The sequence below is a fragment of the Pseudomonas sp. Pseusp11 genome, from assembly GCF_047304405.1.
Classification (GTDB): Bacteria; Pseudomonadota; Gammaproteobacteria; order Pseudomonadales; family Pseudomonadaceae; genus Aquipseudomonas.
In genome coordinates this window covers 1-44,017 of the sequence record NZ_JBGLZF010000045.1, presented here as the reverse complement: position 1 = coordinate 44,017, position 44,017 = coordinate 1, and the positions used below count along the sequence as shown (strand labels likewise).

The 44,017-nt window shown below is 59.2% G+C and carries 32 protein-coding genes; 14 read left to right on the top strand and 18 right to left on the bottom strand.

Going from position 1 to position 44,017, the window contains the following annotated elements:
• The coding region (locus ACCC96_RS25785) for a DUF6124 family protein (protein WP_413697284.1) at window positions 1-111 on the top strand (111 nt) is incomplete at its 5' end.
• Between the two features lie 250 nt (window positions 112-361).
• Here ACCC96_RS25785 and ACCC96_RS25780 read toward each other — a convergent pair.
• Window positions 362-6,751: a retention module-containing protein gene (locus tag ACCC96_RS25780; RefSeq protein WP_413697283.1), complete on the bottom strand. Its 6,390-nt coding sequence runs from the start codon at window positions 6,749-6,751 to the stop codon at window positions 362-364.
• Between the two features lie 591 nt (window positions 6,752-7,342).
• Here ACCC96_RS25780 and ACCC96_RS25775 point away from each other — a divergent pair.
• The 3 genes from ACCC96_RS25775 to ACCC96_RS25765 all read left to right on the top strand — a co-directional run bounded on the left by ACCC96_RS25775 (window position 7,343) and on the right by ACCC96_RS25765 (window position 12,440).
• The gene (locus ACCC96_RS25775) at window positions 7,343-8,701 is read left to right on the top strand and encodes a TolC family outer membrane protein (protein WP_019580761.1); all 1,359 of its coding nucleotides are present in this window, start codon (window positions 7,343-7,345) and stop codon (window positions 8,699-8,701) included.
• A 26-nt stretch (window positions 8,702-8,727) separates the two neighbouring features.
• Window positions 8,728-10,887 carry a type I secretion system permease/ATPase gene (locus ACCC96_RS25770; protein ID WP_413697282.1) on the top strand — a complete coding sequence of 720 codons (2,160 nt, stop codon included), beginning with the start codon at window positions 8,728-8,730 and terminating at the stop codon, window positions 10,885-10,887.
• A 188-nt stretch (window positions 10,888-11,075) separates the two neighbouring features.
• Window positions 11,076-12,440, top strand: a complete 1,365-nt coding sequence (locus ACCC96_RS25765; RefSeq protein WP_413697281.1) for an HlyD family type I secretion periplasmic adaptor subunit — start codon at window positions 11,076-11,078, stop codon at window positions 12,438-12,440.
• A gap of 184 nt (window positions 12,441-12,624) precedes the next feature.
• Here the strand turns inward: ACCC96_RS25765 and ACCC96_RS25760 are convergent, their stop codons facing one another.
• Window positions 12,625-13,218, bottom strand: a complete 594-nt coding sequence (locus tag ACCC96_RS25760) for a tRNA-uridine aminocarboxypropyltransferase (RefSeq protein WP_413697280.1) — start codon at window positions 13,216-13,218, stop codon at window positions 12,625-12,627.
• Between the two features lie 4 nt (window positions 13,219-13,222).
• On the bottom strand, window positions 13,223-14,116 hold the full coding sequence (locus ACCC96_RS25755; protein ID WP_007938472.1) for a LysR family transcriptional regulator: 894 nt from the start codon (window positions 14,114-14,116) through the stop codon (window positions 13,223-13,225).
• A 355-nt stretch (window positions 14,117-14,471) separates the two neighbouring features.
• Between ACCC96_RS25755 and speB the strand changes: the two genes are divergently transcribed.
• The 6 genes from speB (at window position 14,472) to ACCC96_RS25725 (ending at window position 20,162) form a co-directional block, all read left to right on the top strand.
• The gene (gene speB / locus ACCC96_RS25750; RefSeq protein ID WP_019648049.1) at window positions 14,472-15,422 is read left to right on the top strand and encodes an agmatinase; all 951 of its coding nucleotides are present in this window, start codon (window positions 14,472-14,474) and stop codon (window positions 15,420-15,422) included.
• A gap of 9 nt (window positions 15,423-15,431) precedes the next feature.
• Window positions 15,432-15,854 carry a YybH family protein gene (locus ACCC96_RS25745; protein ID WP_258670654.1) on the top strand — a complete coding sequence of 141 codons (423 nt, stop codon included), beginning with the start codon at window positions 15,432-15,434 and terminating at the stop codon, window positions 15,852-15,854.
• Window positions 15,855-15,908: 54 nt separating this feature from the next.
• Window positions 15,909-17,420, top strand: coding sequence for a purine-cytosine permease family protein (locus ACCC96_RS25740; RefSeq protein ID WP_258670657.1), 1,512 nt, complete (start codon window positions 15,909-15,911; stop codon window positions 17,418-17,420).
• 247 nt (window positions 17,421-17,667) lie between these two features.
• Entirely contained in the window at window positions 17,668-19,047 is a 1,380-nt protein-coding gene (locus ACCC96_RS25735; RefSeq protein ID WP_007942152.1) for a sodium:solute symporter, read from the top strand.
• Window positions 19,048-19,131: 84 nt separating this feature from the next.
• On the top strand, window positions 19,132-19,857 hold the full coding sequence (locus ACCC96_RS25730; RefSeq protein ID WP_413697279.1) for an MBL fold metallo-hydrolase: 726 nt from the start codon (window positions 19,132-19,134) through the stop codon (window positions 19,855-19,857).
• Window positions 19,858-19,910: 53 nt separating this feature from the next.
• The gene (locus tag ACCC96_RS25725; RefSeq protein WP_413697278.1) at window positions 19,911-20,162 is read left to right on the top strand and encodes an acyl carrier protein; all 252 of its coding nucleotides are present in this window, start codon (window positions 19,911-19,913) and stop codon (window positions 20,160-20,162) included.
• A 186-nt stretch (window positions 20,163-20,348) separates the two neighbouring features.
• Here the strand turns inward: ACCC96_RS25725 and ACCC96_RS25720 are convergent, their stop codons facing one another.
• The gene (locus ACCC96_RS25720) at window positions 20,349-20,477 is read right to left on the bottom strand and encodes a PA1414 family protein (protein WP_007914492.1); all 129 of its coding nucleotides are present in this window, start codon (window positions 20,475-20,477) and stop codon (window positions 20,349-20,351) included.
• 140 nt (window positions 20,478-20,617) lie between these two features.
• A complete protein-coding gene (gene ptrR, locus ACCC96_RS25715) occupies window positions 20,618-21,511 on the bottom strand; it encodes a putrescine utilization regulator PtrR (RefSeq protein ID WP_413697277.1) in 894 nt (297 codons plus the stop codon).
• A gap of 104 nt (window positions 21,512-21,615) precedes the next feature.
• On the opposite strand from ptrR, the gene ACCC96_RS25710 reads away from it, so the two are divergent.
• Window positions 21,616-22,806, top strand: a complete 1,191-nt coding sequence (locus ACCC96_RS25710; protein ID WP_413697276.1) for an MFS transporter — start codon at window positions 21,616-21,618, stop codon at window positions 22,804-22,806.
• Here the strand turns inward: ACCC96_RS25710 and ACCC96_RS25705 are convergent.
• The 3 genes from ACCC96_RS25705 to ACCC96_RS25695 all read right to left on the bottom strand — a co-directional run bounded on the left by ACCC96_RS25705 (window position 22,742) and on the right by ACCC96_RS25695 (window position 26,457).
• The gene (locus ACCC96_RS25705) at window positions 22,742-23,674 is read right to left on the bottom strand and encodes a DMT family transporter (RefSeq protein ID WP_413697275.1); all 933 of its coding nucleotides are present in this window, start codon (window positions 23,672-23,674) and stop codon (window positions 22,742-22,744) included. The two genes, ACCC96_RS25710 and ACCC96_RS25705, sit on opposite strands and share 65 nt — an antisense overlap.
• A gap of 165 nt (window positions 23,675-23,839) precedes the next feature.
• The gene (locus ACCC96_RS25700) at window positions 23,840-25,285 is read right to left on the bottom strand and encodes an NCS1 family nucleobase:cation symporter-1 (protein ID WP_019648041.1); all 1,446 of its coding nucleotides are present in this window, start codon (window positions 25,283-25,285) and stop codon (window positions 23,840-23,842) included.
• 335 nt (window positions 25,286-25,620) lie between these two features.
• A complete protein-coding gene (locus ACCC96_RS25695) occupies window positions 25,621-26,457 on the bottom strand; it encodes a S1 RNA-binding domain-containing protein (RefSeq protein WP_007942143.1) in 837 nt (278 codons plus the stop codon).
• A 351-nt stretch (window positions 26,458-26,808) separates the two neighbouring features.
• Between ACCC96_RS25695 and ACCC96_RS25690 the strand changes: the two genes are divergently transcribed.
• Window positions 26,809-26,997: a hypothetical protein gene (locus ACCC96_RS25690; RefSeq protein ID WP_017337097.1), complete on the top strand. Its 189-nt coding sequence runs from the start codon at window positions 26,809-26,811 to the stop codon at window positions 26,995-26,997.
• 373 nt (window positions 26,998-27,370) lie between these two features.
• Window positions 27,371-28,240 (top strand): DUF6279 family lipoprotein, encoded by an 870-nt coding sequence (locus ACCC96_RS25685; protein ID WP_413697274.1) that lies wholly within the window; start codon window positions 27,371-27,373, stop codon window positions 28,238-28,240.
• A gap of 18 nt (window positions 28,241-28,258) precedes the next feature.
• Here the strand turns inward: ACCC96_RS25685 and ACCC96_RS25680 are convergent, their stop codons facing one another.
• Window positions 28,259-28,651 (bottom strand): transcriptional regulator, encoded by a 393-nt coding sequence (locus ACCC96_RS25680; protein WP_138866146.1) that lies wholly within the window; start codon window positions 28,649-28,651, stop codon window positions 28,259-28,261.
• A 201-nt stretch (window positions 28,652-28,852) separates the two neighbouring features.
• Here ACCC96_RS25680 and ACCC96_RS25675 point away from each other — a divergent pair, with 201 nt between their 5' ends.
• Window positions 28,853-29,593, top strand: a complete 741-nt coding sequence (locus tag ACCC96_RS25675; RefSeq protein ID WP_413697273.1) for a DUF899 domain-containing protein — start codon at window positions 28,853-28,855, stop codon at window positions 29,591-29,593.
• Window positions 29,594-29,746: 153 nt separating this feature from the next.
• Here ACCC96_RS25675 and ACCC96_RS25670 read toward each other — a convergent pair whose 3' ends face one another.
• The 9 genes from ACCC96_RS25670 to ACCC96_RS25630 all read right to left on the bottom strand — a co-directional run.
• Complete coding sequence (locus ACCC96_RS25670; protein WP_019648037.1) at window positions 29,747-30,307, bottom strand: hypothetical protein; 561 nt, start codon at window positions 30,305-30,307, stop codon at window positions 29,747-29,749.
• A gap of 117 nt (window positions 30,308-30,424) precedes the next feature.
• Window positions 30,425-30,844, bottom strand: coding sequence for a DUF2846 domain-containing protein (locus ACCC96_RS25665; RefSeq protein ID WP_413697272.1), 420 nt, complete (start codon window positions 30,842-30,844; stop codon window positions 30,425-30,427).
• A gap of 8 nt (window positions 30,845-30,852) precedes the next feature.
• Window positions 30,853-31,281, bottom strand: coding sequence for an Sbal_3080 family lipoprotein (locus tag ACCC96_RS25660; protein WP_018929892.1), 429 nt, complete (start codon window positions 31,279-31,281; stop codon window positions 30,853-30,855).
• An 86-nt stretch (window positions 31,282-31,367) separates the two neighbouring features.
• Entirely contained in the window at window positions 31,368-31,847 is a 480-nt protein-coding gene (locus ACCC96_RS25655) for a hypothetical protein (protein ID WP_413697271.1), read from the bottom strand.
• 13 nt (window positions 31,848-31,860) lie between these two features.
• Window positions 31,861-32,418: a hypothetical protein gene (locus tag ACCC96_RS25650; protein WP_413697270.1), complete on the bottom strand. Its 558-nt coding sequence runs from the start codon at window positions 32,416-32,418 to the stop codon at window positions 31,861-31,863.
• A gap of 239 nt (window positions 32,419-32,657) precedes the next feature.
• Window positions 32,658-33,050, bottom strand: coding sequence for a hypothetical protein (locus tag ACCC96_RS25645; protein WP_413697269.1), 393 nt, complete (start codon window positions 33,048-33,050; stop codon window positions 32,658-32,660).
• A gap of 194 nt (window positions 33,051-33,244) precedes the next feature.
• Window positions 33,245-33,502 carry a hypothetical protein gene (locus ACCC96_RS25640; RefSeq protein ID WP_413697268.1) on the bottom strand — a complete coding sequence of 86 codons (258 nt, stop codon included), beginning with the start codon at window positions 33,500-33,502 and terminating at the stop codon, window positions 33,245-33,247.
• Window positions 33,503-33,704: 202 nt separating this feature from the next.
• Window positions 33,705-33,929, bottom strand: a complete 225-nt coding sequence (locus ACCC96_RS25635; RefSeq protein ID WP_413697267.1) for a hypothetical protein — start codon at window positions 33,927-33,929, stop codon at window positions 33,705-33,707.
• 2 nt (window positions 33,930-33,931) lie between these two features.
• Window positions 33,932-44,017: hemagglutinin repeat-containing protein (locus tag ACCC96_RS25630; protein ID WP_413697266.1), on the bottom strand; the 10,086-nt coding region annotated here is incomplete at its 5' end.

Here is a 44,017-nt window from a genome sequence, read left to right as displayed (position 1 = left end):
GGGCCGCAGCGCAATACGGTACTGGGCGTCGCTCAGCTCATCATGTTTGGTGAGCTGGCGGTGAATCGGGCGCTGGACAGTCTTGAGCTGAAGGCTGACCCGGCCCTGTAACCTGAGGTCAAACGCTGACCCCTGTGGCGAGGGAGCTTGCTCCCGCTCGGCTGCGCAGCAGTCGTAAACCCTGTGCATGCGGTTTGCCAGACAAACCGTGATTGCGGATTTTGGGGCCGCTTCGCAGCCCAGCGGGAGCAAGCTCCCTCGCCACAGGAGGTGTGCCGGGATGCAGCGTAGGCAGATCCCCCCAAACAACAAAAAGCCCGCCACCCCCTTTCACCGGGATGGCGGGTTTTGTCGTTTCAGATCACACGGTATCCACCTTCAACGAATGGTCGTTCAACATGCCGTTGATAATGGTCGCGGTATCGTGACCACCGGCAATCACACCATTCGCTCCGGGGGTGACGCCGTAATGGCTGGCCAAATTCACCCCCGCCAGGTCGATGGTCTGGCTCGGCGTGGCGCCGGCCATGGCGCTGATGTCGATGCTGGTGACCAGGGTCGCGCCGCTGCCGGTGACTTTGAAGTGCAGGTAGTCATCCAGCGATGCGGCGGTGCCGTTCTCGCCTTGCAACAGTTGCGACAGGTCGAGTTTGTCGGTGCCCGGGGTGAAGTCGGTGATGACGTCGTGGCCGCTGTTGCCTTTAAGCCACTGGAAGGTGTCGGCACCGCTGCCGCCGGTGAGGGTGTTGTCGCCCAGGCCGCCGATCAGGAAGTCGTCGCCGCCCCCGCCGTTGAGCACATCGTTACCCAGACCGCCGTTGATGATGTTGCCGTTGTTGTCGCCCGTGAGGCTGTCGTTGAAGTTCGAGCCCGTGAGGTTTTCGATGCCGGTCAGGGTGTCGGTGCCTGCGCCAACGGTGTTTTGCGCGGTGAGCAGGCTGAGGTCGACAGTGACGCCGGCGGTGGCATGGGCGTAGCTCGCGGTGTCGCTGCCGGTGCCGCCGTCGAGCCAATCGTTGCCCGGCCCGCTGAACAGCAGATCGTTGCCGGCGCCGCCATGCATCTCGTTATTGCCTGAGCCTGCGGTGAGCACGTCGTTGCCGTCGCCAGCGTTGATGACGTTGTTGCCGGTTCCCGCGATCAACACGTCATCGCCCGAGGTGCCGGTCAGGGTGTGGCCAGCCTGATAGGTGATGTCGACTGCCGCGCTGTCGCTGCCGCCGTGGTTGTCGCTGGCGGTGTAGGTGCCGTGGAAGTCTGGCGTGGAGTCCTGGGCTCCGGCGTAGTTGACGGTCATGGTCAGTTGATAGTTTTCCGCCCCCTTCCCGCTGTTGCCAGGTCCCCCGTCGTCGATGTTGGTGATGTGGATCTGGTACGTGCCGTCCGCTGCGGCGGTGATGGTCTGGCCATCGGCGAGAGCAATGTAAGCGCCGCCATTGACCGAGTACTCCATGGTGATGTGGCCGGCCGCCAGGTTGTGGTCCAGGTTGAGAGTTTCGCCCTGTTTGAGGTTGACGGTGATGCGGTCCTCATCGTTGGTATTGTTGGTGCTGACCGACCCCAATGCCCCGCTGACCACCAGCATGGCGGTCATGGCGGCAGCGTTGGCGACGAATGCACTGCGGGCGATGGTCACGGCCTGGACGTTATTGCCGGTGAAACTGAAGCTCGAGTTGGTGCCGGTAAAGTCCGCCCCCCTGGCCGTCCAACCCGTGTTGAAGGTAGTCGGCGATGCCGTGAGCGCATCACCGTTGGGGTCGGTGTCGTTGGCCAATAGCAGCTCGCCCGGCACCACGATACTGCCCGACAGCACGTTGGTGATGATGTGATCATCGACCGCCACCGGTGGCGAATTCGGAATCACGTTGACTGTCAGGGTCGAGCTGGTGAGGTCGCCGTCGTTGTCGCTGGCGGTGAAGCCGATGTTTTCGGTGATCTGCACGGCCGTGGTTTTCTGCGAGGTGTAGGTGTACTCGCCAGTGTCGAGGTTCACCAGCAACGTGCCGCTGTTGTTGGTGGCGATGCTCAGGGTGTTGTCGGCGGTGTTGAAGGTGCCGTGGTTGGCGCCGCCGCTGAAGTTCAGCGAACCCTGATTGCTGTTGGCTTTCGGGTCGTAGGTATAGGTGGTGCCGTCGACCGTTAGAGTCTTGATGAATCCGCCATCGGCGCCGAACGTACCGCCCTCGCCCAGCAGCGACCCGGTGACCGGCGCGCCTTGCACGGTGCCCGAGAGGACCGAGTTGAGTTGGTTGAGGTCAGTCACCACCACAGCGTTGGTGTCGGTGTGCGTGCTGCCGTCATAGGCCACCGGATCGAGGCTGGCGTTATTGACGCCGCTGCCCAGGCCGATGGCGTAGTTCTTGATGCCATTGGCGTCGAGGAAGGCTTTGAGCGCGATCTCGTCCGCAGTGCCGATGTCGCCTTCGTTGGGTTTGCCATCGGAGAAGAAGTAGCCGACGTTCTGCGCCCCGATGAGTTTGCCCGAGGTGTCGAATGCGGTTTCCATGGTTGCCACGGCCGCGTCGTAGTTGGTGCCGCCGTCCGCCGTCAGCGTCGCGATGATCGACTTGGCCGTCGCCACATCGACCCACACCGAAGTCTGGTCCGTGGCGCTGCTGCTGAAGGTGACGATCTGCACCTTCACGTCGCCCAGGCTGTCGTACTTGTCGAGCAGTGCGCTGATCGCCTGCTTGGCCAGGTCCAGCCGCGACAGGCCCGATACGCCGGAGGGGTCGTCCATGCTCCCGGATACATCGATCACCAGCATCAGGTTGGAGTCGATCTGCACCGCTGGCACCGAACGGTCCGAGGCGACGGCGTGAGGCACGTCATCGACGATGCTGACCACAAGGGTGCCGGTGGTGCTGTTGCCCAGCGCATCGGTGGCTTTGTAGGTGAAGCTTTCGTTCAGGGTGTTCGCGCCGTCGTTGGCGTTGGGCGAAGTTTTCGGCGCCGAGGTCAAGGTGTACGTGTAGGAACCGTCAGGATTGAGCAGGATCTGCCCGTAGGTGCCGGTGGCGCTGCCGACCAGGGTGTAGGTGATCGCGCCAGTGGCGCCAGAGACCGAGCCTGCCAACGTACCGGAGCCGGTTTCACCGGTGTTGCCGGGCTCGCTGCCGGTGACGCTGCCCGCCGCCAGGTCCTGGCCGTCCTTGGTCAGATCCAACGCTTTTTCGTAGACGGTCACATCGGTATCGGTGGCGGCTACGAGGCAGTTGTTGGAGACGTCAACAGTGATCGTGGCGGTGCTTTCATCGCCGTCGGCATCGCGCACGGTGTAGGTGAAGGTGTCGGTGGCACCGGCTTCGCCGACCGAATTCGGGTTGCTGTGGTACACCGCATTGCCACTGGCATCCAGGGTCAGGTAGCCGTAGGTGCCGGTGATTTGCGTGTTCAAGCCACCGATGGCCGAGGTCGAGGTGTCGCTGCCAGCACGCACGCCGACCACTGCGCCACCCAAGGCAGGGCCATCAGCACCGAGCACATCGTTGTCCAGCACATTGCCGCTGACCGTGCCGCCCTCCACCACCGAAACCGAATCGCAATGGGCCGTCGGCACGTCATCGACGATGTTGATCACGATGGTACTGGTGACGCTGTTGCCCAGAGAATCGGTGGCCTGATAGGTGAAACTTTCGCTCAGGGTGTTCGGTCCGTCGTTGGCGTGCGGCGTGGTCGTGGGCGCAGAAATCAGGGTGTAAGTGTAGGAACCGTCCGGGTTGAGCAGGATTTGCCCATAGGTGCCGGTGGCGCTGCCGACCAGAGCGTAAGTGATTGCACCAGTGCCGCCCGTGATTGAACCGACCAACGTGCCCGAGGCAGTTTCACCGGTGTTGTCAGGCTCGCTGCCGATGACAGTGCCCGCCGCCAGGTCCTGGCCGTCCTTGGTCAGATCCAACGCCTTTTCGTAAACGGTCACGTCGTTATCGGGGGCCACCACGAGGGAACAGTTGGAGATGTCGATGGTGATGGTCGTGGTGCTTTCATCGCCGTCGCCATCGCGCACGGTGTAGGTGAACACGTCCGTGGCGCCCGGTTCACCGACCGAGTTCGGATTGCTGTGGTACACGGCGTTGCCGTTGGCATCCAGAGTGAGATAGCCGTAGGTGCCGTTGATGTGCGTATTCAAACCACCGATAGCCGAAGTCGAGGTATCGCCGCCGGCGCGCACGCCAACCACCGCGCCACCCAAGGCCGGGCCGTCAGCACCGAGCACATCATTGCCCAACACATTGCCGCTGACCGTGCCGCCTTCCGCCACTGAGACGACATCGGCATGAGCGGTTGGCACGTCATCGACGATGTTGATCACGATGCTGCCGGTGACGCTGTTGCCCAGAGAATCGGTGGCCTGATAGGTGAAGCTTTCGCTCAGGGTGTTCGCACCGTCGTTGGCGTGAGGGGTGGTCGTGGGGGGCGAGGTCAGGGTGTAGGTGTAGCTGCCGTCCGGGTTGAGCAGGATTTGCCCGTAGGTTCCGTTGGCGCTGCCGACCAGGCTGTACGTGATGGTGTCGCTGGTGCCGGTGACTGAGCCCACCAGCGTGCCCGAGGCGGTTTCGCCGGTGTTGCCAGGCTCGCTGCCGATGACCGTGCCCGCCGCCAGGTCCTGCCCGTCCTTGGTCAGGTCCAGCGCTTTTTCATTAACCGTCACATCGGTGTCGGTGGCAGCCACGAGGGTGCAGTTGGCCACGTCGATGGTAATGGTGGTGGTGCTTTCATCACCGTCGGCATCGCGCACGGTGTAAGTGAACACGTCGGTAGCACCAGGGCCGTTCACAGCATTTGGATTGCTGTGATAGACCGCATCGCCGTTGGCATCCAGGGTCAAGTAGCCATAGGTGCCGTTGATTTGACTGTTCAAGCCACCGATGGCTGAAGTCGAGGTGTCGCTGCCGGCGCGCACGCCGACCACCGCGCCACCGAGTGCCGGCCCGTCGGCGCCGCCGATATCGTTGCCCAGCACGTTGCCCGAGACCGTCGCGCCTTCGGCCACTGAGGCGTGATCAGGGTTGGCGGTGGGCAAGTCATCGACGATGTTGACGTTGATCTGGCCCAACGCCGTGCTGCCGTCGACGTCAGTGGCGACGACGTTGAGGTTCTCGGTGATGCTGTTGGTGCCGTCGGCGTTCGGGTGGGTTTCGTGATCCACCAGGGTGTAGCTGTAGCTGACCACGCCGGTCGCGCTGTCGTAACCGGTGACGGTCAGCGTGCTGCCAAGCGGAGTGACGATCGACTGCGGGACGCCTGCGGCCACGCCACCGGTGACCACCGCGATGCCGCCCACCGTCAGGGTTTGCAAACCGTCGAGCGCGGTGACGGTGAAGGTGCCGCTCTGGGTCAGCGCCGGTGTGTTGGGGCTGCTGCCGTCGCTGAGGTTTTTTTCGTAGACGGTCAGTTCGCCGCCGTTGACGTTCAGGCCATCGAGCGTCACCAGGTCGTCGTTGTTATGGATGTTCAGCACCAGCGTCGCGGTGCTGGTATCGCCATCGGCATCGGTAAGGGTGTAGACGAAATTTTCGGTGCCGCTGCCACCGCCGTGCAAGGCTTTGAAATCGGTATCGTTGGTGTTCAGGGTGTAGGTGTAGGTGCCGTTGGCATTGAGTACCAAGGTGCCGAACGTCCCGGTGAAAGTACCGCCGATGATCGGCCCGCTGTCGGGGCCGGTCGGAATGCGGTCGGCGCCCTGGACGTCATTGGGCAGCACGCTGCCGGTCAGGGTCAGCAGGGTTTCCGACGCAGCATGGGCATTGCTGTCGTCGATGGCCTTGGGCACATCGTCGGTGATATTGACGTCCAGCGAACCAGTCGCGGTATCGCCGTTGCTGTCGTTCGCAACCACAGTGAATTGTTCACTGAGATTGTTGGTGCCGTCACCGGCGGAATGGGTTTCGTTGCCGACCAGGGTGTAGCTGTAACTGACCACGCCGGTGGCCGGGTTGTAGCCGGTGATCGTCAGGGTGTTGCCCAGTTGAGTGGTGATCGACTGAGGAAAACCGATGGGCACCCCGCCACTGATCACGCTGATCCCACCGATGCTCAGGCTGCTCAGCCCGTCGGGCGCAGACACCGTGAACGTGCTGTGCTGAGTCAATGCCCCCGGGTTGCTGGCCGACCCGTCCGCCAGGTTGGCTTCATTGAGGGTCAGTTCACCGCCCGCCACCGACAGGCCGGTGAGGATGACCGGGTGATTCGGCACGTTCGCGGCAAACGGCGTAACGATGCCTTTATCGCCGTTGTCCGGTGCAGCGTCCCGGCGTTCCAGGGGAAATTCGGGAATACCGTTGAAGCCCGCGGTGGGGAAACCAATCGTGGGATCGACCCGCCCGCCCACTTCCTCCAACAGCACAAAACTGTGGCCACCACCCAGCGCACCACCGGGCGCGCCCGTTGCACCCGGTCCGGCGGCGGTGGCCTCAGCGGTCTGGGTCGGGTCGGCACCGGCGGCAATGGCTTTTTGCAGTTGCTCGACATCGGTCAGTTGCGCCTGGCTCGGCGTCACCGCATCGGCTGTCTCCACATGCGGCACCTGGTGCGCCAGCAACTGGGCATTCATTTGCAGGCTGCTGTCACGCCCCAGGGTCAGCTCCTGGCCATTTTGCAAATGCACCGCCACCGCCCCTTCGGCCCCGGTGACCAGCTGCTCGCCGGCAAACAGCCGATCGCCCTCGATCAGTGCCCGTCGAGTGCCATCACCCGCCACTGCATACACCTGACCGATGACCTTACTGACGATACCGATGAGCGTTGCCATGTGCATTCCTCCGCTGCCAACTGCTGTCGGCATCCTGTTTGCGCGAAGAAACGTGCTCATGGTTCAAGCAGGTTGCCCGAGACCCGTGTACCGGAAAGCGTTTACCTGAAGTAAACCGCTGCCTCCCGACACTCTCGCCAGGCGTGTCGCTTGCGAGGGGGGGGTCTTGGGATCGGGATAAAACCCTCTGCAATCAATGGCATCGGGACCCATTTCCAAAACGACCGGCCTGCAAACGCATGCGTAACGGTTTTGAATCACTCGAGCGACAAAAAAATGTCGCCTCTAAACCGTCTCGCTCTCCTCCCCTCCAGCACTTCTTCGCCCTATGTCGAAAAGTGAATGGAACTTTCCAAAACCCTGTTGATGCTCCAGAAGGCCAATAAAACAAAGGCTTTCGCATTGAACAATGTGCTGGATTTTTCAGGCCGCATAAGTTTTTTTTGGCATAGCCCTTATGAAAAATTTTTCTTAGCTACGCTTCAGGATGTTCTTAGCTCTGTTGTTACAGGCATGAAACGGTTTCATCTAAAAATATCGTCAAAAAAATGGCGACCGCTAAGCACCATCAGGAATCAGGGAGATGCACCCATGCGCGTTTTAACCCCCCTTTGCAGTGCGATTCTGCTGGCCATGGCCTGCGCTTCTCAGGCTCAGGCGATGTCATTGACCGAGGCGATCCAGAGCACCATTGCGACCCACCCGGAACTGGCGTCTCGGGTCGATGCCCGGCTCTCGGCCGACGAGCAGATTAAAGTCGCTAAAGGGGGCTTTTATCCATCGGTGGATTTGAACGCCGCCTACGGGCGCGGCTACAGCGATAACACCACCACCCGGTCGCGGGGCAATCACAACACCGAAATCCTCACCTACACCCAGTCGGAACTGCGCCTGCGGCAAATGCTGTTTGATGGTTTCAACACCGCCAACGAGGTCGCGCGCACCAAAGGCGTGTCCAACTCGCGGGCCTATTACGCTCAAGGCACCGCCCAGGACCTGGCCCTGCGCACCATCGAGGTGTACCTCGAAGTGCTCAAGCGCCGCGAACTGGTGACCCTGGCCAAGAACAATCTGCAAGCGCACATGCGGGTCAACGATCAGATCGGCCTGCGTACCCAGCGTGGGATCGGCAGCAACGCCGACGCCGACCAGTCCACCGCTCGCCGGGCACTGGCGCAAAACAACCTCGACACCGCCGAGGTCGATCTGGCCGATGCCGAAGCGAATTTCTACAGCGTTGTGGGGCGCATGCCCGATGAACTCGAAACACCGCCGTCGACCCGCGGCGAACTGCCCGCCACCCTGCCTGAAGCCCAGCAGAGCATGGTGGAAAACAACCCGTACCTGAAATCCGCCCAGGCTGACATCCAATCGGCCGAAAGCCAGTACGAAGTCGCCAAGTCGCCGTTCTACCCACGCTTCGACGCCGAAGCAGCGGTGGGCGCCAATAACAATGTGCAGGGCGATCAAGGCCACGACAACGAATGGCGAGTGGGCGTGGTGATGAACTACAACCTGTTCCGTGGCGGCAGCGACAAGGCCCGGCTGGCCTCCGATGCGCATCAGATCAACCAGGCGATGGACATCCGCAACAACGCATTGCGCCAGCTCAACGAGAACATCCACCTGGCCTGGAACGCCATGCAAAACGCCAAGAAACAAACCCCGACCGCCCGTGAATATGCCGAAACCACCACCCGTGTACGGGCGGCGTATCAGGATCAGTTCGGTCTCGGCCAACGGACTCTGCTCGACTTGCTCGACAGTGAAAACGAGCTCTACAACGCCAACCGCCGCTACACCGAAGTGCGCTACACCGAGGAGTTCTCGATGTACCGCGTGCTGGCGAACATGGGCCAGTTGTTGAGCAAGCAACGGGTGGTGCTGCCCGCCGATGCGATCGCCGCCACCGAAGTGAAAAACGAAGCGCGCTTGCCTGAACTCAAATGAAGTAACGCCGTGTAGGAGCGATCAATGTGACCAGCATGGAAACCGGCAACACGGGTGTCGATCCGCGTCTGAGCTTCGATGATCCGCTTCTGGACGGCCTGTTGATTCTCTGCAAACTCCACGGCGCGACGGTCAGTCGCGCCAGCCTGAGTGCCGGGCTGCCAATGGCACACCAACGCTTGAGCCTGGACCTGCTGCCGCGCGCAGCGGCCCGGGCCAGTTTGCAGGCGCGGGTGCTGCGCCGTGAACTGGCGGATATTTCCGCGCTCAACCTGCCGGTGATGTTGATCCTCAACCATGGCCGCTGCGCGGTCTTGCGCCGCTGGGGCGATGACGGTCAGGCGCTGATTCTGCCCAGCGAAGCCGACGGCGGAGAACAGTGGGTCAGCACGGACGAGCTGGCCGCCAGCTACAGCGGCCAGGCCTTGTTCGCCCGGCCACGGCATGAACTCGAAGACTTGCGCGCGCCGCTGGTGCCGCGGGTCGAGGCGTGGTTTCGCGACACGCTGAAGCTGTCGAAATGGCTGTACAGCGATGCGATTCTGGCAAGTTTCCTGATCAACCTGCTGGGCCTGATGGTGCCGCTGTTCGTGATGCAGACCTACGACCGAGTGGTGCCGAACCAGGCCACTTCAACCTTGTGGGTGCTGTCGATCGGCTTGCTGATCGGCACCGGTTTTGAGTTGGTGCTGCGGGTGGTTCGTGCGCACTTGCTGGACACTGCCGGGAAGAAAACCGACGTGATTCTTTCAGCGACCCTGTTCGAACGCATCACCGGCATGGCGATGAAAGCGCGACCCGCAACCATCGGTGGTTTCGCCCAAAGCATTCATGACTTCCAGGGCCTGCGGGAGTTTCTCACCGCCGTCACGCTGACCAGCCTGATCGACATGCCCTTCGCTGTGCTGATGCTGGTGGTGATCGGCCTGCTCGGCGGCTGGCTGGTGGTGATTCCACTGCTGGCCTTCCCCATCACGATTCTCTTCGCCATGGTGATTCAGGCGCTCCTGCGCGACACCGTGCAGAAGAGTCTGAGCCTCGGTGCCGAACGCCAGGCCCTGCTGATCGAAACCCTCGGCGGCCTGGAAACCCTCAAGGCCTGCAGCGCTGAAAGCGAGCGCCAGCACAAATGGGAAAGCACCCACGGCGCCCTCACCCGCCTCGACAGCCATGCGCGCAACCTCTCCGCGCTGGCCACCAACGGCACGCTGTTCATTCAGCAGTTTTCCGGCATGGCGACCATCGTCGCCGGGGTCTATAGCATCATCGCCGGCAACCTCAGCGTCGGTGCGCTGGTGGCAAGCTACATGCTCGGCAGCCGCGTGCTCGCGCCGCTGGGGCAGATCGCCGGGTTGATTACCCGTTACCAGCAAGCGCAACTGACCATGAAAAGCACCGATTCGCTGATGTCGTTGCCGCAAGAGCGCGACGCCAGGCAGCGGCCACTGGAGCGCACGCAACTGCAAGGCGCCCTAGACGTCTGCGGCGTAACGTTCCACTACAACGGCCAGAACGCGCCGGCCCTGGCCAACGTCAGCTTCAGCATGAAACCGGGCGAGCGGATCGGCATCATCGGCCGTAGCGGCTCGGGCAAAAGCACCTTGGCGCGGCTGGTGATGGGTTTCTACGCGCCGGAAGAAGGCCAGTTGCTGCTCGATGGCCTGGACCTGCGGCAACTGGACGTCGCCGACCTGCGTCAACAGATCGGCTACGTCGCTCACGACCTGCCCCTGCTGGCCGGCAGCCTGCGCGACAACCTGACCCTCGGCGCACGCTACATCAGCGATGCCCGGATGCTTGAAGTCGCTGAGTTGACCGGCGTGACTGAACTGGCGCGTCAGCATCCACAAGGGTTTGATCGGCCAGTGGGCGAGCGCGGTCAGTTGCTGTCGGGTGGGCAACGGCAAGCGGTGTTGCTGGCGCGGGCCTTGTTGCTCGATCCGCCAATCATGCTGCTCGACGAACCCACCAGCGCCATGGACAACAGCAGCGAAGACCTTCTACGGCAGAAACTCCATGGCTGGGTCCAGGGTAAAACCGTGCTGCTGGTCACCCACCGCAGCTCGATGCTCAGCCTGGTGGATCGGCTGGTGGTGCTGGACAACGGGCGGATCGTCGCCGATGGCCCGAAAGAAGCGGTGATCGATGCATTGCGCAAGGGCCGTGTCGGCTCTGCGACGGTTTAGGAGCGCCCACTCGATGCCAATACATACCTGTGGCGAGGGAGCTTGCTCCCGCTGGGTTGCGCAGCAGCCCCATTCACCTCGTTGTGTCAGCTGGACTTTTGCGACGGCTTCGCCGCCGAACGGGAGCAAGCTCCCTCGCCACAGTTTTTTGTTCGGCATTACTTCTCTTAACTGACGGGTATCGCCTCATGTCTGCTCAAACACCGGATTCAGCGGCCCGAAGCTACTTCGGCAGTTTCAGAAAAAGTGCCGAGAGCGAGTTCATGCCGGAAACCGCCGGCGCCTCGTTGCAGGATTCACCGCGCTGGTCGCGGATCACCGTGTGGCTGGCGGCGGCGCTGCTGATCACCGCGCTGGTCTGGGCCAAATTCGCGGTGTTGCAGGAAGTCACCATGGGCGAAGGCAAGGCGATTCCGTCGAGCAAGATTCAGGTGATCCAGAACCTGGAAGGCGGCATCGTCACCGAGATCTTCGTGCGTGAAGGGCAAATGGTGAACAAGGGCGACACCTTGCTGCGTCTGGATGACACGCGATTCCTGTCGAACAAGGGGGAAAGCGAAGCGGACCGCTATGCCTTGATCGCGCAAGTCGAACGGCTGTCCGCCGAAGCGGAAGGCCGGCCATTCACGCTGTCGCCGGAAGTGATCGCCAAAGCTCCGCAAGTGGCCGAGGACGAACGCTCGCTGTACGAACAACGCCAGCGCCGACTGGCCAGCGAACAGCGCACCTTGACCGAACAACTTCGGCAAAAAACCCAGGAGCTGGCGGAGTTCCGCTCCAAACAGGGGCAGTTCAGTTCCAGCCTGGCGCTGCTGCAACAAGAGATGAACATGTCGGCGCCGCTGGTGGGCACCGGGGCGGTGTCGCCGGTGGAAATCCTGCGGCTAAAACGCAGCGCGGTGGAAATCCGCGGCTCGCTGAATGCCACGACCCTGGCGATTCCCCGGGCGGAATCGGCGATCAATGAAATCAAAAGCAAGATCGACGAGTCCGAACAATCCTTCCGCTCGGACGCGGCGAAGGATCTGAATACGAAACGCACCGACCTGTCGAAAATCACCGCCACGAGCATTGCCATCGACGACCGGGTAACCCGCACCACCGTGGTGTCGCCGGTTCACGGCATCATCAAAGTACTGAAGGTTAATACCATCGGCGGCGTGGTCCAGCCGGGCAGCGACATGGTGGAAATCGTGCCCGTGGAGGACAACCTGCTGATCGAAGCCAAGGTCCGCCCTCAGGACGTGGCGTTCCTGCACCCGGGCCAGAAAGCCATGGTCAAGTTCAGCGCTTATGACTACACGATTTATGGCGGGTTGAGTGCCAGGCTTGAGTTGATCGGGGCTGACACCATCACCGATGACAAGGGCAACAGCTTTTATCTGATTCAGGTCAGGACCGACAAAAATCACTTGGGCGGGGATGTGAAACCGCTGCTGATCATTCCGGGGATGGTGGCGACGGTGGACATTATTACCGGGGAGAAAAGCGTGCTGGATTACCTGCTTAAACCGGTGTTGAAAGCACGGACTGAGGCGATGCGCGAGCGCTAAGTCTCACGCTGCCCCTGTGGCGAGGGGGCTTGTCGGAACGCCGCATCGCCCCGTTGGGTCGCGAAGCGGCCCCAAAACCATTCAACCCGGTTGTAACAGGTAAACCACGTTAGTCGGTTTTACGACTGCTTCGCAGCCGAACGGGGCGATGCGGCGTTCCGACAAGCCCCCTCGCCACAAGTCATCACCGGCCGTGATTCTTCTGATAGGTCTCCTCCCCCATCGCCGCAATCTGCCCCTCGATCAGCGCCTCGAACGGCTTTAATAACGGCTCGAAACTGCTCGGTGCTTCGAGGGTCTGCAACGCCTGCACAATCGCCTCCACCGTCGACAACGCCCCAGGCCCAGGTGCCTTGCGCAAGCGATAACGGGACACCCCGCCCTCGGCCAGGGTCACTCTGGGCAACGCCGCCAGCAATGGATTGAGGTGCAGCATCTTGCGCGCCTTGCGCCAGGTACCGTCCGGAACCACCAGCAGCAGCGGCTTATCACTCACGGTGTACGCCTGCATCGGCTGAGCATCTTCACCGGGAAACAACAGCCGCGCCTGATAACCCGGTTGATTCAACAATGCCGGCAAATCCTCAAACACCTCGCCCACGATCAACTCGGCATTCTTGAGTCCCAACGCAGCCAATCGTGCGGTGTTCAACGCATGGTTCACTTCACTCGGATGCTGCAACAGCAAAACCCGCGTGAGGCTATCCAGGCTCGGGATCAGTGGGCACAGACAATGAGTTTGCGGACGCAGACAGCGCGGACACTGGATTCTGGACATATTTTTAAGCCTGATTAAGCTGTGCTTTGAGCAAATCACGGAAAGTCTGGATCAACGGTTCGCGGCTGCGACCACGGCGCACGATCATCGAAAACGGTGCCTGATAACCGAACGTCGCCGGCAGCAGCACGCGCAAATCCCCCTTGTCGGCCCAGGCCTGGGCGTAGTGTTCCGGCAGGTAACCGATGTAGGCGCCGGATAGCACCAGAATCAGCTGGGCCTCCATACTTTCCACGGTCGCCGCGCTGTGCTTGAAACCGTGCCGCGCCAGTTCCGCCTGGCTCCAATAGCCGCGACCGACCATGCGTTGCTGGGTGATGACCTGCTCGGGGATGCGCCGCTCGTTGAACAGCGGATGACGGCTGCTGCAATACAACCAGTGCTGCTCGCGGTAAAGCGGCATGTAGACCAGACCGCTCATGCGCGTGGAAAAGGCACCGATGGCCAGGTCGAGGCGGTTGTCCTGCACGCCGAGTTGCAGTTCGTAAGGGCTCATGACCGACAGATGCAAGTGCACCGCCGGGTGTTCCTGACTGTAGGCGCCGATGGCTTCGGCGAACGGCAAGGCCTTGTCGCTGACGGTGGAATCGATCACCCCCAGGTTCAACGTGCCGCGCAATTCGCCTTTGAGGGCGGCGGCGTATTGTTCGAAACCTTCGAGTTCGGCCAACAGACGCAGGGTTTCCTGATGGAACAGCTCGCCCTTGCTGGTCAGGCTGAAACCGCCGCGACCACGATGGCACAGCACCAGGCCGAGGGCCGCTTCGAGCTGGCTCATATAGGTGCTGATGGCCGACGTCGAGAGATTGAGCTCGTGCTGGGCGTTGGCGAACCCCTGATGGCGGACCACGCTGACGAAGATGCGCAATAGTTTCAGGTCGGGTAAAGCGTTGGCCATGGGGGGGCTCCATTGCAAGGTAGTGCATGTTGCTTTGTGGCGAGGGAGCTTGCTCCCGCTCGGCTGCGAAGCAGTCGTAAACCCGACTCATGCGGTCTGCCCGATGTAACCGGGCTTAATGGTTTTGGGGCCGCTTCGCAGCCCAGCGGGAGCAAGCTCCCTCGCCACAAGGGTTCGGTGCATGGTGGGGAGTCTATCTTTCCGCCCGCCATTAGTTTAGAAAAATCTGAACTAAGTATTTGCCCGTAGCGATTCTTCCCGGCCACTACATTTCGCAGAATCGGCCCACAGCGGTGCCCGTCTCTCCCCGAGCGGCTACCTGCATAAATAAAACAACGACGATGAGGCCTTACCCGTGGACAAGATTCTTCACCAACCACTGGGCGGCAATGAAATGCCGCGCTTCGGCGGCATCGCCACCATGCTGCGACTCCCCCATTTGCCATCCGCTGCCGGCCTGGACGCTGCCTTTATCGGCATCCCGCTGGACATCGGCACGTCCCTGCGCCCCGGCACCCGCTTCGGGCCGCGTGAAATCCGCGCTGAATCGGTGATGATCCGTCCGTACAACATGGCCACCGGCGCTGCGCCGTTCGACTCGCTGTCGGTTGCCGACATCGGTGACGTGGCGATCAACACCTTCAACCTGCTGGACGCCGTGCGGATCATCGAAGAGGCCTACGACAATATCCTCGAACACGATGTGATCCCCCTGACGCTGGGTGGCGACCACACCATCACCCTGCCGATCCTGCGTGCCATCCATAAAAAGCACGGCAAGGTCGGCCTGGTGCACATCGATGCTCACGCCGATGTGAACGATCACATGTTCGGCGAGAAAATCGCCCACGGCACCACCTTCCGTCGCGCGGTAGAAGAAGGTCTTCTGGATTGCGACCGCGTAGTGCAAATTGGCCTGCGGGCTCAGGGTTACACCGCTGATGACTTCAACTGGAGCCGCAATCAAGGCTTCCGTGTGGTTCAGGCCGAAGAATGCTGGCACAAATCCCTGGCGCCGCTGATGGCCGAAGTTCGCGCGAAAGTCGGCGACGGTCCGGTGTACCTGAGTTTCGATATCGACGGCATCGATCCGGCCTGGGCACCTGGCACCGGCACCCCGGAAATCGGCGGTCTGACGACCATTCAAGCGATTGAAATCGTGCGCGGCTGCCAAGGCCTCGACCTGGTCGGCTGCGATTTGGTAGAAGTCTCGCCAGCGTACGACACCACCGGCAACACCTCGCTGCTGGGCGCCAACCTGTTGTACGAAATGCTCTGCGTACTGCCAGGCGTGGTCCATCGCTGAGGATCGGTCATGAACGAACGTGATCAGGTACTCAATGCCGCCGCCGAACTGGTGTCGGCCTTTGCCCGAAACGATCGCGAAGCCTACTTCGGCGCTTTCAGCATCGACTCAAGCTTCGTGTTCTACACCCTCGAGCAGCCTCTGCTGTCGCGCGATGCCTACCAGGCGTTGTGGGACAGCTGGCGCGCCGAGGACGGCTTCGAGGTGCTGTCGTGCACCTCGAGCAACGCCTTTGTCAGCCTGCAGGGTGACGTGGCGATTTTCATCCATGACGTGGCCACCGAGCTGCGCATGCAAGGGGAGCAACACTTCAGCCAGGAACGCGAGACGATTGTTTTCAAGAAACAGGCGTCTGGCCAAGAACAACAAGGCCTATGGCTGGCCTGCCACGAACATTTGTCCGCAATGCCGGAAGGGCTGCCAACCCCTTAGCCAAACAGGTGACGCTCACGCACGATGAGCGCGCCTTTATGATCGGAGCAGATCATGAATAACAACAACAAAGACCAAAGCCTTACGCAAATTGAAACCTACGGGGTCGAGCAGATCCCGGACAACGAACGCACCGCAGGCCCGACGGACTTGTTCCGGATGATCTTCGGCGGCTCCAACACCTTCGCCACCGCCGTGCTCGGCAGTTTTCCGGTACTGTTCGGCCTGTCTTTTCAGGCGGGCGTCTGGGCGATTGTGCTGGGTGTGTTGCTGGGCTCGCTGATCCTCGCGCCAATGGGCCTGTTCGGACCGATCAATGGCACCAACAATGCGGTGTCGTCCGGTGCGCATTTCGGCGTGCACGGGCGGATCGTCGGTTCGTTCCTGTCGCTTCTGACTGCTATCGCCTTCTTCTCGCTCTCGGTATGGAGTTCGGGTGATGCGTTGATCGGTGGTGCGAAACGCCTGATCGGCCTGCCGGAAACCGACCTGACCCTGGGCCTGGCCTACGGTCTGTTCGCGATCCTGGTGCTGACGGTGTGCATCTACGGCTTCCGCTTCCTGCTGTGGGTTAACAAGATCGCGGTGTGGAGCGCCAGCCTGTTGTTCCTGCTGGGCGTCTTCGCCTTCGCCGGTCCTTTCGATGTGAACTACGCCGGCAGCGTCAGCCTCGGTCAACCGGGTTTCTGGGCGGCTTTCATCGGCGCTGCGCTGGTGGCAATGAGTAACCCGATTTCCTTCGGGGCGTTCCTCGGTGACTGGTCGCGCTACATCCCGCGTGACACCTCCAAGCGCCGGATCATGGCCGCCGTGGTGATCTCGCAGATCGCGACCTTCATCCCGTTCCTGTTCGGCCTCGCCACCGCCACCATCGTAGCGATCAAGGCACCGGACTACATCGCGGCCAACAACTACGTCGGCGGCCTGCTGGCGGTGTCGCCGAGCTGGTTCTTCCTGCCGGTGTGCCTGATTGCGGTGATTGGCGGCATGTCCACCGGCACCACGTCGCTGTATGGCACCGGGCTGGACATGTCCAGTGTGTTTCCACGGGTCCTGTCGCGGGTTAAAGCGACGCTGCTGATCGGTGTGATGTCGATTGCCTTCATCTTCATCGGGCGCTTTGCGGCGAACCTGGTGCAGAGCGTGTCGACCTTCGCCGTGCTGATCATCACCTGCACCACTCCATGGATGGTGATCATGATCATCGGCCTGCTGGTGCGTCGCGGCTTCTACTGCCCGGATGACCTGCAAGTGTTCACCCGTGGCGAAAAAGGTGGCCGCTACTGGTTCACCCACGGCTGGAACTGGCGTGGCCTGGGCGCCTGGATCCCGAGTGCCGCGGTCGGTTTGTGCTTCGTGAACCTGCCGGGGCAGTTTGTCGGGCCGCTCGGAGATCTGGCCGGCGGGATCGACATCAGCCTGCCGGTAACCCTCGGCCTGGCCTCGCTGGTGTACCTGACGCTGCTGAGCCTGTTCCCGGAATCGGCTGCGGTGTTCGGCCCCAACGATGCACGCAGCAAGGGCACGGATTCGCTCGGTAAACCGGCGATGCGACAAGCCGCCTGATTCAACTCGCAGAAATTGTGTCGAGGAGCTTTTGTGGCGAGGGGGCTTGTCGGAACGCCGCATCGCCCCGTTCGACTGCGCAGCAGTCGCAATACAAACAACCGGTTCTGACTGAAGAACCGCGCTATCAGGTTTTGGGGCCGCTTCGCGACCCAACGGGGGCAAGCCCCCTCGCCACAATTAAGTGTTCCATCGCATCACTGCTATTCAGCCTCACCATAAAAAAGACAATCGGAGACACGCCATCATGGCTTTGGATTTATTCGTCGTACTCATCTACGCCGCCGCGATGCTGATGCTCGGCTATTACGGCATGCGCAAGGCCAAGACCAACGAAGACTTTTTGGTCGCCGGTCGCAACCTCGGCCCGAGCATGTACATGGGCACCATGGCCGCCACCGTTCTGGGCGGCGCGTCCACCGTCGGCACCGTGCGCCTGGGCTACGTCCATGGTATCTCCGGTTTCTGGCTGTGCGCGGCACTCGGCTGCGGGATCGTGGCGCTGAACCTGTTCCTCGCCAAACCGCTGCTGAAACTGAAAATCTACACCGTTACCCAAGTGCTGGAAAAACGCTACAACCCGATGGCCCGCTCCGCGAGCGCGGTGATCATGCTGGCGTATGCGCTGATGATCGGCGTAGTTTCGATCCTGGCAATCGGCACCGTGCTGCAAGTGCTGTTCGGCCTGCCGTTCTGGGTCTCGGTATTGCTCGGCGGTGGCGTGGTTGTGATCTACTCTGCGATCGGCGGCATGTGGTCCCTGACCTTGACCGACATCGTCCAGTTCGTGATCAAGACCGTCGGCCTGATGTTCATCCTGTTGCCGATCTGCCTGTACCGCGTTGGCGGCTGGGATGAATTGGTGTTGAAACTGCCGGCCACTGCCTTCAGCTTCACCACGATTGGCTGGGACACCATCATCACCTACTTCATGATCTACTTCTTCGGGATCCTGATCGGCCAAGACATCTGGCAGCGTGTGTTCACCGTCAAGAGCGCCAAAGTGGCTCAGGTCGCCGGTACCTTCGCAGGCTTCTACTGCATCCTTTACGGCCTGGCCTGCGCCCTGATCGGCATGGCCGCTCACGTGCTGATCCCGGACCTGGACAACGTCAACAACGCTTTCGCCGCCATCGTCAAACTGTCCCTGCCGGACGGTATCCGTGGTCTGGTGATCGCCGCGGCCCTGGCGGCCATGATGTCCACTGCCAGCGCCGGCCTGCTCGCCGCTGCCACCACACTGACCGAAGACTTGCTGCCGAAACTGCGTGGAGGCAAACAGTCGAGCCTGGGCATGAACCGCCTGTTCACCCTGTTGACCGGCATCGTCGTACTCGGCATCGCTCTGGTCGTACATGACGTGATCAGCGCGCTGACCCTGGCTTACAACCTGTTGGTGGGCGGCATGCTGATCCCGCTGATCGGCGCGATCTTCTGGAAACGCGCAACCACCGCCGGCGCTATCGCCAGCATGGGCCTGGGTTTTGCCACTGCACTGTTGTTCATGATCAAGGACGGTATGGACGCCAACACCCCGATCTACTATAGCCTCGGCGTGGGCCTGGTGAGTTTCGTGGTGGTCAGCCTTCTGTCCCGTCGCCCGGCCGTAGTGGCGAGCGCTGCCTAAGATTTCTATAACGACCTGATGCTTTCTTCGGCGGGTGTGGCGTCGGTTGCCACACCCGTTTTTTTCGCCTGAAGGAATTTGCCCATGAAGATCGTCAGCCGCGATCAGTGGTTCGAGGTCAAACAGCTCAGCGACGGTATCCGCCTGATTCACGAGCCGTACATTCGGCCTTTTTACCGCTGCAACCTCTGGCACATTCAGGGCCGCGACAAGGACTTGCTGCTGGACAGCGGTTCCGGGCTGGTCAGCCTGCGCGAGCAATTGCCGTGGCTCACCGAACGACCGCTGGTGGCGGTGGCCAGCCATTGCCATTTCGACCACATCGCCGGCCATCACGAGTTCCCCGAACGGCTGGTGCATCCGGCCGAAGCGCAGATCCTCGCCGAACCCGATGGCGACAACACCCTGAGCAAGGCTTTCGTCGGTGACGACATGTTCGAGGCTCACCCCGACTGCCCATTGTGCTACGCCGAATACCGGGTCAAAGCTGCGCCGGCCACCGGTTTTATCGAAGACGGCGACGTGCTCGATCTCGGTAATCGGGTCCTGCAAGTGCTGCACACGCCGGGTCACTCACAGGGTGGCATCAGCCTGTTTGAGGCGGCGACCGAAACCCTGTTCAGCGGTGACATCATCTACGACGGGCCGCTGATCGAAAACGCCTACCACTCCAACCTCGATGACTACGCCCGCAGCCTGCAACGCTTGCGCGCGATGCCGATCCGCACGGTGCACGGCGGGCATTTCGGGAGTTTTTCCGGGGAGTATCTGCGCTCGATGATTGACGAGTGGCAGCGCCGACACGCCTGAAGCCTGCTGTACTCAGCGTCAGGGACCTCATAACGTTCTCGAAGAAGGACCTCATGACAAGAGCCGCCGTTCGTGCCGCCGTGCATCGTCGCATCCGCCGCCTGCTGGAAAACCAGGATGACTTCGACGACAACACCAACCTGATGCAGTTGGGATTGGACAAAGAGGATATTGAAGAGCTGATCTTCCGTCTGGAGGATCAGTTGGGGTTGACGGCGTTTACCGCCGAAGAAGACCGGATGCTCAAGACTGCCAGGACGGCGAATGACTTGGCCCGGTTTTTGATTGAGATTGGGCGGTATTGAAACGGATTGCTAAATACATCCGATGGGCCGAACGAACCTCTGTGGCGAGGGAGCTTGCTCCCGCTCGATTGCGCAGCAATCGCAAGCTGCACTCGCGCTCAACCTGACCCACCTGTGTGGCGATGAATGGGGCCGCTGCGCGCCCCAGCGGGAGCAAGCTCCCTCGCCACAGGTGATTTGCCAGACTTACCGACGGCGCTGCTGGCGGCGACGTTGTTCGTCATCAGTGCGAATTGGCACCGGTTGCAGAGGCGGTTCAATCAAACCGAGTGCGACACCCAGGTCATGCAGCCAGTTTTGGATTTTCTCTTTCATGATGCCCCCCTTCAGGGTCGTGCCGAGCGGCCGAAGTTCTGTAGCCCCTTCGCACTGATAATAGTCCGAAGTCCTACGCAATGCTCGCTCAAGATCGCAATGATCTGTTACTGAATTGATCCAAATCCTTGGACGTTGGTTCAAGAAACTGCCTGGGCCTGGACCGTTGTCGACGGATACACCGCCTGTTGCTGCTCGATCCATGCATTCAGGTTGGCCCCGACCATGCCTTTGCGCCACATCAGCCAGGTGGTCGCGCTGGCAAACGGCTCGGCCAACGGGTGCACCGCCACGCTTTCACGCCCCGGCAGACTGGCGAGCATCGACTCCGACATCAGCGCCACGCCAGAGCCGGCAATCACGCAGGCCAGCATTCCCGGATAAGACTCGATCTCCATGGCCCGGCCCATCGCCGCATGGTCATGGGCAAACCAGGCTTCCAGGCGCATCCGGTAGGAGCAGCCCTGGCGAAACGTGAACACCGAACGCCCTTCGACATCCAGCGCACTGCGCACCGGCGGATGATCGGCCTCGCTGATCAACACCAACCGTTCGTCGCACAACGGCACGCCGTCGAGCCCGGCCAGTTCCAGCGGGCCGTCCACCAGCGCCGCATCGAGACGCCCGGTGAGCAGCCCTTCGAGCAATTCACCGCTGGGGCCCGACTGCACTTGCAGGTTCACCGCCGGGTAGCGGCGGTGATAACGCGCCAACAGCTCTGGCAAGTGAATTGCGGCGGTGCTGTACATGGTGCCCAGTACGAAATCCCCGGCCGGTTGCCCGCCCTGCACCGCCGCGTGAGCTTCGTCATGCAAGGCGAACAGCTTGGTGGTGTAGTCCAGCAGGACTTTTCCCGCAGGTGATAACTGCAAACGCTGACGCTCACGCACGAACAGTTCGACACCGAGTTGCTCTTCGAGCTGTTTGAGCCGGGTCGACAGGTTGGAGGGCACGCGATGCAGGCGTTCGGCGGCTCGGGTGATGGACCCCTCCTCCGCCACTGCCTGGAAGATCCGCAATTGGCTGAATTCCACGCCATTCTCCAAATCAGAACAAGTTTCTCACTATTATTCATTTTTAAAGAAAGTCAATCAGTCCTAGCCTGACGGTCATTGATCCTCGAAACGGAACTCAGACCATGTCCCCGCTGATTCGCTTAACCGCCAGCTTTGTCGCCCTGATGATGGCCATGGGCATCGGGCGTTTCGCCCTCACCCCACAACTGCCGCACTTGCTCAGCGAGGGTCAGATCGACCTGACTGCCGCTGGTCTGATTGCCGCCGCCAACTACCTTGGTTACTTCGTCGGCGCGGTGGATGCGATGTTCGCCCGTCGCCCCGATCAGGTTCGCAGGCGCCTGCTCGGCGGTTTGTGGTTGTGTGTATTGCTGACCCTGGCCTCGTTCTGGGCCAACGGGTTCTGGTCGCATCTGGCGCTGCGTTTCGGCACGGGCGTGGCCAGTGCCTGGGTGCTGGTGATGATTACCGCGTTGAGCCAACCGCTGGCAGCGGCGGCCGGTCGTCCGCGCCTCGGCGCCTTGGTGTTTGCCGGACCGGGTCTGGGGATTTTTCTGACAGGGATGTTGGCCTTGAGCTCGAACCTGCTGGGGCAAACATCCGCGACCTTGTGGTTGGTGTATGCCGCTGTCGGGCTGGTGATGCTGCTGGCGATTCTGCCGTTCCTGCCGCAGCCGGCCGCCACTTCAAGGGTGACACCGCTTGCCACCAAGTCGGCCGCCCAAGGCGTCGGACGCTTACCGGTAATCTATGGGTTGTACGGTCTGGGCTACATCATCCCGGCCACTTTCCTCTCACAAATGGCCAGCGCGCAGTTCCATGGGCAATGGCAAGCCGATCTGTTCTGGCCGTGCTTTGGTCTGGCGGCAGCGGTCGGGGTCGTGTTGGTGAGCCTGCGTCGGCACAACCCGAACGCAACTCGTCATTGGCTGATGGCGACGCTATGGCTACAGGCCGCCGGTGTGTTTGCTTGCCTGTTGGGCAGCGGTGCCGGCCTGGCGCTGGGGGTGATCCTGTGTGGCGGGCCGTTCCTGGCCTGCATGCAACTGGTGATGCAGCGCTCCCGGGAGCTGGCGCCCCACGCCACCCAGCGCAATGCCGGGTTGCTGACCGCGTGCTTCGCCGTGGGTCAGCTCAGCGGGCCGTTGCTAGCCGCGTTGAGCAGCCATTTCAGCGGTGGCTTGCAACCCGCGCTGGTGATCGCCGGCGGCGGTTTTATCATTGCCGCAGGCTTGCTGCTGCGCCCGATCAGGGTTGCCCAAGTGCTTTGCGCAAACGACGGCGCACCCACTGCTCTGCGCTCACAAAAGTGATCCCGAGCAAAACCAGTACCGCGCCGATCACAAAGTTCAGGCTCAGCTCTTCACCCAGCAGCACCACGCCGAACGTGACGCCGAACAGCGGCGTCATGAACGAAAACACCGCGAGGTTCGCCGCCAGGTAACGGCGCAGTAGCCAGAACCAGGTCAGGTAACTGAAGAACGACACCACCAATCCCTGAAACAGCACGCTGGCCACCGCCACCGTGGTCAGGCTGACATGGGTGACCTGACCACTGAGGATCGCAATCAGCAGCAGGCCGACGAAGCCGACGATCAGTTGATAAAACAGCGTCAGGGTCACCGGCGCTTCCGACAGGCGCGAGGCGCGCACCACCACGGTGGTCGCGCCCCACGACGCGCCGGCCAGCACACCCAGGGCATCGCCCATCAACATGCGGTGGTCAAGGTTGTCCCAGGACACCCCACCGGCAAACGCAATGGCAATGCCAACGAAGGCGAGAAAAATCCCCAGCCACTGCACCGGTCTTAAACGCTCACTCGGCAGCAACCAATGCACGCCCAACGCGGTAAAGATCGGCGCGGTGTAGAGAAATACCGACATGTGCGCCGCCGTGGTCAGTTGCAGACCTTCGGCAATGAAGAAGAACTCCAGGCCAAACAACGCGCCGGCCAGCAAGCCGCCGCGCCAGGTAGTCCCGACCTGATCCCAGCCGCCCTTCCAGCAGATCAACAATCCTACAAGCAACGCGGAAATACCCGAGCGCCCCGCCGCCTGCATGACCGGCGCGATGTCGGGCGCCGCCCATTTGATCATCACCTGTTGCACACCCCAGATCAGGCACAGCCCGACCATAACTTGCAGGGCAAACCCATCGGCGCTACGCCGGGTGGCGCTCACCGGAACACCTCGACAACACAATCCATGGCAGTGACTCGACAGTAAAAGCAAAGCCCCGGCGTTCCTGCTGAACAGAGGGTGCCGGGGCGAAAAATTATGCTGTCGATTATTAACCAGATGGACAGAAAAAGGTGTCTGCAAAAGACCTTTAAATCGCCACGTACGTCATCCAGCGATGACCAGAGCCGCCGATTGCTGTGCCTGCTCGCGCCTGGCCAGTGCGAAGTACAGGACGCCGCCGAGGAAGCAGCCGGTGAACCAGGCGAAGTTGGCCATCGGCTGCAATACCGGGATGAAAGTGATCGCAACGCCCATCAGGGTGGCAGGAATCAACGCCTTGACCGCCGTCCAGTTGATCCCGCCGCTGTAGTAATAACGCCCGCTCGGGCCGTCATTGAACAGCGCATCGACGTCGATCTGCTGCTTTTTGATCAGGTAGTAATCCACCAGCAGAATCCCGAACAGTGGGCCGATGAACGCCGCCAGCACGTCGAGGGTGTAGTGAATCACTTCAGGGTTGTTGAACAGATTCCACGGGGTAATGAAGATCGATGCCACGGCGGCGATCATGCCACCCGCACGCCAACTGATTTTGCTCGGGGCGACGTTGGCGAAGTCGAACGCCGGGGACACAAAGTTGGCGACGATGTTGATGCCGATGGTCGCGGTGACAAAGGCAAAGGCGCCGAGCAGCACCGCCACGCTGTTGTCGATGCGCGCCACGGTGGCGATCGGGTCGTGAAGCATTTCACCGAACACCGGCAAGGTGCCGGAAACGATCACCACGGTCACCAGCGAGAACGCCAGAAAGTTTACCGGCAGCCCCCAGAAATTGCCGCGACGCACGTCATTCATGCTGCGGCAGTAGCGACTGAAATCACCGAAGTTCAGGGTCGGACCGGAAAAGTACGACACCACCAATGCCGTTGCCACGATCACCTGGCCAAAGGCTTCCCAGCCAGACAGGGATTTCTCCGCCAGGGTGAAGCTGATGTTGCTCCAGCCGGCCTGCCAGACGATCCAGCCGGCGAGCAGGAACATCACGCCATAGACCACGGGGCCGGCCCAGTCGATGAAGCGGCGGATCGACTCCATGCCGGTCCAGAACACCAGCGCCTGGACGAACCACAGGCTGAGGAAACCGAACCAGCCGAGGTAGGACAAACCGGCAAAGTGCGGTTCGGCGTAGGTCGCCATCGAAGGAAAAAACCGCAGCACGACGATGATGAGTGCACTGGACGCCAGGTACGTTTGAATCCCGTACCAGGCCACCGCAATCAGGCCGCGAATAACCGCAGGAATATTCGCCCCGAACACCCCGAACGCCAGTCGGCAGATCACCGGGTAAGGCACCGCGGCTTGCTGACTCGGCTTGGCCACCAGGTTGGCGATCAACTGCACGATGCAAATCCCGCCGAGCAAGGCAATCAACACCTGCCAACTCGCCAACCCCAGCGCAAACAGGCTGGCGGCGAACACATAGCCGCCGACGCTGTGCACGTCGCTCATCCAGAAGGCAAAGATGTTGTACCAATTCCATTTCTGCGGCAGCGGCCCCAGGTCCTGGTTATACAGGCGTGGGCTGTAGCCGTTGGGCAATTGCTCGGTCATCGCGGGGCTCCTCGAAAGTACAGGCGCGGCCCCCCGAGATTGATGCGGCGACCACACTGCGTACGGGAGCCGGCATGGTTTGTATACGAGTTACTACGCAGAATGCGTGCCATACGATCTAAAGGTGTGACAAATCTGGCTTTCGGCCCTGTTCAGAGCACAACCTTCAAGACGTAGAGGGGGTGATAATGCCCATGAACAGGGCGTCCGCGCCTGCAAACGGTGCAGGGTGTTGTGTATACAAAGAGATGGGTGACTGCTGCGCAGAAGGCTACCGTAGGCTGGATCCTTTTTTGATCACAACCTGCGGTAGCGCCTACCGGGGCCGGTGCAGGTCAGCTGAGTTCGATACGATCAGCGTGAATGACGATCTGGCCGTTCTTGTACAACGCACCGATGGCCTTTTTGAAGTTGCCCTTGCTGACACCGAACATACTGCTGATCAGCGTCGGGTCGCTCTTGTCGCTGACTGGCAGGGTGCCGTTGTTGTCGCGCAACTTGGCGAGAATCTTCGAGTTCAGACTGGTGGCGGCGGCTTCGCCCACCGGTTGCAGGCTCAGGCTGATCTTGCCGTCGGCACGGACTTCCTTGATAAAGCCCTTCTCTTCTTTACCGGCGCGCATGAACTTGAAGATTTCGTTCTTGTGGATCAAGCCCCAGTGCTTGTTGTTGATGATTGCCTTGAAGCCCATATCGGTCGCTTCGGCTACCAGCAAATCAACTTCCTGGCCCGGGGTGTAGTTGGCCGGGGTCTTGTCCAGATAACGGTCCAGACGTGCCGTCGCGGTGATGCGCCGGGTGTGTTTGTCGAGGTAGACGTGCACCACGACATACTCGCCGGCGGTCATCTGGCGCTTTTCTTCGGAATACGGCAGCAGCAGATCCTTCGGCAACCCCCAATCCAGGAACACGCCGATGCTGTTGACTTCAACGACTTTCAAACTGGCGAATTCACCGACCTGAACTTTCGGCTTTTCGGTGGTGGCGATAAGTTTGTCATCGCTGTCCAGATAAATAAAAACGTTGAGCCAATCTTCATCTTCGCTGGGAATATCTTTGGGAATATAACGATTAGGCAGAAGGATTTCGCCGTCCGCGCCACCGTCCAGATATAAACCGAAGTTAGTGTGTTTAACCACTTGCAAACTGTTGTAGCGCCCGACTAAAGCCATGTCCAATACCCTCATTGCGTGGGCGGCATTCTACCCGGTTTTGCGGGCTGCGTTCGGCGGGCCGGCCCGGTGGCGCGAGAAAATCCGCGCAAGGCCCTAATTTCCCTGGGTTTGGCGGGCGTGTTTGGCCGCTCGTCAGGCCGTTCGGGCGGTCTGGACCGTGGCCAGCCCATCCGAAAAGCACTATTTTTCCACTGAGGTTTTTAGTTAAAACAGCAGCTTAGGGGACTATTCCAAATAATAACTTGCGATTATTCGCGCACCTGCCGTGTGTATTTCGGGAGGATATTTACCAAGCAATTGTCAAGTATTTCCTGTACGATGCCTGGCCAAGTTAATTTCTACAGGTTAATGGCCGCCATGCGTGTAAAAGCATCCAACAGCAAAGCAAAGCCAGCTCCAGCCGTTGAAACCAGTGAATCGATCAACAATCAGATCGCTGCGTTCCTCAAGTCCGGTGGCGAGATCCAGCAAATTGCCAAAGGCGTCAGCGGCCAGACGTTCGGCCCGTCCAAGCAGATCACGCTGGGCAAAAAGTAATTCCCCCGCTTTAACTGGTCCCTAAGCGCTTTGAGCTTCGAAGCGCTTGGACTGGAACCCTCCAGCAACACCCCATAAAACAAATCAATATTTCAACAATCGACGAACGGCCCTCGATGCCGAACATTCGCCGGTATGCTTGCACGTGTCTGGATCAAGCGTTTCAGCAGGTTTTCACCACCTGCTCCTCGCAGCTCATGGAGTGACGCATGCTCAAACCCTCTCTTTTCCTGCTCGCCAGCCTGTTGTGGTGTTCGGTCGCCCATGCGCAAGTCTTCCAGCGCGAATTGGGCTAATCGGCTGAACTGCCGGGCTCGCCCCACGATCACATAAGAGAACCCAATAAGAAGCTAGGTCTTCGCAAGGACTCGCCATGTCTCATTGGCTGAAACAGATCACCGTCATCCTCACGCTCAGTCTCACCGTCGCCGCCTGCACCCGCGTGGGCCTGGCTTACCGCAACCTCGACGTGATCATTCCCTGGACGCTCAGCGACTATCTGGACATGAACCGCCAGCAAAAAGACTGGTTGAACGAGCGGCTCAAGGAACACCTGCGCTGGCACTGCACCACGCAACTGCCCGGTTACCTCGACTGGCTGAATCGGTTACAGACCATGATCGAGACCAACCAGATCACCGACGCCGAGCTGCAAGCCCGTACCCAGGAAGCCAAACAAGCCATCGCCGAAACCGCCCGGGAAATCACCCCATCGGCCATCGAACTGTTGCAAGGGCTGGATGACAAGCAAGTCGCGGAAATGAACGACGCTTTCGCCAAGGACCAGCGCAAACGCCAGGAGGAATACCTCAAGCCACCTCTCGAGCAACAGATCAAAGAGCGAAGCAAGCGCATGGAAAAACGCCTGAATGCCTGGCTCGGCTCCCTCAGCCCAACCCAACAGCAACGGGTGATGGCCTGGTCGAACGCCCTGGGGGATCAGAACAAAGAATGGATTGCCAACCGCGTCCATTGGCAACAGCAATTCAGCGCGGCGGTCGCGCAACGTCAGAGTCCGCAATTCCCACAGCAAATCGAGACGCTTCTGGTTGATCGCGAGAGTTTATGGACCCCCGCTTACCGTGTGGCCTACGCCAACACCGAAGCCCAGGCTCGGGCGTTACTGGTGGACTTGATGGCCGAGAGCACGCCGTTTCAGCGTCAACGGTTGCTGCAAAAGATTGAAGACATGCGCAAGGATTTCACTGATTTGAAATGCCTGAAAGCGGCGCAGCGAGGATAGGTTCTAAAGCTGCAAGCTTCACGCAATCTGAGCCTTCGACGCCACTTCATCAAACGTCAATTCATCCAGCGCATCTTCCTGCTCATCCAGCACCTGGCGCGGATGCTCATTTCCCGGGATGCTGCTGTCGATCAGGCTCAACAAACTCGAGCCCCGGGGTGTCAAAATGTAATTCTCGCCATTGCCACCCTGATCCTCCGGCCGAGGCTCGATATACCCCCGCAACAGCAGTATTTTTTCGTACTCACCGGCCACCGTTTTCAGGCGATCCAGATTCTCGAACGGCTCGCCCGCGGAGGCTTTCGCCGCCGCATACTGCTCGGCATAAGGCCGTGGAGTGAAACTGCGGCCAGCACTGTTCTGCACTTCGTGCAGTAAATGCTCGATCAAATCCCAGTTATAAGTCGTCATCCTGATCAACCTCCAGTGCCCACGAGTGAAATGGCCTTCATAGGTTGTGACCGACAGGGAGTGCAGCCGTTCAGCCGAGTTCTTTCCCCCAACCGACCGGCGGCCTGTCGATTTGAGCGCAGGCCAAACGACTAGGCTGTGTAAGACGGTTTACCCCTCTGCGCGGATCGACTTTCGCCACAGCAAGCAGGAGAAATCAGCATGAACATACAGAATCATCCGGTCGTGTCCCGGGAAGAATGGGTCGCGGCCCGCAAACAACACCTGGCCCACGAAAAAGCCTTCACCAAAGAACGAGACAAACTCAGCGCCGAACGCCGCGCCCTGCCCTGGGTAAAAATCGACAAACCCTACCGCTTCCAGGGCCCCAACGGCGAACTGAGCCTGACCGACCTGTTCGGCGGCCGCAGCCAGTTGATCGTCTACCACTTCATGTTCGCCGCCGGCTGGGACGAAGGCTGCCCCGGCTGCTCGTTCCTCTCCGACCACATCGACGGCGCCAACCAACACCTGGCCCACCACGACGTCGCCGTGGTCGCGGTCTCCCACGCACCGTTCGCCGAATTCCAACCGTTCAAACAGCGCATGGGCTGGAAATTTGACTGGGTCTCGTCCGAAGGCTGCGACTTCAACTACGACTTCGGCGTCTGCGCCCGTGCCGAAGACGTTGCCGCTGGAAAAGCCACCTACAACTACGAAAAAACCGACGGCGCCGAGGAAGAACTCCCAGGGCTTAGCGTGTTTTATCGCGACGAAGCAGGGGAGATTTTCCACACCTATTCAACGTATGCCCGAGGCCTGGACCTGCTGGTCGGCGCCTACAACTACCTGGACCTCACGCCCAAGGGCCGTAATGAAGAGGAAATCATGGACTGGGTGAGGCATCACGATCGGTATGAAGACAAGGTGTCAGCTAGTTGCTGCCATGGGGGGAATGCTTGAAGGATGAAGACTATAGTCAGCCCGGTAGCCCAAAAGGCGACCGGGTTTGGCAACCCAACCACAAAGAGTCCCTATCTATGACAGAGATTCCACCCATGGATAGATATATGGGTCGCCCGATTTGCATAGTGATTACAAATAACTGAGCGTCCTTTACGCAGAAGGCATGCTCTTCACGGGAATGCGTTCCTGAGGCTGAGTTATATCGTAGACATGCTGCTCACAGCGGCTACCAACAAACTGGAACTCCACCAAATAGACCTTGCTTCTTTCTGGTGTGAAAGTGGTTTTGATCGGGCCGCAGCTATAGATACTCCCAACACCCGCGCCATTCGAATAACCCGACACCTGGAATGGCTGATCGACATCCGCCTGCACTTCCAGCTGCGGGAAGCGTTTAAGCGTGGCGCTGTTGGCCGCTTCGTTGAGTTTGGCGATCCAGCCGAAGACCTTGCCCTGACCTGAATCCACCACGGTGCCAAGCACCTCCATACGCTTGTCGGGATCCGCTGCGCGAAGGATCGAGAACTCTACCGGGGTAGTGCTACCTGATGCTTTCATGATGATCTTGGCGTGTTGCGCATCGACGGCCACTTTGTTCTGGTGCAGCTGAATACCGTCCGTCAACAGGCTGGGGGAAGAGTCCCGGACGTTGGAATGGCAGCCCGGTAATGCCAGAATCAAGGTTAGTGCTAGTAGTGTGGTTCTTTTCACGTCTGAATATCCTTTAAAGCGTATGTTCAGTTGATGAGAAAATATCTGTCAAAGCGGCGTTTCATAAATGCTGAGTTCGCTATAGGGGAACAGTCAGGCCGCAAAAACAGGGATGCACTACTTGACTGGGATGTAAGAGTATCCCGTCACCATTGCTTTCCCTTCCCTGGCATCCCGTACCCGGATCAACTCAACCATGTTCTGCTGAGTGTATTCAACGAAGTACTCTTTACCCTGCTCGACCTGCAGGTTCAGGTATACGTTTCTGGGGTGGACGTGCTGCCCGGCAGATATCTTGTGCAGGCCGGGGCTCACAAAGACCCAGGAGTAGGTATGTTCATTGAGCCCCACCACCGCACTGTCATTGATGCTGAACACGCTGTCATAAAAGCTGCCTTGAATAACCTGGGTTCGCATCATGTAAACCAACGCCTTACCTTGAGGTGGCGCTGGTGGCTCGAAATAAGGCTGGCTGGAAGAGGTGTGGCCACAGCCGGCCAATAACAGCATAAGCAACAGAGCTGGAATACTTTTCATCACCGCACTCATTTGCTTTGCCCCAACAATTGGTTGATCACCGGCCCCATTTTTTCCTCGACCGTCGCTAATTTCGACATATCGAGTCCCCCCTCCGCCGTCAGATGGTATTGCGCAAAGCCGATTTTTTGATCGCCCTTGTAGAGCCAGACACTGGCGTCGGATATGTATGCGGAAATGTCCCACGAGCGAGTCGCGTTGTAGCTCAGCCGGTACTCACAGCTACTCGGCACAGGCGTAGCGTAAAGGCGACTCTCGATACCGTGCTTACGCAGGAGGGATTGCAGACCATCGACGAAATCACCAACGACCACTTTCGGGTTCTCTTCGATGCAGAGTTTCGAGATTTGGTATTGGCGGTCCACCGGCTCAACTTTAATGTTGGTACACCCGGTCAGTGTCAGTAAAACGCTTATCGCAAGAGCTCTAAACAGCATGTCCTATCCTTGAATCAAAAATGATATCAATATGATGGCCGCATGCTAGATCAGGCCCGTTTTACGGTCAATTGATTGGTTTGCTTTCAGAACGATTTTCTCGCAAATGGCCCAAGCTCGCCGCTCGTAGAAAACCGAGTATCTTCATCCGAAGCCGGCTCAGCTCCATAAAAACAGTCGGCAACCTCAAACTTATCAGCCATTTCTTTTGAGTATGTGAGTAAAGCATCGAGCACTGCTCGCCCCCTTAATCCAACATCATTCTCATCAAAGCTTAAATCAATATCGAACACTCCGTCATATTTCAAAATCCTAACAAGAACAGAACCAATTATTAGCTCCATAATTTTCAGATTACGGACATTAACCAACACACAAACTTCACCTTCAAAGCTCATTGCTGCACTTATTGCATCGAGCTGTATCTGACAATCACGCCAGACCGGAAACGTTTCTGAACATTGAGCACTCACTACCGAATCGGCGCCATTGATTACTTCCGTCAGCAGTGGCAAGACCGATCCCTTATCCACAAGCTCGAATACAAACTCCAGCAAGCCAGCCACGTCTACCTCCGCGCTAAAGAATAGCCGGCGAAATTTGGTCTTTCTGCCCTTCGTTGGTGATATCGAAAATCTTTTGGTCGCACATGGTGAAACTCTGCAAATCGAACTCAACCAAATATGTCTTATTGGCTTGCGCAAGGAAGGTGTGGGACAGCGGGCCACATTTTTCTACTCGGTAACTCGTTCCGCGGTCGTTGCGCCAATTTGCTTGACCCTCGACCTCAATCAGTTGGCTTGCTGGCACTAGAATTTCGCGGCTCGGCCTGGCGCCATAGATCCCCCTGATGACCCCTTTGTACAACCCCCTGGCAAACGCAGGCATTTGCTGCTCTTGGGCATCGTTATATACAACACCTACAGCGATCAGATTACCGGGCTTCCCAATCTTGAAGCTCACCGGTGATTCGGTGCTAACCGCTTTGAAAATAACCTTTGAATTATGTTCGTTCGCGATTAGCGCAATGGGTTCTTCATCCGTCTTTGTGGGAAGCTCCTTTTTATGCGAAGAACAGCCTGAGAGAGAAGATGTGATCAACATAAAAACAATGAACCCATTTAACAAAGCGCGCATAAACGAACCCTAACCTCAATAGACTTTATAAATAGCGAGACAACATAATTTTTTGGTCACCACCGCATGAACCAGACAAATGACAAATAAATCCGTCCCCTTTCTCCTTTTCTCTCGAACCGGTCAATACATCCTGCCGTAGAGAAGTGATCTGCCACTTCATGGCGATCGCCAGTTTCTTGAGCGGATTGGGATTCCTCAGGGACGGATTTATTTTCTAATTTTTTTTCGCCCAGCACTCACTCAATAATTTTTTTATACACCAGAAGATCACGATCTCTTACCGCGTATATAGACTCATACTGAAAGGACAGCAAAAATCGAGTATCAACAGCACTTACCAATGCATCCATAAAATCATCCAACTCTTTTGCACTCTCTGCCAGCGCACCAATCGGACAATGCACCACAAGTCTTGCACCCACTTCCCAACCTAAGGGGTTTTCTTGATCGGTGGCTATTTCTTCCAAAGACGAGTTTTTGCTATAAACAAAAAAAGCATTTGATTCCGAAAAACTCCCAACAAATCCCGGATCTTCAATTTTAACATATGCCCCCAGTGATTCCAGGACACTCAGCAACTTCTCAACAGAGGGAAAGCCTTCAAACTCGAACACCATCATTATGCTCATGGTTTACGGACCTCAATCACTCTAAACTCCCCGCTTTTCAGCAAGTAAAGCCTCTTAAGATTTGGCACTGGATATTCTGCTATGGATTTTTCTATATCGTTGAACCCTAGTAGGAAAAGGGGACGGATTTATTTTCTAGCCACCGCACGAACCAAACAAATAAATCCGTCCTCTTTTCTCAGAGTACGCCCCATTTACACCCAGTTAAAATCAGGCGTAATTTCACAAACAACCCCAGCAAACACAAGAACATTTCGAACTCGCAAAACCTCCTCCGCCTGACCGACAAATACTAGAACAAGGCCTTTCTGGAGCATATTTCTTGATGTTAAATAATTGCAACCTGTCACTTCAGAAATAGCTTTTATATGAGCTTTATCTTGATAGTCACCGTGACAACGCACTTCATACTTCGTCTCATCAACTTTAATGCCCGGAATATTCGTTATCACTACAGACCAACCGCACCGATTGCACTTCCCCCCCTGAGCGCTGCCCTGCCTGAAACTAGCTAACTCTCCTCCACACTGATCGCATGTCATAAAATATGTTTTTCCATTGAACAGGAAAAGGGGACGGATTTATTTCCTAGCCACCGCACGAGCCAAACAAATAAATCCGTCCCCTTTCCTATGCAAATTCCCTCGACAAAAATCACTCCAGTTTCAGTTGCGCATCGCCTTGCCCTGCCAAGACTTTGTTCAAGCAGCGCATCCAATCCTTCCAAACTGCGGGATCGGCAGTCTCACCATCTGCAAGATAACTCATACTGCCCAACAGTGAACCCAACTCATCCGACTTTGTTCGCTCATACACATCTACTAGAAATTCATACATTGCAAGATACGCGAGTTCAGGTGTTAAATTTTCGGTGCTCATTGCTATTTTCCTTTCGACAGTCCGGTAGCTGGATTGAAGCCTCGCGGCGTCGTATTCAATCCGCCATTTTGAATAACCCCATTTCGCACGCTTCCCCAAAGCTGGGTTCCATCTGCCTGAGTTTGGGCAAACCACTGGTTACCAAACCGGTCGGTGCCTAAGCTATTCGCGGGGTTATTAGTTAACTTAACGAGCGTTTGTTGATTCTCTAGAGTATCCGCCAGATGGCCCACATCGTCACGGAAGATATGAGACAGCTGAGACGAGTCGGTAGGCAAGCTATTGTTCGCGGCATCTAAGCCTTCCGAAGCGGCCCCATTTGCACCAGCATTCTCACCCGCCTCTCCCAGTATAGTCTCACCTGCACCTGTGCTTGTGCTTGCGCTTGCACCCGCGTCAACTGCAGCTCCACCTCCCGACGCCGTTACCCCTACACCCGCACCCTCCCCCATCTCGTTGAACATTGTGCCAATCTTGGCTATAAACCCTTCCGAAAAAAGCTCCGGAGCCAACGTAAACAAGATCGCCAATGACAACTGTGCCTTAGCCTTATCCAGCGCAGTCATGCCGCCTTGCAGAGGCGCGCCGTCATCACCAAACAGCACTGTAGGATCGGTAAACGGGTGCCCTTGATCGTTGTACTTCTCCGCCGTCCCACCGATCAACGCGCCGATATTGGGATCACCGCCGGCCATAGCCCCCGAAACCAAGCCAATCAATTGCGCCGTGGTGATTTTGGCCTGGCTACCCTGGAGGCTCAGGTTGTTCGCGTCAAAAATCTTGCTTACATAGTTGGACAACGCGGCATTGACCAGTGGTGTCAGGCCTTCGGCCACGCCGCCAGCGACAACACCACTGGCAAAATCCTGACCTGCAGCTTTCGATAGCAAGCCACCGAGCAAGGCATGCATGATCAATTTGCTCGAGATGTCATTCGTTATATCGCCGATGGCTTTGTTACCGGCTGCCGCACCAAGATTAATGGCCTCTCCCAAGGCCGCGCTACTCAGATTCTTACCGAAGCTTCCGCCATTGATCACCGTAGAAATCCCACCGTTGATCAGGGCATGCCCACCAGCGCGCAGTAAGGCCTGCTCAGCATTGCTCCAACTGAGCATGTCACTTGTGTAATTGGCGTCTTGAAGCGGTCCGGCGCTGGTGACGGTGGAGCCCCCGGCATCTCCGAACCAGTTGGTGTCGGCATAATCCAGTACTCCGGCGGTAATGCCAGCGACTGCCGCGTTTTTCAAACTACCCGAGCTGAAGGTGTCCTTCAGCGCACTGCCCAAATTGCCTTTTTCATCGATAAGACTGGTGACTGCCGTAGTGGCCAGGCTGATCTCTGCCGCCCCCTCTACCCCGCCCAGGCCCAGCCCGGCAGGGCCGAGAATGGCTGACATGAGGATCGCGATGATCACCTTCGATGCGGGTCCAAGACCCGAAGTGTTGTACTTAAAGGACTCGTGGATTTCCTTGACCTGGCGCCAGTCGACATCGCCGCGTTGTTCGGCGTCTTTTATCCAGGCCAGACTCGGATCAGCCTTGACCATCGCATCGATGCTTTGTGCAACCGTGTCTTGATCGATCTGCTTGAGGTCGATGTGCAGGCCGTTGACAGCGTTAATCGTCACCTGCCCCTGTGCGGTCAACTCACTCTGGCGCAAGGTCTCGTCAGTGTTGCCTTTGCCTTTGGCTGATACCCAGAACGCGTTGTTATCACTTTTGGTGTGGCTTTCGTCATGCAGGTCCTTGACGGCTTCGAAGGTGATGCTCCCTCCACTGCTCAGGTTCAGGTCTCCACCGCTGTTGAGCTTGGCGCCTTGGTACCGCTGGTCGCCAACGCTGATCAGAGCCAAAGAACCGCCGGTCTGGATCTCACTACCCACGTTTTTTACGTCAGTGACTTCATCATGCTGGGTCTTCAGGCTACCGAAACCACCCTTTTTCTTCATGTCGTACAGCGAATAATCGCTGTCTTGCGCGGCCAGCAACTGAAGTTTATCGCCGGCCACCAGGTAGGCTTCGTCCCCCGCGGCGATCTTGCTGGAGATAAGCGTCAGGTCGTTACCCGCGCTCAGCGCAACATTGCCGCCTGCTGTAACGGTGGTGGCTACCTGATGGACATGATCCTCCTGACTGGTAACCTTCTTACTCTTGCCATACGAGTGCTGCTCATCCGCCGCCGAGGCCAGGGTCAAGTCGCCGACAGCGCTCATGCTCACATCGCGTTTGGCGTCGATCTGACTGGCAATAACGGAGAGGTCTCGACCGGCGTTGACCTTCAGGCTCTGCCCCACATCTACGTCTGAGCCATATTGGGTAATGGTCTGGTCCCGATGCAGCCCCCGCTCGCCACTGACGATCTGTTCGGCTGATGTGAGGTTGACGTCGCGACCAGCAGTGATCGTGGTATCCGCTCCGCTTTTCAGCACGCCGCCAACGTTGTTGATATCGCGTCCGGCATTGAGAGTGAGCGAGTTTCCGGCTTCGATGCGAGCGGCGTTGTCGACGAAGTCCGTGCGCTCGTTGCGATATCCGCTGCCGCTTTCGTGGGTGGTGACGGTGCGTTCGTTGATCACGTCGCCACGGGTGGTCCGGAGTGTGACGTCACGACCGGCGATGATGCCGCCCGCCTTGTTGACTATGTTGTTGCCTGCCAGCAGGTCAAGACGATCACCGGCCTCTACCAAGCCGCTGTTGACCAGATCATTACCAACATTGGCCGACAGGTTGTTGGAGGCGCGCAAGGTGCCGGCGTTGTTCAGGTCTTTGCCGGCGATCAGGGTCACGTCGCTGCCCTGGATCAAGGCACCGTTGGCGGCCAGGCGATTGTTGGCGTTGGCCAGGTACAGCACCGGCACCAGTACTTGCTCGCCATTTACCTCGGCATTTTCCATCCAGACAATGTCGTGGGTGAGGGCCGCGACTTGTTCGGAGGTCAGGCTGACGCCCAGCGACAGGTTGAGTTCTGTTTTGCTGGCGACGGCGTTGTTCATCAAGTATTTGAACAAGCCTTCGTCGCTGGTCTGGCCATCGATAAAGCGCTGACCGGTACGCGCCACTACCGCTTGCTGGATCAGGCGTTGTTCATAGAGGCCATCGCCCAGGCGCTTGGCACTTTGGTCGGGGTCGTAGCCCAGGTTCGACAACAGGTAGTCCGAGCTCATGAATTGCTTGAGGTCGGTAAGTACCGGGTTGGTTTCGATCAGGTATTTCTGGGGTTTGGACTGGCCGCTGCTGGCCGGCAACCCTTGGACGCGATTGATGGTAAAGGCCGTGGAACGACCCGGCAGCGCCGAGCCGGTTGAATTGGCAGCCGGTGCGCTGACGTCGATCGCGCTGGCGCCGGCGCCCACGTTCGACGCCACATAATCAACGGGCTTCAGGTCAACGCTGCTGGCGGAGGCCTGAGTGTTGCTGACCGGTAGAATGTTCCTTGGCTGGACGTTAACCACCGGTTGCTGACGCTGGGTCGTGCTGACGCTGCCGCCGCCCATGGTCCAGCTTTGCGGACCGCTGGCCACTGGAGTGCTGCTGTCTTGGCCGCTCAGGCGGAACAGACCGTTTTGCCCGGTGGGCAGAGCGAAGCCGGGCAAGGCCAGCGGGTTGACTTGCTGTTGGGCCAGGTTGGGCGGCAATTGTTGATTGAGGGTGATGCGGGTGGAGAACTGGCTGCCCGCAGCACCGGTGCCCGTGCGCGGACCACTGCCCACGTAGGTGTAGCCAGGGCGTACGACACTGTTATCGATATTGTTCTGGGCGTTGATGTTGACCGCGCCAGCAGCCTGGATCACGGCGGCGTAACTTTGGTCGCTGGACGAGATTTTTGTGGTCGTAGCGAACTGAGGCAGTTCAGCTTCGGTCATGCCAATAAAGTTGGCCATCCCGGCCTCAAGCCCCCCCAGGTCGTTGGGGGTGTAGCCCGCGCTTTCGAACCAGTACTTGTCGGTGAAACTACCGGCCGCGTTGTACAGTCCGCCTGCGTTGCGGGTTCGTTCGGAGCGAAATACCCGGGAGGTCTCGGTTTCGCCGGTCTCGATACCGCTGTTGGTCAGGTTGACCAGCGAGGCGCTCAGATTGCCGCCGGTGGCGATGGTGCTGCTCTGGTTCAGCAGGTCGCCGCCGGTCAGGGTAAGGTCCCCGCCCGCCGTGATGCTGGACGCGGCACTGGCCTCAGTGACTTCAAATTTGTCGCGCTGCACGATCTCCCAGACATGGTTTTGCTTGCCGCTGCAGTCGCCCGCGTTCACCCCTTCGATACAGGTGATTTCGCCAATCCGGGCGGTGTAGATGCCCTGGTTATTGGTGGTCAGCACCGCGCGAATGTTCTGAATCGTGCTCGCCGCCAGACTCATGCTGCCGTCGCTTTGAATCGACGATGAGCTGTTGATGATGCTGGCGGCCTGGGCGCCTTGACCGTTACGGTCGATCGTCAGGTTGCCCAGGCTGTAGATGTTGGCGTAGCTGTTGTTCAGCGCATTGACCCGCAAGCCCATGTTGCCGCCGCTGAAGATCAGCCCGCTGTAGTTACCCAGCGATCCGGTGGTGACGGTCAGTTGTTGAGCGCTGGCCAGCGTCCCGAAGTTGTTGATCCCGCCGGCGTTAACCGCCAGGTTGGCGCCTGAGGTCAGGCGACCGGCGTTGTCCAGTTGACCACTGACATTGAGCGTGGTGTTGCCACCGCCAGCGATGCTGGAGGTGACGCTATTGAGGCTCACTTGCGCGGCATTCAGGCCAAGGGCCCCTTGGCTGCTAAGACGACCAGCACCCCAGTAAGCACCGCTCAGCCCCACGTTCATGCTGCCGTCACTGGCAATCAATCCTTCGTTGAACCAGTTGACACCGGTACCGACGAGGCTATCCGAGGCCAGCAACTGACCACTCGCCGTCTGGGTGAAACTATTGACGTTAACGGTCAGGCGTCCAGCCTGGATGACGTTGCTGTTGGTCCAGCTGTCGGCGTTGAGGGTCAGGCCGCCGCGAGTAACGATGGTGCCACCGGCGCCGGTGACGTTGGCGGTGGAAATGTCGAAAGTACCGTTGCCCACGTGCAGCAGACTGCCGCCACCGTTGAGGAAGCCGCCCACCGCCATGGTCAGGTCGGTGTTGGCGCTTTCCAGGGTGCCGTTGCGGTTGTCGAACAGGCCACCGATCTGGAAGCTGGTTTTACCTTTGTCGCCGAGGGCGCGCAGTTGGCCGGTCTGGTTGTCGAGGCTGGCAGCCTTGATCGACAGGGTGCTGTCGCTCTCGATGATGCCCAGTCGGTTGTTCAGGGCACCGCTGAGGGTGAGGTCGATCTGTTGACCGGCGATCTGGCCGTCGTTGTCGCCGCTGTTGTCAAAGTTGTTGCCGGTGACGCTGACCTTGCCTTTGGCATAGAGGCCGCCATTGCGGTTGTCGAAGTTACCGGTGGCAATGATCGCGTCGCCGCTTTGCGCAGCGATACGCCCGCCGTAGTTGTCGATACCGGCCAGCGCAGTCAGGTTCAGGCGCTGGGCCTGGGTGACGCCGCTGCGGCGGTTGTTGTTCAGGTCATAGCCGTTTTTCAGCACACCAGTCAGGTTGGCCGTGAACGCAGCTTGCAGGCTGGCGAGCACCCCGCCGCGGTTATCGAGATTGCCGGCGTTGATCGACAGGTCACCGTCCTTGGCGACAATGCGGCCGCTCTGGTTGTCGATATCGCCGCCGATGGTGAGGTTCAAAGCCCCCTGGCTTTGCAGAGTGCCCTTGGCGTTGACGAGGCTGGCGGCCTGGATTTGCAGGTCGCCATTCTGGCTGTAGATCTGGCCGTCGGCGCTGTTCTGTAGCGTGCCGCCCGTAGTGATGGTCAGTAGATCATTGGCCGCGATGGTGCCGAGATTGCGGTTGTCCAGGCCACCGGTGAGCAGCGTCATCAAGCCTTGGCTGGCGATTTGACCGCCCTGGTTATTGATTTGCGTGGCGCGTTGCACCAGCAGTGGGCCGGCGCTGGCCAGTTTGCCGTTGGTGTTGGTCAGGGCGCCGAGCAGGTCGAGGGTCACGGCACCGTTGCCGATCAGATTGCCGCCGGTGTTATCCAGTGTGGTGCCGGTGAAACTGAGGTCCTGTTTTGCGTTGACGGTGCCGCCGGCATTACCCAGGGTCATCGCCTGCATCGCCAGGGTTGCGCCGCTGTCGATCAAGCCGCCCTGAGCATTGTTCAGCAGGCCGCTGAGGGTCAGGGTCTGATTGCCGCCGCTGGAGAGAATGCCGCCGTTGCTGTTGTCCAGGCTCGACGCGTTGACGCTCAGGGTTTTCCGGCTGACCAGTGCACCTTCGCCGCTGTTGAGAATGGCACCGCTGACGGTGACGGCCACATCGCTGTCATGACTCGACAGCGTGCCTTTGTTGCGGTTGTCCAGGCTGTTGCCGGTGAGGCTCAGGCCCTGCCAGCCGGAGATCAGACCGCCCTGGTTGAGTACCGTGTCGGCGTTGACCGTCAGCAGGTTATTGCTGATCAATTTGCCGTTGTTGTTGTTATCCAGTGCCCGGGCCGTCAGATCGAGGCTCTGGCTGCTGGAGATTTCGCCGTTCCGGTTGTTCAGGTCGCGCAGGTGCTGGATGCTCAGCAAGCCGGCGGTGGTGATCAGGCCGGCACCGTTGTTCAGGTCGCCGGTGGCCGCCCCGAAGTCGATGGCAATTGCGCTGCCCAGCAAAGAACCGTTCTGGTTATTCAGACCGCTGCTGTTGATTGTCAGCTCCGTGGTGGCGTTGATCAGCCCCTGGTTCTGGTTCGTCAGCAGCCCGTCGAGGCTCAGGTCGAGGTTGGCGCGGCTGGTCAGCGTGCCGCCGCTGTTGTCCAGGCTGGCGGCTTTGACGTCGAGTGCTGCAGCGGCGATCAGGCCTTTGAGGTTGGTCAGTGCCTGATCGATGCGCAGGGTCAGATTCTGATTGCTCAGCAGTTTGCCGTTGCTGTTGTCCAGGCTGCGAGCAGCGATGGTGAAAGCCTCGGCGCTGGAGATTTCGCCGCCGTTGTTATTAACGTCGGTGAGGTTTTTGAGCATCAACAACGGCGCGCTGATCAGACCGTTCTGGTTATTCAGCTGACCCTTGTTCAGATCCAGTGTCAGAGACGTGTTGCTGAACAGTTGCCCGCCTTGCTGATCCAGGCCGGTGACACTGGCCGTCAGGGCCCCGACACTGGCGATGCGGCCGCCGTCCTGATTGGTCAGTTGAGTGGTGGTCAGGTCCAGACTGGCGCCGCTGTTCAAGCGACCGGTGTGGCTGTTATCCAGTGCACCAGTGTTGACGATCACCGCCCCCTTGCCACTGATGCTGCCGTTATTGCGGTTGTCGAGGCTGGCACTGTTGAGTGTGATGCCAGCATCGGTCACGATCTCGCCGCCCTGATTGAGCACGGCGCCGGTGGTGGTCAACGTCAGCGGCCCTGCCGCGGAAACGCTGCCCAGGGTGTTGGTCAGGCTGGCGGCCGTGACCCCGAGTGAGCCTTCAGCGCTGAGCAGACCCTGGCTGTTGTTCAGGTCCCCCCTGAGATCGAGCGTCAGGTTTTTCTGACTCAACAGCGAGCCGCCACTGTTATCGAGGTCGCGGCCGGTCAATGACAGGTCGGCCTTGCCCGAGAGCAGGCCTTTGGCGCGGTTGATGATATTTTCGACCGTCAGGGACAAAGCACCGTCGGCGAATACCTGGCCACCATCGCTGTTGTCCAGACTATTACCGACCAGGGTCACATCTGACTTGCTCGACAACTCGCCACCACGGTTGTCGACCGATCCGATGTTCAGTTGCAGCGCATTGGTTGCACCAACCAGGCCGCTGTTGCGATTGTCGAGGCTGGTACTGGTCAATGTCAGGCCACCGGCGGCAATCAGTTGACCGCCCTGATTGTTCAGGGTCGCAACGTTGGCCGTGACATCGGCTTTACCGGCAATCTGGCCATGGGTGTTGTCCAGGCTATCGGCGCTGAGATGCACATCACCGTCAGCGATGAAAGTGCCATCCTGATTGACGATCTGACCGTCCACCGTCATCCCGAGGGTGCCATGACTGCTGATCAAGCCGCCGGTGTTGTCCAGGCGCGCGCTGCGCATCTCCAGGGTCTGTGCGGAAATCAGGCCCTTGATGCTGGCGAGCAGTTGATCGATGTGCAGCGTCAGACCCTGATTACTGATCAGCTTGCCGTTACTGTTATCCAGGTTCTGGGCGGCCAGTGTGAAGGCCTGGGCGCTGGAGATTTCACCGTTGCGGTTGTTGACGTCCTTGAGATTTTTCAACATCAACAACGGTGCATTGATCAGCCCGTTCTGGTTGTTCAGTTGGCCGTGATTCAAGTCCAGGCTCAGGACGGTTTTGCTGAACAGCTGACCGCCCTGCTGATCGAAACCGGTGACACTGGCGGTCAGGGCCTTATCGCTGGCGATTCGGCTGGCAACGCCATTACTGACCTGGGTCGCGGTCAGGTCGAGCATATCGCCGCTGATCAATTGACCGCCCTGAGTGTTGTCGAACGTACCCGTGGTGACGGCGGTCGCGCTCTTGCCACTGATCAGGCCGTTCTGGCTGTTGTTCAGGCTTTGGCTGTTGAGGGTCAAGCCGCTGTCGGTGCTGATCGACCCGCCCTGATTGTTCAGCACTCCTGTCGTCGTCAGCGCCAACGCGCCGGCGCTCGACACGCTGCCACGGGTGCTGTCGAGGCTCGCCGCGTTGACCGTCAGGGTGCCTTCACTGCTGATCAGGCCTTCGATGTTGCTTAGCGCGTTGTCGAGGCGGATATCCAGCCCAAGCTGAGTGACCAGGCTGCCACCGCTGTTGTCCAGACTCTGCCCCGTTACCGTCGTGGCGCCCTTGCCGAACAACAGCCCCTTGGTCTGGTTGATGATCTGCGCCACTTTCAGGCCCAGCTCGGTGCCAGCCAGAATCTTGCCGTTGTCACTGTTGTTCAGGCTTTGGCCTTCAATGGCCACATCAACGGCGCTGGAGATTTCGCCGCCCCGGTTGTCCACCTCATCGACATTGAGTTTCAGCGCTTTTGTCGCGCCTACCAGTCCGCCGTTGCGGTTATCGAGTCCGTTGCCATTGAGGCTCAACGTTCCTTGAGCGACAAGCTCGCCGCCCTGGTTGGTGAATTGCGCAACCTTGGCCGTCAGATCGGTTGTGCCGGAGATACGACCGCCGCTGTTGTCGACGCTGGCCGCCTGCAGTTGCACCGCCCCCGCCGCGCTGAGCAAGCCGCCGCGGTTATCCAGATGAGTGCCATTGAAGTTGATGGCGGCCTGGCTGTTGAGCAGACCTTGCTGGCGGTTATCGAGTTGTCCGACGGTCAGTTGCAGGTCTTTGCCAGCGCGTACTTTGCCGGTGCGGTTATCCAGCGAATCGCTGCGCAGGGTCAGGCGATCCTTGCCGGTCAGGCTGCCATTGCGGTTGTCGAGGCTGCCGGTTTGCAGGTCGACCACGTCTTTGGCACTCAGGTCGCCATTCTGGTTATCGAACAAGCCATTGATGCGTGCGGTGAAGCTGCCATCGCTAACCAGGCTGCCGCCATGACTGTTATCCAGGCTGGCGGCGCTGATGCTCACGCTTTGGCCGGAACCCAGCACGCCGTTCTGGTTATTCAGGGCGCCGATCAAGCCAATGTTCAGGGCAACGTCGCCCGTGACCTGGCCGTCACTGTTGTCCAGTGTTGTTGCGGTGAGGGTGGTGTTGCCAGCGCTGGAAACTTCACCATCGTGGTTGTTCAGGTGGCCGAGATTGGCCGTGAGGTTGCCGTTGCTGGTAATGACGCCCTGGGTGTTGAGGACCTGCGTAGCTTTTAGCTCCAGAGCGCCGCTGCCCAATACTCGGCCCTTGTTCTGGTTATCCAGCGTAGTAGCAGTGATGCTGGTTTTTTTCTGCCCGCTTAAAGTGCCGCCCTGGTTATTCAACGTCTGCGCGGTATTGACCGTCAGGTTGCGGCTGGCCACCACGCTCTTGCCGGTGTTGTTGAAGTTCTGCGCATTCAGGTTCACATCGCCATTGGCATTGCGGCTGGTATCAGCATTGACCCCGGCTTCGATGATGCCGTTGTTGGTCAGCACACCACCGGCCGTCAGCGCGATGCTGTCCCGGGCGGC

Bases quoted from the DNA above. Each gene is read 5' to 3' on its own strand.
- ACCC96_RS25780 (WP_413697283.1), bottom strand. From the start codon at position 6,751: ATGGCAACGCTCATCGGTATCGTCAGTAAGGTCATCGGTCAGGTGTAT.
- ACCC96_RS25775 (WP_019580761.1), top strand. From the start codon at position 7,343: ATGCGCGTTTTAACCCCCCTTTGCAGTGCGATTCTGCTGGCCATGGCC.
- ACCC96_RS25765 (WP_413697281.1), top strand. From the start codon at position 11,076: ATGTCTGCTCAAACACCGGATTCAGCGGCCCGAAGCTACTTCGGCAGT.
- ACCC96_RS25760 (WP_413697280.1), bottom strand. From the start codon at position 13,218: ATGTCCAGAATCCAGTGTCCGCGCTGTCTGCGTCCGCAAACTCATTGT.
- ACCC96_RS25755 (WP_007938472.1), bottom strand. From the start codon at position 14,116: ATGGCCAACGCTTTACCCGACCTGAAACTATTGCGCATCTTCGTCAGC.
- ACCC96_RS25745 (WP_258670654.1), top strand. From the start codon at position 15,432: ATGAACGAACGTGATCAGGTACTCAATGCCGCCGCCGAACTGGTGTCG.
- ACCC96_RS25740 (WP_258670657.1), top strand. From the start codon at position 15,909: ATGAATAACAACAACAAAGACCAAAGCCTTACGCAAATTGAAACCTAC.
- ACCC96_RS25735 (WP_007942152.1), top strand. From the start codon at position 17,668: ATGGCTTTGGATTTATTCGTCGTACTCATCTACGCCGCCGCGATGCTG.
- ACCC96_RS25730 (WP_413697279.1), top strand. From the start codon at position 19,132: ATGAAGATCGTCAGCCGCGATCAGTGGTTCGAGGTCAAACAGCTCAGC.
- ACCC96_RS25725 (WP_413697278.1), top strand. From the start codon at position 19,911: ATGACAAGAGCCGCCGTTCGTGCCGCCGTGCATCGTCGCATCCGCCGC.
- ACCC96_RS25720 (WP_007914492.1), bottom strand. From the start codon at position 20,477: ATGAAAGAGAAAATCCAAAACTGGCTGCATGACCTGGGTGTCGCACTC.
- ACCC96_RS25710 (WP_413697276.1), top strand. From the start codon at position 21,616: ATGTCCCCGCTGATTCGCTTAACCGCCAGCTTTGTCGCCCTGATGATG.
- ACCC96_RS25700 (WP_019648041.1), bottom strand. From the start codon at position 25,285: ATGACCGAGCAATTGCCCAACGGCTACAGCCCACGCCTGTATAACCAG.
- ACCC96_RS25695 (WP_007942143.1), bottom strand. From the start codon at position 26,457: ATGGCTTTAGTCGGGCGCTACAACAGTTTGCAAGTGGTTAAACACACT.
- ACCC96_RS25690 (WP_017337097.1), top strand. From the start codon at position 26,809: ATGGCCGCCATGCGTGTAAAAGCATCCAACAGCAAAGCAAAGCCAGCT.
- ACCC96_RS25685 (WP_413697274.1), top strand. From the start codon at position 27,371: ATGTCTCATTGGCTGAAACAGATCACCGTCATCCTCACGCTCAGTCTC.
- ACCC96_RS25680 (WP_138866146.1), bottom strand. From the start codon at position 28,651: ATGACGACTTATAACTGGGATTTGATCGAGCATTTACTGCACGAAGTG.
- ACCC96_RS25675 (WP_413697273.1), top strand. From the start codon at position 28,853: ATGAACATACAGAATCATCCGGTCGTGTCCCGGGAAGAATGGGTCGCG.
- ACCC96_RS25665 (WP_413697272.1), bottom strand. From the start codon at position 30,844: ATGAAAAGTATTCCAGCTCTGTTGCTTATGCTGTTATTGGCCGGCTGT.
- ACCC96_RS25660 (WP_018929892.1), bottom strand. From the start codon at position 31,281: ATGCTGTTTAGAGCTCTTGCGATAAGCGTTTTACTGACACTGACCGGG.
- ACCC96_RS25650 (WP_413697270.1), bottom strand. From the start codon at position 32,418: ATGCGCGCTTTGTTAAATGGGTTCATTGTTTTTATGTTGATCACATCT.
- ACCC96_RS25645 (WP_413697269.1), bottom strand. From the start codon at position 33,050: ATGAGCATAATGATGGTGTTCGAGTTTGAAGGCTTTCCCTCTGTTGAG.
- ACCC96_RS25635 (WP_413697267.1), bottom strand. From the start codon at position 33,929: ATGAGCACCGAAAATTTAACACCTGAACTCGCGTATCTTGCAATGTAT.